The 43,707-nt window shown below is 58.2% G+C and carries 29 protein-coding genes; 12 read left to right on the top strand and 17 right to left on the bottom strand.

Annotated elements, in window-relative coordinates; translation table 11 throughout:
• The 3 genes from BGIM_RS66655 to BGIM_RS0132725 all read left to right on the top strand — a co-directional run.
• Positions 1 to 3,708, top strand: a 3,708-nt coding sequence (locus BGIM_RS66655; RefSeq protein WP_202947348.1) for a response regulator, incomplete at its 5' end; no start/stop codon positions are given.
• 112 nt (positions 3,709 to 3,820) lie between these two features.
• A complete protein-coding gene (locus BGIM_RS0132730; protein ID WP_020473879.1) occupies positions 3,821 to 5,917 on the top strand; it encodes a response regulator in 2,097 nt (698 codons plus the stop codon).
• A gap of 140 nt (positions 5,918 to 6,057) precedes the next feature.
• Positions 6,058 to 6,420 carry a hypothetical protein gene (locus BGIM_RS0132725; protein WP_029631051.1) on the top strand — a complete coding sequence of 121 codons (363 nt, stop codon included), beginning with the start codon at positions 6,058 to 6,060 and terminating at the stop codon, positions 6,418 to 6,420.
• Positions 6,421 to 6,740: 320 nt separating this feature from the next.
• Here the strand turns inward: BGIM_RS0132725 and BGIM_RS0132720 are convergent, their stop codons facing one another.
• From BGIM_RS0132720 to BGIM_RS0132710, 3 genes are all read right to left on the bottom strand, one after another.
• Positions 6,741 to 7,346 (bottom strand): class I SAM-dependent methyltransferase, encoded by a 606-nt coding sequence (locus BGIM_RS0132720; protein WP_020473877.1) that lies wholly within the window; start codon positions 7,344 to 7,346, stop codon positions 6,741 to 6,743.
• Positions 7,347 to 7,395: 49 nt separating this feature from the next.
• Positions 7,396 to 10,776, bottom strand: a complete 3,381-nt coding sequence (locus BGIM_RS0132715; RefSeq protein ID WP_020473876.1) for a hypothetical protein — start codon at positions 10,774 to 10,776, stop codon at positions 7,396 to 7,398.
• Positions 10,777 to 10,932: 156 nt separating this feature from the next.
• A complete protein-coding gene (locus BGIM_RS0132710) occupies positions 10,933 to 12,645 on the bottom strand; it encodes a glycine--tRNA ligase (protein WP_020473875.1) in 1,713 nt (570 codons plus the stop codon).
• Between the two features lie 240 nt (positions 12,646 to 12,885).
• On the opposite strand from BGIM_RS0132710, the gene queD reads away from it, so the two are divergent.
• Positions 12,886 to 13,302, top strand: coding sequence for a 6-carboxytetrahydropterin synthase QueD (gene queD, locus BGIM_RS0132705; protein ID WP_020473874.1), 417 nt, complete (start codon positions 12,886 to 12,888; stop codon positions 13,300 to 13,302).
• A gap of 4 nt (positions 13,303 to 13,306) precedes the next feature.
• Here the strand turns inward: queD and BGIM_RS53620 are convergent, their stop codons facing one another.
• A complete protein-coding gene (locus tag BGIM_RS53620; RefSeq protein WP_020473873.1) occupies positions 13,307 to 14,086 on the bottom strand; it encodes a polysaccharide biosynthesis/export family protein in 780 nt (259 codons plus the stop codon).
• A 193-nt stretch (positions 14,087 to 14,279) separates the two neighbouring features.
• Positions 14,280 to 15,317, bottom strand: a complete 1,038-nt coding sequence (gene fba, locus BGIM_RS0132695; protein ID WP_020473872.1) for a class II fructose-bisphosphate aldolase — start codon at positions 15,315 to 15,317, stop codon at positions 14,280 to 14,282.
• Between the two features lie 153 nt (positions 15,318 to 15,470).
• Here fba and BGIM_RS53615 point away from each other — a divergent pair, with 153 nt between their 5' ends.
• Positions 15,471 to 16,640, top strand: coding sequence for a tetratricopeptide repeat protein (locus BGIM_RS53615; RefSeq protein ID WP_020473871.1), 1,170 nt, complete (start codon positions 15,471 to 15,473; stop codon positions 16,638 to 16,640).
• Positions 16,641 to 16,697: 57 nt separating this feature from the next.
• On the opposite strand, the gene BGIM_RS0132685 is transcribed toward BGIM_RS53615, so the two are convergent.
• The 3 genes from BGIM_RS0132685 to pheA all read right to left on the bottom strand — a co-directional run bounded on the left by BGIM_RS0132685 (position 16,698) and on the right by pheA (position 19,008).
• Positions 16,698 to 16,925, bottom strand: coding sequence for a hypothetical protein (locus tag BGIM_RS0132685; protein WP_157369602.1), 228 nt, complete (start codon positions 16,923 to 16,925; stop codon positions 16,698 to 16,700).
• A 67-nt stretch (positions 16,926 to 16,992) separates the two neighbouring features.
• Positions 16,993 to 17,370, bottom strand: coding sequence for a hypothetical protein (locus BGIM_RS0132680; protein WP_020473869.1), 378 nt, complete (start codon positions 17,368 to 17,370; stop codon positions 16,993 to 16,995).
• 516 nt (positions 17,371 to 17,886) lie between these two features.
• A complete protein-coding gene (pheA, locus tag BGIM_RS0132675) occupies positions 17,887 to 19,008 on the bottom strand; it encodes a prephenate dehydratase (RefSeq protein ID WP_020473868.1) in 1,122 nt (373 codons plus the stop codon).
• A gap of 464 nt (positions 19,009 to 19,472) precedes the next feature.
• Between pheA and dnaK the strand changes: the two genes are divergently transcribed.
• Together dnaK and BGIM_RS0132660 are read left to right on the top strand one after the other, a co-directional pair.
• Positions 19,473 to 21,419 carry a molecular chaperone DnaK gene (gene dnaK / locus BGIM_RS0132665; protein ID WP_020473866.1) on the top strand — a complete coding sequence of 649 codons (1,947 nt, stop codon included), beginning with the start codon at positions 19,473 to 19,475 and terminating at the stop codon, positions 21,417 to 21,419.
• A 189-nt stretch (positions 21,420 to 21,608) separates the two neighbouring features.
• On the top strand, positions 21,609 to 23,930 hold the full coding sequence (locus tag BGIM_RS0132660; RefSeq protein WP_157369601.1) for a PAS domain-containing sensor histidine kinase: 2,322 nt from the start codon (positions 21,609 to 21,611) through the stop codon (positions 23,928 to 23,930).
• A 9-nt stretch (positions 23,931 to 23,939) separates the two neighbouring features.
• Here the strand turns inward: BGIM_RS0132660 and BGIM_RS0132655 are convergent, their stop codons facing one another.
• On the bottom strand, positions 23,940 to 26,225 hold the full coding sequence (locus BGIM_RS0132655) for a CAP domain-containing protein (RefSeq protein ID WP_020473864.1): 2,286 nt from the start codon (positions 26,223 to 26,225) through the stop codon (positions 23,940 to 23,942).
• A 181-nt stretch (positions 26,226 to 26,406) separates the two neighbouring features.
• Entirely contained in the window at positions 26,407 to 26,655 is a 249-nt protein-coding gene (locus BGIM_RS0132650; RefSeq protein WP_020473863.1) for a hypothetical protein, read from the bottom strand.
• A 124-nt stretch (positions 26,656 to 26,779) separates the two neighbouring features.
• Between BGIM_RS0132650 and BGIM_RS0132645 the strand changes: the two genes are divergently transcribed.
• The 3 genes from BGIM_RS0132645 (at position 26,780) to BGIM_RS0132635 (ending at position 32,438) form a co-directional block, all read left to right on the top strand.
• A complete protein-coding gene (locus BGIM_RS0132645) occupies positions 26,780 to 30,712 on the top strand; it encodes a fibronectin type III domain-containing protein (RefSeq protein ID WP_162136313.1) in 3,933 nt (1,310 codons plus the stop codon).
• A gap of 32 nt (positions 30,713 to 30,744) precedes the next feature.
• Positions 30,745 to 31,218 carry a GNAT family N-acetyltransferase gene (locus BGIM_RS0132640; protein WP_020473862.1) on the top strand — a complete coding sequence of 158 codons (474 nt, stop codon included), beginning with the start codon at positions 30,745 to 30,747 and terminating at the stop codon, positions 31,216 to 31,218.
• A 641-nt stretch (positions 31,219 to 31,859) separates the two neighbouring features.
• The gene (locus BGIM_RS0132635; protein ID WP_020473861.1) at positions 31,860 to 32,438 is read left to right on the top strand and encodes a response regulator; all 579 of its coding nucleotides are present in this window, start codon (positions 31,860 to 31,862) and stop codon (positions 32,436 to 32,438) included.
• A 100-nt stretch (positions 32,439 to 32,538) separates the two neighbouring features.
• Here the strand turns inward: BGIM_RS0132635 and BGIM_RS0132630 are convergent, their stop codons facing one another.
• From BGIM_RS0132630 to BGIM_RS0132610, 4 genes are all read right to left on the bottom strand, one after another.
• The gene (locus BGIM_RS0132630) at positions 32,539 to 33,420 is read right to left on the bottom strand and encodes a phosphoribosylaminoimidazolesuccinocarboxamide synthase (RefSeq protein WP_157369600.1); all 882 of its coding nucleotides are present in this window, start codon (positions 33,418 to 33,420) and stop codon (positions 32,539 to 32,541) included.
• Between the two features lie 8 nt (positions 33,421 to 33,428).
• Positions 33,429 to 34,163 carry a pyridoxine 5'-phosphate synthase gene (locus BGIM_RS0132625; protein ID WP_020473859.1) on the bottom strand — a complete coding sequence of 245 codons (735 nt, stop codon included), beginning with the start codon at positions 34,161 to 34,163 and terminating at the stop codon, positions 33,429 to 33,431.
• Between the two features lies 1 nt (position 34,164).
• Positions 34,165 to 34,809, bottom strand: a complete 645-nt coding sequence (locus BGIM_RS0132620; protein WP_020473858.1) for a hypothetical protein — start codon at positions 34,807 to 34,809, stop codon at positions 34,165 to 34,167.
• A gap of 187 nt (positions 34,810 to 34,996) precedes the next feature.
• Positions 34,997 to 35,320, bottom strand: coding sequence for an HU family DNA-binding protein (locus BGIM_RS0132610; RefSeq protein WP_020473857.1), 324 nt, complete (start codon positions 35,318 to 35,320; stop codon positions 34,997 to 34,999).
• Between the two features lie 236 nt (positions 35,321 to 35,556).
• On the opposite strand from BGIM_RS0132610, the gene BGIM_RS0132605 reads away from it, so the two are divergent.
• A complete protein-coding gene (locus tag BGIM_RS0132605; protein WP_020473856.1) occupies positions 35,557 to 37,029 on the top strand; it encodes a coiled-coil domain-containing protein in 1,473 nt (490 codons plus the stop codon).
• Between the two features lie 304 nt (positions 37,030 to 37,333).
• Positions 37,334 to 37,603 (top strand): hypothetical protein, encoded by a 270-nt coding sequence (locus BGIM_RS0132595; RefSeq protein WP_020473854.1) that lies wholly within the window; start codon positions 37,334 to 37,336, stop codon positions 37,601 to 37,603.
• Positions 37,604 to 37,692: 89 nt separating this feature from the next.
• Here BGIM_RS0132595 and BGIM_RS0132590 read toward each other — a convergent pair whose 3' ends face one another.
• The 3 genes from BGIM_RS0132590 to BGIM_RS58685 all read right to left on the bottom strand — a co-directional run bounded on the left by BGIM_RS0132590 (position 37,693) and on the right by BGIM_RS58685 (position 43,025).
• Positions 37,693 to 39,870 (bottom strand): glutamine synthetase III family protein, encoded by a 2,178-nt coding sequence (locus tag BGIM_RS0132590; RefSeq protein ID WP_020473853.1) that lies wholly within the window; start codon positions 39,868 to 39,870, stop codon positions 37,693 to 37,695.
• Positions 39,871 to 39,991: 121 nt separating this feature from the next.
• Positions 39,992 to 40,345 (bottom strand): P-II family nitrogen regulator, encoded by a 354-nt coding sequence (locus BGIM_RS0132585; protein ID WP_020473852.1) that lies wholly within the window; start codon positions 40,343 to 40,345, stop codon positions 39,992 to 39,994.
• 97 nt (positions 40,346 to 40,442) lie between these two features.
• Positions 40,443 to 43,025, bottom strand: coding sequence for an ammonium transporter (locus tag BGIM_RS58685; protein WP_157369599.1), 2,583 nt, complete (start codon positions 43,023 to 43,025; stop codon positions 40,443 to 40,445).
• Positions 43,026 to 43,707 lie beyond the last annotated feature (682 nt).

Below are 43,707 nucleotides of genomic sequence, written 5' to 3'. Positions count from 1 at the left end.
AACACGATGGTGGACCAACTCCGGTCCTTCGCCGCCGAAGTGACCCGCGTGGCCCGCGAGGTGGGCACCGAAGGAAAGCTCGGCGGACAGGCCGACGTGAAGGGCGTCGCCGGAACTTGGAAGGACTTGACCGACTCCGTGAACTCGATGGCCGGGAACCTCACCGGGCAGGTGCGGAACATCGCCGACGTGACCAAGGCCGTGGCCAACGGCGACTTGTCCAAAAAGATCACGGTCGACGTGAAGGGAGAAATCCTGGAGTTGAAGAACACCATCAACACGATGGTGGACCAACTCCGGTCCTTCGCCTCCGAAGTGACCCGCGTGGCCCGCGAAGTGGGAACCGAAGGGAAGCTCGGCGGGCAGGCCAAAGTCGAAGGGGTGTCCGGAACTTGGAAAGACTTGACCGACTCCGTGAACATGATGGCCGCCAATCTGACCGGTCAGGTGCGCGGGATCGCCAAAGTGGTGACATCCGTGGCCAACGGGGATCTCAAGCGAAAACTCACCGTGGAGGCCAAGGGGGAAATCGCCGAACTGGCCGACACAATCAACAGCATGATCGACACGCTGGCCACCTTCGCGGATCAGGTGACCACGGTGGCCCGCGAGGTGGGGGTCGAAGGGCAGCTTGGCGGACAGGCCAAAGTGCCGGGAGCGGCGGGAACTTGGAAAGCCCTCACGGAAAACGTGAATCAGTTGGCCGACAACCTGACCCGCCAAGTGCGGGCCATCGCCGAAGTGGCCACCGCCGTGACCAAGGGGGACTTGACCCGGTCAATCGCCCTCGACGCCCAAGGGGAAATGGCGGCGTTGAAGGATACCATCAACGAGATGATCCGCAACCTGAAGGACACGACGCTCAAAAACAGCGAACAAGACTGGCTGAAAACCAACCTCGCCAAGTTCAGCCGGATGCTTCAGGGGCAGCGTGACTTGACGAACGTCGGCCGCATGGTGCTGTCGGAACTCTGTCCGGTGGTGACCGCCCAGCAGGCCGAGTTTTACGTCTTCGACACCAAGGGGGACGGCGACAAGTTGACGCTGCTCGCCAGCTATGCCTCGGAGGGCAAAGAATCGCTCGGCAAGCAAATCCGGCTCGGCCAGGGGATTGTCGGCCAGTGTGCGTTGGAGAAGGAAAAAATCGTCCTTGAGAACCTGCCGCAAAACTACATCCGCATCTCGTCCGGCCTTGGCGAAGCCAGCGCCCGCAGCGTGCTGGTGTTGCCGCTGATCTTTGAAGGGCAGGTCAAGGGGGTGCTGGAGCTGGCATCATTCGAGGGATTCAATCCCACTCACCAAGCGTTGCTCGACCAGTTGACCGAATCCATCGGGATCGTGCTGAACACCATTGAGGCCAACATGCGGACGGAAGGGCTGTTGAAACAGTCCCAATCCCTCGCTCAGCAACTTCAAACCCGGCAACAGGAGCTGCAACAGACCAACGAAGAATTGCAGGAAAAAGCCCGGTTGTTGGCCCAGCAAAACCAAGAAGTGGAACGCAAAAACAGCGAAGTCGAACAGGCCCGGCAAGAACTGGAAGAGAAGGCCCGGCAGTTGTCGCTGACATCCAAGTACAAGTCCGAATTCTTGGCGAACATGTCGCACGAATTGCGGACACCGCTCAACAGTTTGTTGATCCTTTCCGACCAGTTGAGCAAAAACACGGACGGGAACCTCTCGGCCAAGCAAACGGAATTCGCCAAGACAATTCATTCGTCCGGAAACGATCTCCTGATGCTCATCAACGACATCCTCGATCTCTCGAAGATCGAATCGGGGACCGTGATGGTCGATGCCAACGAATTGCGGCTGGACGATCTCCAGGGGTATGTGTCCCGCACGTTCAATCACGTGGCCGAATCGAAGAACGTTGGCTTCCAGATCAGCTTCGATTCCCGGCTGCCGAAATCCATGTCCACCGATGCGAAGCGGTTGCAACAGATCATCAAGAACCTGCTGTCCAATGCGTTCAAGTTCACCCACCACGGCAAGGTGACGCTGAGCGTGGACTTGGTGGACGGAGGATGGAGTTCGATCAACGAGGAACTGAATCGGGCCGCCGAGGTGCTGGCGTTCTCCGTGTCGGACACGGGCATCGGGATCTCCTCTGACAAACAGCACATCATTTTCGAGGCGTTCCAGCAAGCCGATGGTTCCACGAGCCGAAAGTACGGGGGCACCGGGTTGGGTCTGGCGATCAGCCGCGAACTGGCCCGGTTGCTCGGCGGGGAAATCCGGCTGGCATCCGCCCTCGGCGTCGGCAGCACGTTCACGCTTTATCTGCCGTCGATCTACACCTTCCCCCGCACCGTCCGCAAAGTGGCTTCCGGCGAAACAGCCATGGGCGGGCTGGCCAACCGGTTTCCCCAAACCGGGGAAAGGGCGGCCGTCATCGAGGGCCGGACCGTCACCAATGGCAAAATATCGGAAGCCTCGCGAGAACAACTGATCTTGGACGCCGTGGTCTCGCCCTCGTTCAACGAGGCGGGGGATGACCGTGATGAAATCAGACCCGGCAGCCGGGTGCTGCTCATTGTGGAAAACGACCTGGGCTTCTCCCGCTATCTGCTGGATGCCGCCCGCGAGAAAGGTTTCAAGGGGCTCGTCACCTCGCTGGGGGCCACCGCCCTGACCATGACTCATGAACACATGCCGGATGCGATTACCCTGGATATTTATCTGCCGGACATTGAGGGCTGGCGGGTGCTGGAGCGGTTGAAAAACGATGTCCTCACCCGGCACATTCCCGTTTGCGTCATCTCGACGGACGAGGCGCGGGACCGGGCATTTTCATCGGGAGCCTGGGCGTTTGCCGCCAAGCCGATTCAAAGCGGGGACATCCTCGACAAACTGCTCGAACGGCTGATAGATTTTGTCAGCCGGGAGACCAAAACCCTGTTGGTGGTCGAGCCGGATGCCAACCGTTGCGGCGAGATGGTCACGGCCGTCGGCGCGGACGATCTTCGGGTGGTCACCGTCCCGAACGGGGCCGGCGCCTTGGAAATGATTCGGGATCGCTCCTTCGATTGCGTCGTCGTGGGTGATTCCGCCCCAACCCTTGAGGCCGACATCCGGGCCCTTGACGAGAATCATGACAATGGCTTCACCCGCCTGCCGGTGATCCATTTTGGCGAAGCTCATCAGGGGAGCGGAAGCCACCGAGGCGCCTTGCCGGATCATCGAACACTCTGCCGGGAAGCGGCCAACCTCGACCGTTTGCTCGATTTGTGCACATTCCACATGCACCGCAATGTCGCCAAACTTCCCGGAAGCAAGCGCCAGTCGCTCAGCAATCTTCACCAGTCGGATAAAATCCTGGAGCGGCGCACGGTGCTGATTGTCGATGACGATATGCGGAATATCTTCGCCCTGTCGACCGTGTTGGAGGAATTCAACATGAACATCCTGTCCGCGGACAACGGGCGTGATGCCATTCGGATTCTTCTGGAAAATCCGAATGTCGACATCGTGCTCATGGACATCATGATGCCGGAAATGGACGGGTTGCAAACCATGCGGGAAATCCGGTTGATTCCCCGTCTCAAAAACGTGCCGATCGTTGCCGTGACGGCCAAGGCCATGAAGGGCGATCGGGAAAAATGTATCGAGGCGGGGGCTTGGGATTATCTCTCCAAACCGGTGGACACACAATTGATGCTCGGCGTGCTCCAAGCCTGGCTTCATCGTTCCAGCACGCCCGTTTGATAAGATGACATCCGCGACGTCTCGGCAAGTCGTCGCGGATATCGTTTCACTCCCGCCGGTCCCGTCCAGCTTCTTTGTTTGGGGGCCGGCTCTCCGTTCAGGGTTGTAGCTCATGCCCCAGACGATTCCGGTGAAAATTCTGATCGTGGACGACCTCCCGGAGAAGCGGCTCGTCTACCAGTCGGTGCTGGAGGAATTGGGGCCGGAGATTGTCACCGCTCCGTCCGGCCATGAGGCGTTGAAACAAATTCTCAAAAGCGATTTCGCGGTCATCCTGCTTGATGTCAACATGCCGGAAATGGACGGATTCGAGACGGCGAGAATGATCCGCGCCCGGAGGAGATCGGCCCACACGCCGATCATTTTTCTCACCGCCTTCGCCGATGAGGTCAAGACGGCCGAGGGATACGCCACGGGGGCCGTCGATTATCTCTCAACGCCGGTCATTCCCGATATTCTTCGCGCCAAGGTCCGGGTGTTCATTGATTTGTTTCGCATGCGACAACATCTGGCATCGCAAGCCGAGGAAGAGGTGAGGCGAATCGCGGCCGAGGATTCCGCCCGCCGGTCGGCTTTCCTCTCGGATTCAAGTCGCGCCCTCTCCAACTCCCTTGATTACGAAGCCACGTTGAAGGCGTTGGTCCGTTTACCACTGAAAAGACTCGCGGATGTCTGCCTCGTAACCATGACGGAAGACACGTTGCTCATCGGCCGCACGGACTTCGCCTGGGGTGACGCTTCCACAGGTTCCCTCCGTGATGTTTCCCCGTTCGAGGACTGGCTGGCAAATGTCCTGAGACGTGTGTTGGAAACAGGCCAGCATCAAGTGTTGTCCCCCCTGCCCACTCCGGCGATGCTGTTTCGCAAGCCAGGCGCGGGAACTCCCGAACAACTTGAGGAACATCCTTCCGCTGTTCCGGCGGTGACAGCCGTCATTGTCCTGCCGCTGGTCGCCCGCGGGAAAACGCTTGGAATGTACACCCTGGCCCGCGACGAAACCGGCCGGGGATGGAGCCGGGACGATATCTCACTGGCCCGGGAACTGGCGGACCGGGCCGGGATCGCGATGGACAACGCCTTGCTCATGCGGAACATCCAGGAAAACGACCGGCGCAAAAGCGAATTCCTGGCCACCCTCGCCCATGAATTGCGCAATCCGCTGGCCCCGATTCGGAACGCTCTCCAAGTGATCGGCATGGCCGGGGACGACCGGCAGGTTGTCGAGCAATCGCGATTCATGATGGAGCGTCAACTCAATCAGATGGTGCGTTTGGTGGATGACCTGCTGGACGTGAGCCGGATCAATCGCAACAAACTTGAATTGCGCAAGGAACTCGTCGGCATGGCCGCCGTGATTGACAGCGCCATCGAAACGAGCCTTCCCCTCATCAAGGCGGGCGCGCATCAACTTCAGGTGTCGATGCCGCCGGAAACCCTGTGGGTGGAGGCCGATTCAACCCGTCTGGCCCAGGTGGTCGCCAATCTTCTCAACAACGCCGCCAAATACACGGAGCGGGGCGGCAATATCTGGCTGACGGCCGAGCGAACCGGGGGTGAGGTGGCCGTGAGGGTTCGCGACGACGGCATCGGCATCCCGGCCGGCGACATGCCCCGGATCTTCGACCTTTTCTCGCAGGTGGACCGCCATCACAAACGCGCCCAAGGGGGATTGGGAATTGGTTTGAGCTTGGTGCACCGGCTTGTGGAGATGCACGGCGGTTCGGTCGAGGCGAGAAGCCAGGGCCCCGGACTTGGCAGCGAGTTCATCATCCGAATCCCGCTTGCGGCCAACGAGAAGAGTCAACCCGAACAAACGGTCGCCCAAGCCGATGAGGTGACAGCCACGGAACGGCGCCGCATCTTGGTGGTGGATGACAATGTGGATTCGGCCCAAAGTTTGGGGATGATGCTGGAACTGTTGGGAAGCGAAGTCCGCACCGCCCATGACGGTCTTGAAGCCATCGAAACAGCATCCAAGTTCCGGCCAGATGTCGTGCTGCTCGATATTGGCATGCCAAAGTTGAACGGCTACGAGGCGGCGAGGCGCATCCGCGAACAACCGTGGGGCCGGACGATCATTCTGATCGCCCAAACCGGGTGGGGTCAGGAAGAGGACCGAAGAAAATCCCGCGAGGCAGGTTTCGACCATCACTTGGTGAAGCCGGTTGATCCCGTCTCTCTTAGGTCCTTGCTGGGCGAGTCGAAATAATCCGCTGACAACGCGCAATCGATCAAGAATTCTCAATCTTATTCATGCGAATTTATCTCATCTTGTAAAGATCACAAGCCCCGTCGCTTGCTAAAATAACAGAGTTGGTTTGTTCGCACTCCGTTCTCCGACCCCGGATCATGATGGAAGACCTTGGTTACCTGCTTGTGCCCTTTGCCCAAATTGGCTTCGGCGCCGCCACCATCGGGGCAATCATCCAAGGGATGGACGACAAGAAAACGAAGTTGAAAGCGTATCTCGTTCCCATCGTCATCTGGGGATGGATTCTCGCGGCCATTGGCACGGCCGTGCTGCCCGTTGTGGTGAAATCCAATTACCGCGATGCGGAGACGGCCCCGAATTGGATGCCCATGAGCGTGCCCTCATTGCTGATCTACGGGGCGTTGCTGGGAATGATCGCCGGAAGCTTGATTGGAGCTTGGCGCGGGGCGATTCGCTGGAAACGATGGCAAAAAGAGTCGTCCGTCGTTCAGCCGAATTGAGAACCTGCCTATGGCCGATTTCAAATTGGCGTAGCGACCAAAGTGCTTTGTCTTGCCGGTCCAACGGACCGATTAACATAGCCCAGCCCGAAAGGGCTGGGTTAATCACCCGGCAACGACCCCGGTCTGAAGGACCGGTTATCTTTGGGCTTTCGGCCTTCGCGGCCCTGACGGACCTTAAGCAAATAATCGGTCCTTCAGACCGCCGGTTTTGATGGTTCCTTGACCCAGCCCTTTCGGGCTGGGCTATGTTAATCGGTCCGTTGGACCGACAAAACCACCCGCCTCGACCGCTGTGCCAATTTGAAATCCGCTCTGGCTCACTTTTGGACGGTCAGGGCGTATTTGATGCTGGACACCGGAAAGTGACGACACAAAGCCCGTTCGTAGTAATCCTGAAGCCGGAACGAGCAATTCAGAATTTTCGTGGAGAGTCGGCGAATCGGCTTGTTCATGATGAGGGTCGGCATCAGCGAGAACTTGATCGAGCGAACTTGAAACCGCTCGGCCATGTAAAAGTTCGGCACCGGACGTCGGGGCTGGCTGACGGGGTCCGAGAAGTAGTGGAACGTGTACAGGCCAAAGAAGCGGACGTGCGTGGGGTCAGAATAGTAGTACGGATTGGAGAAGTGCGGCACTTCCACATCCACCGTGCCGCCGGGGATGACGACCCGGTGAATTTCCTTCAACAAGGGCAGGAAGTTCACAATGTGTTCCATCGTATGCCGGGTGACGATGGCTTCCACGCTGTTGGCCGGCAACTCGGTCAGCGGTTCTTCAAGATTGGCGGCGATATCCACCGTTGGCATGTCCGCGTGATCGACCCCGTAGTATCCCTCCTTGGGACGGGGCCCGCAGCCGAGGTCAAGCTTCAGCAATCGCCCGGCGGCGATGTCCGCGACGACTTTGGGATTCACAAATTTCATCGCACCATGCCGCGTGGAAAGAAAGCCTCGGGGGTGACGGTCACCCCGCTTATTCTCCGAGCAATTTTAGCATTTCGCGGGCGAGCATTCGCGATGGAGACGCCGACGGCAGTTCCGGTCCCTTCAGAACCTCTTGAAACTGCGCCCTGGCGCTCCTGATATCCCCCGCTTCCAGATAGGTCAATCCGAGTTGCGCATGTTGTTGACCTTGGGCGTTCACGAGATTCTGATAGGTGTAAAGCATGCTTGCATGAATATGGCGTGATTGGCTGCCGATCACGGCTCCAAAGGAATCAACCGGATTGGTCATCACTCGAATGATAATGTCGAAGTCGATGCTCATTAGCGTCGGCATTTCGACACTGGCCGGCGGCCCCTTGGGAAACACGGCGTTCATGAAAGAGGCCAGATTATCCCGTGCTTTGCGGGTGTCTTCCTGCTGGGCGGTGATGGTTCGCTCGTAATCCCCGGTGATCAGGCCGCAGATGACTCGGAGGAAACGGAACCGGCCCGCCGGGTCTTGGTCATACGGTGCGGATTGGCCCAACAAGCGGGCGGCGGACATGCGGGCCTTCACATAGGCATCCTTCATGGGCGGGGTGAGGTTGGCCAGAAATGATTGGTCCTTTACCACCGTGTCCAGAATGACGACAGCTTGCTCGACCTGTCCGTTGAACAGCATCAACTCAATCAAATCGCCGACCATCGCCAGATGGACTCCGAACTCGACTTCGGTCGGTTTTTTATCGGGATTGCTCTCGAAATCAGTCAGCTTCTTTTGAAAGCGGTCGTTCGCCTTGGTTAGTTCGGCCATTGCCTCCATTGCCAGTCCTTCGCGACGAGCGACGGTGGCCCGGTCGAGCGGTTCGGTGAGCCGGACTGACTCATTGGTGAACTTGTCCGAACGAATTTGGGCTTGCTTCTCAAGCAATCCCAGTTCTTTTTCCAAGTTGGTCAATTGTTGCTTATGTTTGTTTAACTCCTGCTGGCCTTCGGCTCCCCGACTGGCGAGAACATTCTCCATTTCATCCAATTGGTTGCTCATGGCGGCCACCGCCAGACGGTTGGCGAAAACAGCCATGTCAATTCGCTGCGGACTCGCGGCCAAATGAGCCTGCCGCAGATTGAAGGCCAGTTTGTCCAACTGAATGGCGGAACGGCGTTGTGTGAGATCCGCAGGGACTCGATTTAGCGCCCGAGCCATGTTCACGGTGGCAATATATTTGGCAAGATCCTGAGAGAGACTCAAGTGGGAGTCCGGGTAAACGCTGGCGAGAAAGGCATATCCGTCCGGATGGTTCGGACTGGCGATCACCGCCCGGCGGGCCGACCGAACAGCCAGGATGCCTGTGGCCGTCACTTCCGGCGGGAGCGTCGAAGGGTATTGCGCCACGACTCTAACCAGATAATCCAAGAACGGCAACTGAATGCCAAACCTGGCTTTCAGTTGCCGGATGCCCAAGTCAAACAAGAAAAAGCCAGCTTGGTGACGGGCGACAAACTGATTAAGCAAATCGCTCCGGTAGAGTTCAAGCACATAACATTCCTCGGCCTCCGCCGGGGAAATCGGAGGGGGAGTCATGAAACGATCAAGCGGTTCGCGGTCCACCAACGGCGGATCAAGGTTGGGCGCCTCCGGCATGGGTGTTTGGGCGAACGCTGCTTTTTTCGGATCGAACCGCAGGGCGTCGAATTGAGCCGCTGTCAACACCTTTTGCTTGGTTCTCCCAAGGGTCACCGCCCGGCCGTGAACATTCCAGATGACGAATTCAGGTTCGCGGAACGGATCGGAGGCCTGCCAGAGTCTGCCCAGAATTATCTGGTTCAAAACCCGGTTCCCGTGGGCGGTCACCACATGAGTGATTTTCCATCGGTCAAGGAATTCCGGCAGGTCGAAATTCGGTTTCTCCTTGGAGTCGTACGGGGAGAGTTGTTTCCGAAGGGCCGCGTATTCGGCGGCTTCGGGGGCATGATAGGCCAGCCGATAGTCAAAGAACGATTTCTCCGCCGGAGCATACCACGCCAGATAACAGGCGAACTCCGATTGAAGATTCAGAAGACGAGCCTCAGCCGGAAGCGAACCGTCCGCCCGGAGGCGCTGCAAATTCTCGGCGGCCTTCACGATGGACTCGTTCGGTTCCAAGTCCCACTTCCAACGGCGCTGCAAGTTGAACGGATGCAGCCAGCCGGGATAACTCGCGGTCAGGAGAACAAGGCCCCCGAGCGCGAGCATCACGCGGGTCATCAAGCGACCCGTGCTTAGCAACCGGACGGTTCCCTCCGGCATCGGCCGATCAACGAGCCGTTGGATGCAGTCCGTCAGATGGGTCGCCGCAATCGGAGCTGCCACAAAGGCAAGAAACGGGATTGCCCGGAGGTGCAACACGGCAAGGCCTACGAAACCAGCCCAAACCAGCATCAGCGGAATCGACAGCCGGGATAACGAGCCGATGAATCCCGCCACCGTGAGAAACAACAGCACGACGAGTGAATAGGTGTTCACCGGGTTGTCTCGTTCACCGGCGAAATCGAGCGCTCCCTTGGTGAACGCACTGCGGAAGGTCGGGCCGAATTCGCCATCAGTGGCGAACAGTTCCGCGAGTTCGCCGCTGACCAATTCCGGCGGGAACGTCCAAACGCGGACATGGTGCGGATTCAGGTTGATGGCGACCATGCCGAGACCAAGGGCGATCAGCAGTTCTTTGCGAAGGGATTTGTCTCCTTCTTCCGTCGGCCGAATGAACAGCCCGAGGGTGTAAAGCCCCACGAGCAGCGGCCCGAGGAAGAACCATTGGTCCATGTTGGCCCAAAGCCCGAAGACCCCGGCGACAAGGACATACAACCGGACGCCCCGGAAGAATTTGGGGGCACGGATCAGCACGCAGAGCAGGACCGACAAAAAGAAATAGGAGGCGAGCGTGGGTTGAATCATCAACCGGGGGGCGGCGGCCAGCAGGGCCAGCCCGACGCAAACAACATTTCCCCAGACGGCCTGGGCCGGTCGCCGGGCGGCAAGCAGCAACCCGGCGGTGGCGACGATGGCAATCCCCTTGGCCACCACCAAGCCCGGCCCGCCGACAGTTTTGAATATCCAAAAGATCAGCAGATCGAACAGCCACGCATGATTCACCCACGTCCGGTCGGGGTCCGCATAGCTAAACGGATCGCGGCCAAAGGAATAGCCCCCCTCGGCAATCAACCGGCCAGTCGCCAGATGCTGCCAAAAATCGGCGTTCCGCACCGAGAAGGACACGGCCAAAAAGGCCAGCGCCAGCACCCCGACGGACAACACCCAATCGAACCCGACAATGAAGTTCGACGTGCCAAGCGTGGCCGGTTTGTCCTCACGCCGGGGCTTGGGAGCGACCGGCTTCGGATCGTCCTCGGGACTTGGGGGCGGCGGGTCCGACGGACGGGGGGAAGCCATCATCGCGGGAAATCCTTCACAGAACGAAAAACGGAAAAGTATGCAATGATTGGTTATACGCCCGGCGCCGGGCAAGGGATCATCCCGTCTTCGGAGAAGAGTTTCACACAAAGAAGCCCGGACGCCACATTCGTGTCTCCGGGCAAAACCCCTCCGGTCTCAGCTCATTAACGCCTTGCGAATCTCTTCCAGCACGCTGTTGATCGGAACGCGGCGTTGTTGCAATGTGTCGCGATCGCGGATGGTGACGGTATCGTCCTTCATCGTGTCGCCGTCAATGGTGATGCAAAACGGCGTGCCGATCTCGTCCTGACGGCGATATCGTCGGCCGACCGCCCCGCCGTCGTCGTATTCGACCTTGAAGTGCTTCTTCAACTCGCGGTAAAGCCCTTGGGCCTTTTCCGGCATCCCATCCTTCTTCACCAGCGGCAAGATGGCCGCTTTCACCGGGGCCAGCCGGGGGTGAAACTTCATCACCAGCCGTTCTTCCATTTTTCCGTCAGCGTCAGGAACTTGATCTGCTGAATATGCCTCACACAAAACAGCCAACGTGAACCGATCAGCCCCGGCGGACGGTTCGATCACATGCGGGGTGAAGATAAACTTGGGCCGCTCCTCCCGGTTGAGTTTCTTTTTCTCCTCCTCGCGGCGAGCCGGGTCATTTTTAAGAGGTTCTAGCCGTTCATGAAGGAGAGCGTTCCAACCATCCTCGTCAAAATATTTCAGATCCTTGCCGCTCTTTGACATGTGAGCGGTCAAGTCAAACGCTCCCCGATGCGCAACTCCTTCGAGTTCCTGCGGATCTTCGGAGAAGGGAAACATGTACTCGATATCGGTCGTTCCGATGGAATAATGAGCAAGTTCTTCCTTGCCCTGCTCGCGAGGTTTCAGGTTGTCCGACTTGATGCCCAACGTGCTGTACCACTTCTTGCGAAGATCCCGCCAATATTCGTACCACTTCATTGACTGTTCAGGATGACAGAAGAATTCAATCTCCATCTGTTCAAACTCACGACTGCGGAAAATATAATTTCGCGGGGTGATTTCGTTGCGGAAAGCCTTTCCAATCTGCGCGATTCCAAAAGGCAATTTAACACGGCTGGAAGATACAACGTTCGCGAAGTTGGCAAAGATTCCCTGGGCGGTCTCAGGCCGCAAATATACTTTGGATTCTTCCGTCTGTTCTGTCCCAGCGTGAGACTCAAACATCAAGCTGAACGGCTTCGGCTCGCCCAATGGTCCGCCACAAAGGGGGCATGGGTCTTGGAGACCCGTCGCATGTAATTGCTCCGTGGCAAGATATCTTGTCATCTCCATGAGATCCGGAGGGGCATCGGGTTGTCCATTCACACGGGTTGCCAAGAAAGACAGCACAACCTGTGGATTGCGGACAAGAGCAAGATTCGGAGCAAGTTTCTTGCCTTTGCCCTGTGCCCATTTGAGAAGTTTCGGCGTATCGATGGCTCCAGTAATTGGCGTGAACTCTTGGATGAGGGAATTCATCCATTCGCTTGATTCAGCGAGAATAGCCCATAATTGATCCGCCCGGACAAACCGCCCGCACCCGGAACATTTCCGCGTGGGGTCGGCAAATGTCGCAACGTGGCCGCTGGCTTCCCACACCTTGGGATTCATGATGATCGAGCAATCCAGCCCGACCATCGTGATTTCCTGGCCGTCCGGGCCGGGCGGGGGGTTGCGGACCATGTCCTGCCACCAGGCGTCCTTGATGTTCTTCTTGAGTTCGACGCCCAAAGGGCCATAATCCCAGAAACCGTTGATCCCGCCGTAGATTTCGCTCGACTGGAAGATGAAGCCGCGACGGCGGCACAGGGAGACGAGTTTTTCCATATCCAGTTTCGCGGTCGCCATCGAACAATTCCTTGCACGTATCATCGGGGAAAGACGTTGGGGCATCTTATGGGAGCCATGAGCCTTGAGCCATGAGCCTGAAAGATGCCGACAGATTTGGAAGACATGGCGGGGACAGGCGGGGTTCGTCGCGGGGGCTTTCGCCTTCGTTCCGTTGGCGGACTATGGATTGGCGGCCGGTGTTTGTAAAATCATTGATGTGAGAACACTCGCCAAAACCCGGCCCGGAGAACCCAGACGATGTTCCAAGTGACCCGTGAGTTCGAGTTTTGTTTCGGTCATCGGCTGATGGATTACGACGGCAAATGCCGCAATTTGCACGGGCATAATGGCAAAGTTTGTGTCACCCTGACCGGCGATCAACTCAACAAACTCGGCATGATCGTTGACTTCGTGGACATGAAGCGAATCATCGCCGGGTGGATCGACGCCACGCTCGATCACACGTTGTTGCTGCACCAAGCCGATCCGCTGGTGAAAACGCTTCAGGCCGTCGGGGAGAAAGTGCTTCCTTTGGAAGTGAACCCGACGACGGAGAACATGGCCAAACTGATCTACGATTTCTGCGTGTCGAAAAGCCTGCCGGTGAGCGAGGTCACCATGTGGGAAACCGGCTATTCATATGCGACCTATCGCGGCGAAGCGGTTTCCGGATGATCGCTCAGCGGAAGCGGTCGCAATTCAACAGCATGTCAAGCGTGCTTCGGGAGGCGACATAAATCCGGTCGCCCGGCTGGATCTGGTAATTGGTCATCCCGGCCCCGACCCGGACGATGTCCCCGTAGTTGACCTTCAACACCATTCCCGGCCCGTCGCCGGTTGGGCGAACAAGCAAAATGTTCTGCCAGGATGAGCGGTCAGTTAACCCCCCCGCCAGCAGGATCGCATCCAGCACACATTCGTTGCCGGTGAGTTGAAACCGGCCGGGGGTGGTCACTTCGCCGAAGACGTAAAAGACCTTTGATTGTCGGTTGACCAAGCGCACATCAATCGAACCGATGGGATCATCCTTGTCGGCCGGATCTTTGATCTTGCCGTCCTTGTCCTTCCCCTCGCGTTCTTTTTTGGTCACCAAGGTCAGCACGTCGAGTTCGATTTCCGGGACGGTTTTGCCGGCCGCCACCAGCCGCCCATATTTTCCGAGGTCAATCGTTCCGTCCGGCAACACGGTCTGGTCGGCCGGGATGCGAACTTTGGAATCCAATTCCACCGGCATCACCAGCAGACCGTCTCCCGGCTCGACGATGTATCGCTCCAGCCATGCCTTCGCCGGTTCTCTGGGCAAGTCGGCGGGGCCGCATTGGACGTTGGCTTCCGCGACTTCGCCAAGCGGGAACCGTTCCGGCGACAGCGACACGGAGCCTCCGGTGCCGCCGCACCCCGCCAGGTTGGCAATCGCTCCGGCAAGGAGCAGGCATCGGGTAGACGACAGGCAGGCCATTTCCGTTTCCATTGTGTGGCGGGATAATCGCTTCAAACGGTAATATCGGCCCGGATGATTGGTGAAATCTACGGAAAACTTTGAACTGATGTGTCAGGAAAAACCGACGAGGCAGGCTTGGCGAAAGGAGCTTTGTCAGGAGATCAGGCGACTCCCGGATGATGGGCGATCCGGGAGATCGTGAAAAGGGAGATCAACCGTAGAACTTGGCGAACTCTTTGGGGCTCAACGATTTGATCTTGCTTGCTTGCCCGGCTTGGCCGAAGGCCGTCATGCGTTCCTTGCACACCTTCTTCATGGCATCGCGGGCGGGCTTCATCCAGTCACGCGGGTCAAACTTGTCGGGAGCTTCGACAAGCAATTTTCGCACGGCCGCCGTCATGGCCATCCGGTTGTCGGTGTCCACGTTGATCTTGCGAACGCCGTGCTTGATGCCGAGTTGGATTTCTTCGACCGGCACGCCGAAGGTTTGCTTCATCTGACCGCCGTATTTGTTCAGCAAGTCCTGAAGATCTTGCGGCACGCTGGAAGAGCCGTGCATCACCATGTGGCAGTTCGGCAGTTTGGCATGGATCTTCTTGATGACGTCCATGTTCAACACGCCGCCATCCGGCTTGCGGGTGAATTTGTAGGCCCCGTGGCTGGTGCCGATGGCGACGGCGAGGGCATCCACTTTGGTCCTGCGGACGAAATCCTCGGCCTGATCCGGGTCGGTGAGGAGTTGGCTGTGATCCAAGGCCCCTTCGGCCCCGTGGCCGTCTTCGGCCTCGCCCATGCCGCTTTCGAGCGACCCGAGGCAGCCGAGTTCGCCTTCGACGGAGATGCCGAGCGGATGGGCCATGTCCACCACGCTCTTGGTAACGCCCACGTTGTATTCGTAATCAGCCGGGGTTTTGCCGTCTTCCTTCAGGGAGCCATCCATCATCACGCTGGTGAAGTTCTGTTCAATGGCGCTCTTGCAAGTATTCGGGCCGTTGCCGTGGTCTTGGTGCATGACAATGGGAATTTGCGGATAAAGTTCGGCCGCGGCTAGCATCAGATGGCGAAGGTACGCATCTTGGGAATAGCTGCGCGCCCCGCGGCTGGCTTGCACGATCACCGGAGCGTCAATTTCCTTGGCGGCCTCCATGATCGCTTGGATCTGCTCCATGTTGTTCACATTGAAAGCGGCGATCCCGTAGTTGTTCTCGGCGGCATGGTCCAAGAGAAGCCGCAACGGCACGAGTGGCATGAGAAACTCCGAAAGATGGTCGGTGTCAAATCGCTCGAATCACACAAGGGACAGTTATAGGAACCGTCCCGCCCCTCTTGAAGACCGGCGAATCAGGTTGCGTTGATCTCTGAATTGTTTGACATTCCACCGGCAAGGTGGGACACTCAAGAGATGAAACACATCTCCTCTCCCCGAGTGTTGTTGATCGGCCTGACACTTCTAGGCCTTCCGGCCGTGGCCACCGCCTGTCTCTGGGATTACGACACGCTGAAACAGGAACGGGCGAGATTTCCAAGCACTTTGGAAATCATCACCGGAAAGTTTCTGCGACACTCCCCCGAGTTTTACCAGTGGCGCATCACGGACCGGCTCGAAAAACTGAAGGCCGATCCGAACAATCTGGCCCTCCATGACGACTTGGCCGTGGCCTATCAAAAGACCGGCCAACCGGACAAAGCCATCGAACAGATGCTCGCCAAAGAAAAAATCAAACCGGGCGTCTACGAAACCTACTCCAACCTCGGCACCTTTTACATCTTGAAGGGAGAGTTTGAGAAGGGGCTTCCATACATCGACAAGGCATTGGCCATCAACCCGGATGCCCATTTCGGCCGGGAAAAATACCAAAAGTGGCTCGTGGAATATGCGATGAGACGAAAGGGATCGTCGTTAAGTTTTCCGCTACAAGACGTGTGGGGCAAAGAAGAGATCCCGCCGGCATCCGGAAACTTCCGGCACTTTCTGGCCAAAAAACTTGATGTCACAAAAGACAACGAACCAAGCCTCGATCAACTTCAAGCGGCTGTGAAGGGAGTCTTGGGGATGATGCGATTTGCCGACCACGACAACCCGCTGCTGCTGGAAGCCCTCGGCGACTTGTTGGGCAGCGATCATGGATATGCCGTAAACACAGATGCAAAACGCTTGTCAGCCCGATGTTATTTGCTGGCCAGTCATCAAATGAAGGATGACGCATCCAAAGATCGTTACCGCACATTGGCGAAACATATTCTGGATATGCAACTGATCGATGACACTGAAAATCAGCAGAAATCGGCAGTCATTGAAGCGGAACTTCAAACAGAGGTGGCCGACGCCAACACATGGTATGCGGAATTAAAAAACAAAGAAGTTGGCTGGATAGCATCCGGTGCCAATGTTGAGACTGAATTCGACAAGCTTTACACCAAGGAACCAACGAGCGATTTGCCGTCGAGCGGTTCCCCACTGTCCCCCGAGCAAAGAATGCTCATTTATGGTCCGATTTTCGTGATCGGGTCGCTTTTGAGTTTGATTCTGATCGGATGGGGTATTGGACGACTGGCCCGCTTCATCGCCTAGCCAGCCCCGGTTGCCCCATGCTGAAAGAGAGCAACCAAACGGCTGGGGACAAAGCGGTTATCCAACCGTCGGCGACATGTTATTCAGGGAATTGCCAATGAGTTTGCGGAGCATTTGGGCGGCCGTCAGTCCGCGTTGATGGGCGGCATTCTCAAGGGCGAGGGCCTGCCAGCGGGGGAGCAACAGGGCCAATTCAACCACTTCGTTGTCGATGGCGGTGATTTCGCTGGCGCCGGGTCGCGGAGGAAGAAAGCCGGTGGCCACGATTGAGCTGGCGGTATCCACTTCGAGCATCCGGGAGGCCGATGTTGGCCCCCCCGACCTGGCCTCAAAAAGGCCGAAGAGGCATGATTCATCCGGGTGTTTGTTGTTTCATCGTCGACCCGCCACCCGTGGCGGCCGACAATTCATCTTCCAAACGAGCCGTCACCCGGTCCGCTTGTTCCGGCCGATCCCTCAAGGTCAGCCGCACCCAGCCGATGAGTGATCGACAGGTGTTCTCAGTTTCCACAGAACGACTCGGCACCCCGGTGGTCCGCTCCAAGCATTGACCACCGGCCACATGGGCCTTCTGGAAGCGGCCCGCCGCCTCCTTCAGTGAAACTCGCCCGTCAATCAGATCAGTGACGATCCGATTCTTTTCAACCAACCCTCTCAAGACATCACCCGTTGTGTCGGGGTTCATGATGTCCGAGGATCGTTTTGCCGGTTTTTTCAGGAGTGTTGGCATGGATAAAGTCCCTGATCGACATTGACGGTTGCGAATTTTTGGGGGGTTCGGCAAACTCTAACTCACAGAACCACCAAACGCTAACCGTTTACATCGACCCGCCAACTGAAAACAACCACAATTTATGAAGAGCAAAGGTTGTGCCGAATCTCAATTCATTTCAGAACCTTAACGTAAACCCTTGGTTTTAAGTGGTTTACGTTAAAATTAGCGTCGTTTTCTGACGCCAAGACGATGAAACATCTTCTGATTGAAATGCACCTTTTGCTTGCAGATTAGGCAAAAATCTAATGAGTTGGTTGAAGGATGACCAGTCTGGCACTTTTGAAATCAGCAGATTAGGCAAAAAACAGGAGTAAATTTGGCAAAACGACATCAAATGAGGCAACAGACTCCATTTTATCAGCACAACAATATCACATACAAACAAATTACAAATCAATCAAAATCAAAACTGTCGTCTCATTATGTCATCGCGAGGCAGGAACCTGTTTTCCCGCCCCCTCGCAAATGATTTCACTCGGTCAACGGGGCGACCGGATAGGATCCCAAAATGAAGAGCTTTTCGCATTCGTTTTGCAAGGAGGCGAGGGTCTTCTTCACCTTTGGATCGTCTTGATGTCCCTCGAAATCGAGGAAGAACACATATTCGCCGGGAGCCGATGAATACGGGAACGATTCAATCCACGTCAGGTTAACTTTGTTCAATTTGAACAGGCCGAGAATATCCGCCAAAGCCCCCGGACTATGCGGGATCATGAACATGACGGCCGTCTTGTCCTTGCCCGTGCGGCCGGAGTCATGCGGCCCGATCACCGCGAAACGGGTTTCGTTATGCGGCGAATCCTCAATGTTGGCGTACAGAATCCGCACGCCGTATTGCACGGCCGCTTCCCGGCTGGCGATGGCGGCCGCCCCCGGCTGGGTTTTGGCCAGTTGGGCGGCGGTCGTCGTGCTGGATACCTCATGCAACGTGGCTTGCGGCACGTTCTTGGCGATCCAGTTCCGGCATTGCGAAAGAGCCTGCGGCTTGCTGTAAACCCGCGTGATTTCCGTCTGCTCCCCGTTGGCGAGCAAGTTGTGATGCACCCGCAGTCGAACCTCGCTGCAAATCTTCAGTTGCGGCATCCGCGTGAACATGTCCAGCGTGTCAGCCACCCGGCCATCCGTGCTGTTTTCGAGGGGGACCACGCCGTAATCGACATGCCGACGGTTCACTTCCTCAAACACGGCGGCGATATTGGCCACACCCATATACTCGGCGGCGCGCCCAAAACGGCTAATGGCGGCCAGGTGGCTGAAGGAATACTCCGGCCCGAGAAAGGCCACCTTTTCCAACCGTTGCAAGGCACGAGAGCCGCTAATGATCTCCCGGTAGATGGCCCGGATGGTCACTTCCGGCAACGGCCCCTTGCTCGCGCCCAACACATTGGAGAAGACTTCTTCCTCGCGGGCCGGGGAAAAAACCGTGTCGTTGTTCTCGGACTTCACTTTCCCGATTTTGGCGGCGAGTTCGGCCCGCTTGTTAATCAACTCCAAGATTTCGAGGTCGAGTTTGTCAATCTGGACGCGGAACGCTTTGAGATCTTTGGCGGATGTCGCACGTTCGGGAGGGGGCGAATCGCCTTTGCGCGTCATGGTGCGGATTCTCGCCGAATGTTGAATGAACGATGCAAGTTCCGCTTAATGTAGTTCGGTTGAAAAGAGGCGTCAATCGCCATCGCCGATGATTCCGGGACTTTCCCGTTTGACGCAACCAATTGATTAGATTACATTTCGGTCAATTCCGAGTGGAAGTCTGGCTAATTTGTCCATATCATTCGCAACTGCCGCTTTGGCAGTTTGCCGGAATTGGCTCGTCCGATCATCCAAGCCGTTTCATCAATAAATGCCGATAAATCAACGGTTTACGTCTTCAAAACAACCGATATATCTCATTGGCATCGCATTTGCTTTTATCTTAGCCAAGCGATTGAAGCACGATTGAGTGTCCCGTCTGGATGAAGCGAAAAACAAGCATCGGCGGCTCACCGATCATTTCCCAAATTTGAATCCGTTTGTCAGTTGATTGAACAGACAAACCTTGAAAGGCACCCACTAACATGGCGAAAGAAAAAATCATCGGTATTGACCTCGGCACGACCAACTCCGTCGTCGCCGTGATGGAAGAAAGCGGCGAAGTCAAAGTCATCACCAACCAAGAAGGCAACCGGATCACCCCGTCGGTGGTCGCCTTCACGGACAAGGGAGACCGTCTGGTCGGCGACCCGGCCAAGCGACAGGCCGCGCTGAACCCGAAGCGGACCATTTACTCGATCAAGCGATTCATGGGCCGACGCCACAAGGAAGTCGAGTCCGAAGAAAAGCTGGTTCCGTACAAGATCGTCGGCGGCCCGAACGACCTCGTGAAGGTGGACATCGACGGCAAGCCGTTCAGCCCGCCGGAAATCTCGGCGATGGTCCTTCGCAAACTGAAGGAATCGGCCGAGGCTTACCTCGGGCACACCGTCCGCAAAGCGGTCATCACCGTGCCGGCCTACTTTAACGACGCCCAACGACAGGCGACCATCGACGCGGCCGCTGTCGCAGGCTTTGACACGGAATGGGAACTGGAAGACCCCAAGACCGGCAAGAAGAGCAAGCAGCGAATGCGGATCATCAACGAACCGACCGCCGCTTCGCTGGCCTATGCTTTCGACAAGAAGAAGAACCAAAAGATCGCCGTGTTCGACTTGGGCGGCGGGACGTTTGACGTCTCGATCCTCTCGATCGACGACGAAGGAACCTTCATCGTCAAGTCCACCAACGGGGACACCCACCTCGGCGGCGACAACTTCGACGACGTTCTGATCGAATGGATCTGCTCCGAGTTCCAGAAAGAAAACAAGATCGATCTGCGAAAAGACGCGACCGCGCTTCAGCGGATCAAGGAAACCGCCGAACGGGTGAAGAAGGATCTTTCCAGCCAGGCGACGGCCGACATCAACCTGCCGTTCATCACGATGGATCAGTCCGGGCCGAAGCACATCATGCTTTCCCTGACGCGGGCCAAGTTCGAGCAAATGGTCGAACACCTGATCGAACGCTGCAAGAAGCCGGTGCTGGATGCCTTGAACGACGCGGGCATGAAGCCGACCCAAATCGACGAAGTCGTGATGGTGGGCGGGATGACCCGGATGCCGCGTGTCCAGCAGATGGTGAAGGATCTCTTCGGCAAGGCCGGTCACTACGGGGTGAACCCGGACGAAGTGGTCGCGGTCGGGGCGGCGATCCAAGGCGCTCAACTTCTGATGGGTAGCCAGTCTAGCATCCTTCTTCTTGACGTGACCCCGCTGAGCCTCGGCATTGAAACCGAAGGGGGCGTGATGAGCGTGCTGATCGCCCGCAACACGACGATCCCGAAGAAAGCCAGCCAGACCTACACGACCGCCTCGGACAACCAACCCGGCGTGCAGATCCAAGTGTTCCAAGGCGAACGCCCGCTGACTTCTCACAACAAGAAGATCGGCGACTTCCACTTGGAAGGCATCCCCCCGGCTCCTCGTGGTGTGCCGCAGGTGGAAGTGACCTTTGACATCGACGCCAACGGCGTGCTGCATGTCTCCGCGAAGGACAAGAGCAGCGGCAAGGAAAGCAACATCCGCATCGAAAACTCCTCGGGCATGAACGCCGATGAGATCGAAAAGATGAAGCGGGATGCCGAACTGCACGCCGACGAAGACAAGAACGCGCGGGAACTGATCGACGAGAAGAACAAGGCCGACAGCCTGATCTACACCGTCGAAAAGACTCTCCGCGACGCTGGCGACAAGGTGAGCGAAGCGGACAAGGCTCCGATCACCGCCGGTGTCGAGAAGCTTCGGAAAGCGAAGGACGGCACGGATGTGAAAGCCATCCAATCGGCTTTCGGCGAACTCGAACAGGCCATGCACGCGATGAGCACGGCGATGTACTCCAAGGCCGGCGGCGAAGGCGGGGCCGGAGCCGCCCCCCCGGCTGGCGGAGCCAAGGGGGACGACGTGGTTGATGCCGAGTTTGAAGTGAAGTAAGCGATTGGTGAATGTGAGCTCACAGGCCGCGCCGTTCATACGGCGCGGCCTGTTTCGTTTGCACTTCTTGATGGCGAGCGGCGGCGAATGATTGCAGTTCGGCAGGCCGGGTTGTAAAGTTCCGTTACGTCACGGGTGAATGGCCGCTCTCCGTTGCCGTCGCCCGCCGTCTCTTTTCTCTTGGTGCTCATGATTGACACCATCACCGGACTCATCGATCCCCTGCCCCTCTTTCAAGGCCCGTCTCTTCCGGGCTTGATCGTCGGATTTCTGTCCGGGGCGCTGGCATCGGTGATCGCCGTTTACTTTCTGACCGGCCGATCGCATTCAAAATCATTGGAAGCGCGTCTGTTGGAATCCCAGCGAATTGCGGAGGTTGGCGGCTGGGAATGGAATCCTGTCACCGGCGAAGTCTGGTGGTCGGAGGAGCATTACCGGTTGTTCGGCGTCGACCCCGGCACATTCACTCCGACCTATGAGGCATATCTGGCGATGGTTCACCCCGAAGATTTGGAAGCCGTCCGCGAGGAGACCGCCAGGGTGATGGCGGGGGCATCCGCTTATGGCCGTGACTATCGCATCATCCGTCCGGACGGGGAAATCCTCTGGCTTCAAAGCCGGGGAGTCGCCACGCGGGATGCCGACGGCCGGTTGATTCAACTCTCGGGCACCGATCAGAAAATCACCGCACGAAAGCGGGCCGAGCTGGACCTGAAAAGCATCCGAGAGCGATTTGAAGTCGCCGTTTCCGGCGCGAGGGATGGCATCTGGGACTGGGATGTGGCCGCCGGGGCGATTTATTTGTCCCCCCGTTGGAAAGAGATGCTGGGTTATTCGGATGCCGAACTCTCGAATGATTTTGGCGTTTGGGAAAGCCTGCTGCATCCTGACGACCGGGCAAACGCAATGGCATCCCTTGATGCGTATTGCCGGGGGTCGCTCCCTGTTTACGAGATTGAATTCCGGATGCGGACAAAATCCGGAGACTGGCGTTGGATTCTCTCACGGGCGACGGCCACGCGGGACGAAGCCGGGCGGCCGCTGCGAATGGCTGGTTCCCACACGGACATCACCGAACGTCGTCGCTCGGCCGACGAACTGGCGACGAACAAAGCCCTGCTGAATTTGTTCGTCAAACACGCCCCGGCGGCCATCGCCATGCTGGACACGGAGATGCGTTATGTGCTCGCCAGCGATCGTTGGCTGACAGATTACCACTTGCATGGCCGAGAGATCATCGGCCGCTCGCATTACGATGTGTTCCCGGATATTCCGGATCGCTGGCGGGAAATCCATCGCCGGGTGTTGACGGGAGCCGTCGAAGCCTGCGCGGAAGAGGTGTTCCCCGGAGAAGAAGGGGGGCTTGAATGGCTTCAATGGGAGGCCCGGCCGTGGTTGAAGCCGGGCGGCGAGATCGGCGGGCTGATCTTCTTCACTCAATTGATCACGGAGCGAAAGCGTGTCGAGGCGGCCATGCGGGAAAGCGAGGAACGATACCGTTCGGTCGTTGAATCATTGGCGGAAGGGATCGTCGTGCAGGATGCAAACGGGCAGATCATCGCCAGCAACAACCGCGCCGGGGAAATTCTTGGTTTGACACAGGAAGAAATCGCGAGACGCACTTCACTGGATGAACGGTGGCGGTCCTTCCACGAAGACGGAACACCATTCCCCGGCGAAGAACACCCCGGCATGATCGTCCTGAAAACCCAACAGCCGGTTTTCAACACACTGATGGGTTTTCACAAACCAGATGGCGAACAGAGGTGGATCACGGTGAATGCCGTGCCAATCCGAAACCTCTTCCCGGCGACGGACGGAAAGGCGGCGGTTGTCACTTCATTCCACGACGTGACGGATTCCCGGCGACTGAACGAACGCCTTCTCGCCTCTGTCCGCGAGAAGGAAGTGATGCTCAAAGAGATCCATCATCGTGTGAAGAACAATCTGGCCATCACAATCAGCCTGTTCAATTTTCAGATGCGGGACCTGCCGGACGGTCCTGGCCGTGAAGCCATTCGCCAGGCACAGGACCGCGTGCGGACGATGGCGATTGTCCACGAAATGCTGTACCAAACTTCGTCCCTCTCCGAACTCGATCTGCCGGGTTATGTCGGCCAGTTGGTCCGCCATCTGGCCAGCGGTTATTCCGTCAGTGATCGGATTTCCATCGAACTCGATGTTTGCCCGGCGGCCCTGCCATTGGCGGCGGCCATTCCCTTCGGGCTCATTTTGAACGAAGTTGTGTCCAATGCCTTCAAGCATGCGTTTCACGATCAACGACGAGGCACGCTCAAGGTGTCCGTCCGCTCGATGGAGGGCAAGATCATTTTGAAGGTTCAGGACGACGGAGTTGGCCTGCCGCCGGGGATCAATCCGTTTAAATCACGGTCGATGGGATTGCGGCTGGTGCGTGAACTGGCCAACCAATTGGACGGCGTGGCCGAGTTTGCGCCAAGTGATCAAACCATGTTCCGGCTTGTTTTTCCGATCAGTGCTCTGCCCGCCTGAAGGGAAAGGTTATCCCACGGTCGTGGTGGCGGCGTCGGCCGCGAGGCTGAACGCGGTTGTGCCGCCGAATCTCGCGCTGGTGGAAATGTTATACATCCCCCCGGCGGTTCCTTGCGTTTGATCCCACGCCCGGAAAATGATTCTCGCCGCAAGCGGGTTGGCCACCGCCGTGAGTGTTCTCACCCGGATCAGGTCCGTGTCTCGAAGCAACCGGGCCGACGTCACAGAGGCCAAACTCAAATTCAACCAGGTTGTCCCTCCGTCCGTCGAATATTCCCACACATAAGCCGTGCTGCGGGTCACGCCAATGATGGCCATCCCCCTGACCGCTCCGGCGTCCACATCCGTCACCGAGGAACCCAGAAGAGCCGCGACGGTGGTTTGAGTGATGGAACCGATCGGACCGCTGACGGGGGCAAGCGTCGGAGACGGGGTGATGTTCAAAACCGGGGCATCATTGACCGGATTGATGGTTTGTGACATCGTCACCAATTGCGTGCTGAACGCGGTCCCCCCGCCGATATTCGCGGCATTGGATACATCCCAACGCCCGGCCAGCGTCCCCTGGCTGCGATCCCACGCCCGGAAACTGATGCTCACGGTTCCGTTAAAGTTCCGGCCGGGGAGGAAGCGAATGTAGTCGGCTCCGCGCAACAGAAACGCATTCGCCTGACTGACGGCCCCGATGTTGGTCCAAGTCGTCGATCCGGAATAACGATACTGCCATGTCCCGTCGGCGGTGTTTGACAGGGCGGTGATGGCCACCCCGTTCGTCGTGACGGAATTCGGATCAACGAAACTCTTGCCGAGCAATGTGTTGATGGTCGTCCCCGGAGGAACGGCATCTTCGGCGATGGCCGGGAACACGCCCAACTTGGTCGCGTCAAGGACGGGAGCGGTTTGCACGCGGACGGTGGTGGTTTCGGTGGCTGTGCTGAAAGCCGTCGAACCGCCCGCCGGTGTCACGCTGCCCGTTGAACCTGGTGTTCCCGCGGTGCCGTCCCACGCTTTGTAACTCAGGGTGGCGGCACCGGCGAAACTGGCGACCGGCACGAATCGGACCAAGGCCGTGGGCGGCAGCAACCGGGCCGAGGTGGTTGACACCGTGCCGAAGTTGGCCCATGTGCCGCCGTTGTCCGTCGAGAACTGCCAGTTGCCGCCGGGCGGCCCGGTCATCGCCGTGACCGCGATTCCGATGGTGTTGCTCGGATTGGCATCCGTGACAACTCCCGCAATCAAAGCGCTGACGGCGGTTCCGGTCGGGTTGCTATTCCCCGTCGCAATGGGCGGCAGCGTCTGCACCGGCGTGATGTTCAACACCGGGGCCGAGTTCTGGCTGGCGGTCACCCCGGAGACCACATCGACTTTCACGTTGGCCGAGCCAATGGTGACGGTGCGCGTCACCGGGGAGGCCAGCCCGCCGCCGCTGTAGGTCACCGTATAGGTGCCTGAGTTCAGGAAGGTTTGGTAGCCACCGGCCGTCATGCTCGTCAACGTGCGGTTGAACCCGCCGGCCTCGGCCACTTGGATGTTGACGTTCCCAAGCCCCTCGCCGGCGTTGTAAAACGTGTTCGCATTCAAATCCTTGAACACGACGCCGAGCAAATACCCGCCGCCGGACAACCCGGAACGGTTGCCAAAGTCTTCCGTGATGACTTGCGGCCCGACGTCCGTGTTTGGATTCGATTCGTCGGTGATGGTGATGCCAACTTCGCGGTAACTCCCGCTCATCATGTTGTTGCGGTGGCCGGGGGGGCTTTGGATGCCGCCGGTGGCCGACGACCCGCCCCAATCAATGGCGAACCCGGCATGTCCGTAGAAAGTGCTTTCCGAATAAGCGTAAATGTTCTCGGCGATGTTGGTCCACCCGGCATAGCCCGCCGAGGTGGCCCGGCTGCCAAGGTCTTGCTCGCCGGGCAATTGATGCGACTGCGTGTCGGCCGCGATCATCGCATTGTTATGATTGGCCGACGACGTCATCAGATTGTCGTTCCACGCCAGCGGTTGAACGGGCGTGAGGGCGTTCCACTGGCTCCGCAACGTCGTGAGATTAACCCCGAAGAAGGAAAGAGCGCTGTTGACATCCGCATCGTTTGATGAAACCAACCGCGCATACTGGTCTTGGGGGGCGGTGCGCAACTGATTGATGAGTTCGAGCATTTCCTGCTCGGCCCCCGTCGGGTTCAATGCGGGAACTTCGCGGCTTTCGAGCGTTTGCAGGCCGAGGATTTTTCGGTGGTTGGTCCGGCCTTTGCGTCCGGACGTGATCCCGCCTCGCCAGAATGGAATTTTCATGATCCGATTCCTGATGAAGGACTTCGAGGGGGAGATTGGAAAATCTAACACACCGTCTGGCAGTATACGGCCGGACTAAATGGAAAAACCGGAAAAATCCACACGACTATGCGGCGGATAATCGCAATTCAGACAAGATTTAATCAACCGGAGAAGATGGGCTGACAGCGAAGTGTTCTTGTCAGATCAGACCAATTCTTGAAAGCTCATCTGATGAATGGCATCCTCGCAGCAAACTTTTGGGACTTTTCAACAACCGCGCGAAGCATGTTCGGATCAGATGAAAATCATTGCCGAAATCATCTGAAAAATCGGAAGATTCCTTAAAGGCGTTATAGCGGTAATTTTCATCATCGGTTAAAACCACACCATCTCGCAAGTTCTGCGGACAGGCGTAACCGCCTGGTGTTGATGTCATTTGATTCAGCATTCCTTCGGATCAACGTCTCGCGAGCCACACGAATTACTTCGATTTTCTTTCCGGTGAACGTATGTTTGACTGGCAGTTTCCGCGCGCTCGTCGCCGTCAGGCGGGTCAGGTCGGATGTTCCGCGTTGGTTGGTCAATTCGGACTGATGGCTTTGGAAGACCGCGTTGTCCCCGCCAGCGTGCTTACCTCCCATAACGACATTTCCGGGACCGGAGCCAACCTCGCGGAAACGACCATCAGCCCGGCCAACGTCCGTGCGGGATCGTTTGGCAAACTGTTTGTCAATGCCGTGGACGGCCAGGTTTATGCGGAACCGATTGTTTGGAATGGCATCCCGGCCGCCAACCGGACCCGGCCGGATGCGGCCAATGTCGTCTTCGTGGCCACGGAACACGACACGGTTTACGCCATCGCCACCGACACGGCTCTTGCCGGGACGGTGCTTTGGTCACGCAGTTTTTTGGATATCCGCAACATCAACGGCCGCGTCAACAATCCCGAGGGAGCCACGTCCATCTCAACGCTCTCGTCGACCGACGTGGCGACGATGGACATCACTCCCGAGGTCGGCATCACCAGCACCCCGGTCTTGGACACTCAAACGGCCACGTTGTACGTTGTTGTCAAAACCAAAACCGTCGTTGGCGGGGTGACCCATTACATCCAGCGATTGCACGCCCTGAACACGGCCGATGGCAGTGACCGGGCCACCCCGTATGTGATCGGAGACACCACCCTTGGCGTTTACGGGAACGCCACGGATCGCACGGCGATCTTCGTGTACGGAACCGGAGATGGCAGCTACCCGGACACGTATTACCACACCAACCGCACGGTCGTCACGTTCAACGCGCTGAGAAGCAACCAACGCTCGGCCTTGCGATTGGTCAACGGAGAAGTCTATGTGGCCTGGGCCTCCCACGGGGACAACGGACCGTACCACGGTTGGGTGGCCAAATTTGACGTGAGCAATTTGTCGCAGGGAATTCGGCTGTCGGGTGTTCTCAACACCTCGCCGAACAACGGCCAATCGGGGATCTGGCAAAGCGGGGGCGGCCTCTCTTTTGAGCCGGATGGCAGCGCGTTTTACTTGGAAACCGGCAACGGACAGGGAGGCGCGCCACCTTTGGGAGCGGACGGTTTCCCCAGCAACGGCAACTACAGCGAAGCCGTGATGAAAGTGATCGCCGATCCGAATAGCACGGCCACGAACCAAAACATCAACGGATGGGGATTTCGAGTCTCCGACTACTTTGTGCCTCACAACATCGAAGCCCTTGATGCCGTGGATGCCGATTTTGGCTCGGGCGCCCCGTTGGTGCTGCCCGACTCCGCCGGGATTCCCGGCCATCCCCACTTGTTGATCGCCGCCGGCAAAGAGGGAAAGATTTATGTCCTCGACCGGGACCACCTCGGCAAATTCAACACATCAACCGACGATGTGGTCAGTGTCACCCCGCTGAAATTCCTGAACGGGGTGTTCAGTTCCCCGGTTTGGTTCAACGGGGCGTTGTATTATGTCGGCGCTTTTGGCGGGAAGGCGAAACGGCTCACTCTCAATCAAAACGGCGAACTGGTCACCGCCTCCGAAACACCCACCAACACCTTCGGCAACCTGCCCGGTTCGCCAAGCATCTCATCCAACGGCACGACCGGAGGGATTGTCTGGCTGCCAAACCGGGACATGAATACCCTTCATGCCTATGACGCCAACAGCCTGACCACGGAACTATGGAACAGCGGGCAAGACCCGGCCGACAATCTCGGAGCGGTGGTGAAATTCGCCATCCCGGCGGTCGCGGACGGGCAGGTTTATGTCGGAACCGGGAACAGTCTGGTCGTGTACGGCTTAAAACCGGCGGTGAACGCCCTGCCCCTCACTCCAACCGGGCTCACCGCCGTCACGCTCTCCAGCACATCGATACAACTGTCATGGGTTGACCCGACGACCGCCCCCAACACGGCCACGGGCTACGCCATCGAACAATCCACCGATGGCGTTACTTTCGTCCCCGCCACGACGGTCCCCTCGGGCACCGGTCAGGCGATTGTCGGCGGGCTGACACCACTGACGCCTTATGTCTTCCGGGTTCGCGGTTTCAATGGCTTGGGCAATTCCCCGTTTTCGGCAACAGCCGCCCAAACGACCTCCGGCCAGCTCGCCATGCTCGATTTCACCGGTGGATTCGCCGGTTCGCCCGCCCTGCTGACCTACAACGGAAACGCGGCCGTCAACGGAATGGCGGCAAGAATCACGGACGGAACCACCAGCAAGGCGGGAAGCGTCTTTTCCACGCAAACCGTGGACATCAGCCGGTTCACCACGCAGTTCACCACGCGACAAACCGGGCCCGGTGACGGGATGACCTTCACCATCCAGGCTTATTCGCCAAACGCCCTCGGCCAGTTGGGCGGCAGCCTCGGATATGGAAACAAGCAAAACGGCGGGGGAGGCATCCCGAACAGCGCGGCGATCAAACTGGATATTTTCGGTTCCTCCGGCGAACTGCCCACATCCACCGGTCTCTACATGAACGGAGCCTATCCGGGAAACACCGGGGCTTCCGATTTGCGGGCGGCCGGGGTGATCCTGAATTCCGGGAACGTGATGCGGGTGGCGATGAGCTACGACGGCTCCAATCTCACCGTGACCATCACGGACACCGTGACCGCCAAATTCTTTACGCGGATTTATCCGCTGGATCTCCCGGCCGTCATTGGAACCCGGAACGCTTATGTCGGGTTCACCGGTGCCACAGCGGGGCTGACGGCCGTTCAGGATGTGTTGAGTTGGACGTTTTCCCCGAATGCCGTCCAGACACCGGCGACGCCGGCCGCCCTCGGATCGGCCACCGCATCGGCGACCTCTGTTTCTCTGAATTGGACAAACACCGCCACCAATCAAACCGGCTATCAACTTGACCGGGCCTCCAATGCGGCGTTTACGCAGAATCTCACCACGCAGAATCTCCCCGCCAGCCCGGCAAACTTCACGGATAACGCCCCCGGTCTTTCTCCCGGAAACACCTATTTTTACCGAATTCGGGCGACCAACACGGCCGGACCGTCAGCCAACTCCAACACCACTTCGGTGACGATTCCCCTGGCTCCGGCCAGAGCTTCCGATGTGATGGTCACGGGCGTTTTCTCATCGCATATCGACTTGCAATGGACGGACAACGCGGGCCTCTCCGCCTCCGGGTATCGGATTCTCCGGGCGATCGATCGCGGACTTTTCTCCGAGCTGACGACGCTGCCGCCCTTCAACACCGCCGGGCCAAACACCTATGTTTGGAGCGACACGAGCGTCGCGCCGGGCCACTTTTACGAGTACCACATCATCGCGTTCAACGTGTCCGGGTACAACGACTTCGTCGGCGGGAACGCCACCACGCCGTTGCCATCAGCGGTTGATCTCGGCGGTGGTTTCACGGGAGCCACCACGCTGAAATTCAACGGCAGTGCCGCCATCAACGGTTCGGCGGCGAGAATCACGGATGGCGGGGTGGGCAAGACCGGAAGCGTCTTTACGAATCAGACCGTCGATGTGAGTCAATTCCGCACCGAGTTCACCTTCCGACAAACCGGCAAAGGCGACGGCATGACCTTCGCCATTCAGGCGAATTCGCCAACGGCCCTCGGTCGCGGCGGCGGCAGTCTGGGCTATGGCACCGACCCCGGCGGCAAACCGGGCATCGGCCTGAGCGCCGCCATCAAGTTTGATCTTTTCAACAACGACGGCGAAGGGTCCAGTTCGACCGGCTTGTACTTGAACGGCGCGTATCCAACCTCCGCCGGATCGGTCAATCTGCAAACGGCCGGGATCACCTTGAATTCCGGGAACCTCATGCGGGTGGTAATGACATACGATGGAACGACATTGAAAGTGACCATCACGGACACCGTGACGAACCGCTTGGTCACCCAGAGTTACGCCGTCAGCCTGGCTTCTGTGCTCGGGACCACGAATGCCTATGTCGGATTCACCGGGGCTTCCGGCGGCCTCACGGCAGTGCAGGATGTGTTGAGTTGGACCTACGGGCCGAACACAGTATGATCCACCTGCCAAAACCACTGACATGAGAACACATGATCCGACCCGCCATCCCCGAGGACACCGAAGCCCTGCTGGCCATGACGGCCGCCACCGGCGTGTTCAAGCCCTTTGAAGTGGACACGCTCCGCGAGGTGTTGGACAGCTACCACGAATACAACCGCGAAACCGGGGATCGTTGTTTCGTGATCGAGTCCGACGGGGAAGCTCTCGGCTTTGAATATCACTCGCTCGAACCAATGACTGACCGATCATGGATGCTTTGGTGGATCGTCGTCCGGCCCGACAAACATGGCCGGGGCCTTGGCCGACAGTTGATGGCCTTCATGGAAGAGGACGCCATCAAGGCCGGGGCACGGGTGATGTTTCTCGAAACATCTTCGCTGCCAAGCTACGAGCCAACGCGGCAGTTTTATCTCTCGGTCGGCTATGAGATCACCGGACAAATCCGGGATTACTACGCTGCCGGGGACGACATGGTGATGTTCCGCAAGCCGCTCCAAGGTTGAGAGATTCTTTCCCAATTTCCCACGGCGGGTCTTTCTTTCCAATCGCCGAAATTCCGCCACTTTGCTTGCCAATTCCCCATCTTGTCTTCTTCAAAAATTGGTTTGCCATCACGACTAGAATGCGGCGGGATGGCGTCGTCCTCCCGGCCGGAATAATCGTTGTCACCCAACGGCCGGTCCTGCGAATGGCATCGCTTTCTCCATTCTTCCGTCAAGGACCGACGGTTCCGCGAACGACTTAATCAGTGGTTGACGCGATTGGATGTTCAGAGGTCAGGGAAGACCTTGGACACACAACCCGCGAGAACCCTGTGACCGGCGTCATGGCCCGCATCCGACAGAGTCTTCCAAGTTGGTCTCTTTGACTTATCTTGCGAGACACTCCCGTCCGATGAAGAGTGTCGTCGAAGCAGAAAAGGAATTCGTGGGACGGGTCGTACCCCCCCGACAATCAGGTCCCCCGGCCAGATTGTCGAAACCGTCCCCCACCGACAACAGCCTTGCCCTCCGGGCAGCGCGAACCCCGACGGCGGAAGTGGCTCCGCAACAGGGTTTTCGCCAGTTCCCGGCGGTGCGGCGAACCTTCCGGCGGAGGTTCGGCGGCACGGCAAGGCGACGTGAGAAATCTGGAGTGCCTGCCAATGAAAAAAGTGTTCACCACGGGACAGGTTGCGAAAATTTGCAAGGTCGCTCCCCGTACGGTGTCGAAGTGGTTCGACAGTGGTCGTCTCCGCGGATATCGCATCCCCGGCAGCCAGGACCGTCGTATCCCCCGCGAGCAGCTCATCCGTTTCCTGAAGGAACACGGCATGCCGCTCGGGGAACTTGAGGAAGAAGAATGGCACAAACTGCTCGTCATCGGAGCGGAAAAGCTGTTCATCGACCGTATGCGGGAAATCCTTCCCGAGTCCGACGATTACAAATACGAAATTGCCCAAAGCGGGTTTGAAGCGGGCATCATGGCCGAAAGCTTCCACCCCGACACCATTATCATCGATCTGGCCCTGGGCCGCAGCGAGGCCATCCAGATCACGTCCAACCTCCGCAAAAACCCGGCCTACGAGACGACCATGATCGTCGGCCTGGCGAGCGAGGACGAACCGGCTCCCGAGAAATTGACGGAGTACGGCTTCAGTGAAGTGTTCAAGAAACCGTTCGACGTGGCCCTGCTTGCGGAACGCATCCGCACGCTGGCCGACGCCAAACGCGATGACATGTGAACTGACTAACGCAGGCACTCATCGCCGGACCTAACCACACGGTCTGATTCTTTCCCGGAGGGATTCGGGCGGGATCAGGCCGTGAGGCCGTTTGTCAGGCTCAAGAATCCAGTGATTTGCCGGCAATTCTGATCAATGCTTCCAGATACTTTTCACGAGATTTCGCCACCACCTCGGCCGGCAATTCCGGCGGCGTGGAGTTCTTGTCCCATCCCGAAGTTTCCAGCCAGTCGCGCACATACTGCTTGTCGTAGGAAGACTGCCCCCGGCCCGGTGCGTAATCATCCCCCGGCCAGAAGCGTGAACTATCCGGCGTCAGCACTTCATCGATCAAAATGAGTTCGCCGTCTGGCAACCGACCCCATTCAAACTTGGTATCGGCGATAATGACGCCTTTGGCTTTCGCCATCACGGCCGCCCGATGATAGACGTCGAGGCTTCGCGTCTTCAATTCCGTGGCCAGCGGTTCGCTGACGACTTTTGCCATCTCCGCGAAGGAGACGTTTTCATCATGCCCCGATTCGGCCTTGGTCGCCGGGGTGAAGATCGCCTCCGGCAGTTGCTCGCTTTCACGAAGCCCGGCCGGGAGATGAACACCGCAAACGGCCCCGGTCTTCTGATAGTCCTTCCAGCCGGAACCCGCGAGATAGCCACGGACGACGCACTCGAACGGCACGACTTCGCACTTGTGAACGAGCATCGAACGGCCGGCGAGTTGCTCCGTTTGGAAGGCCGGAGGATAATCCTTGAGTTCCGTGGAGATGACGTGGTTTTTGATTCCAAGCGTTCGGAACCAGAACAGACTCAGTGCCGTGAGAATGCGTCCTTTGCCGGGAATTGGCGTGGAAAGAATATAATCAAAAGCACTGATGCGATCCGTGGCGACAATCAGGAGACGGTCACCCAAATCGTAAACATCCCGCACCTTGCCACGCCGACACGAATAACCGGGGATGTCACTTTGGAACAAGGCGTTCGACACGGGGAACCTCAAACCTGTTTCGGAAAATGTTCGCTCATGGCCGTCTTCATGTCCCGCACGGCCTGCGCCATGCCGACAAGGACGGCTCGGGCGACGATGCTGTGCCCGATGTTCAACTCTTCGACATGCGGAAGCCGGACAACGGGTTTCACATTGATATAGTTCAACCCGTGCCCCAAATGGACATGCAAGCCGCTTCGATGGGCGAGGACGCACGACTCCCGAAGCGTGGCCATTTGGCCGGCGACGGCCACCGGGTTCCGGGCCTCGGCATAAGCGCCGGTGTGAAACTCAACGGCCGTCACGCCGCATTCGGCGGAGGCTCTCACCTGATCGACATTCGGATCGATGAACAGGGCGACGACGATCCCGGCATCTTGCAGCATCCGCACGGCGTTTTTCACGACGGCGAATTGCCCGACGACATCAAGCCCCCCCTCGGTCGTCAGTTCCTGCCGTTTTTCCGGCACCAGTGTGATCTGATCGGGTTTGGCCCCGATGGCAATGGCCATCATCTCCGGGGCGGTGGCCATTTCCAAGTTCAACCCGGTCGGGACGGTCTCCCGCAGGATTCGCAAGTCGCGGTCGTTGATGTGCCGACGGTCTTCCCGCAGGTGAATCGTGATGCCATCGGCCCCCCCTTGAAAGGCCAGCGCGGCGGCCGTCACCGGGTCCGGTTCATGCGAGCGGCGGGCTTGCCGAACGGTTGCCACATGGTCGATGTTTACCCCAAGCCGCATCATCTCACTCAACTCCCTGACGTTCCATGCCCGCGTTCTCGGCATCCAGATGCACATACTGCGTGGGCAATGTCAACGCCGCATGACCGGCCGCGACGTATTCCGCGATGGATTGCCGGTATCGGCCGATCTCGCGGCCAATCACTTTGTAAAGCAGCACGGCCAGGACGATCTCGACCAAACGTTCCAAGATCGGACTGATGACCGGAAACACAAAGAAGTAATTGAAAAACAGGTAGGTCGCCGCGAACATCCCGAACAACACCGGGACCATCAACTGCGTGCCCCGCCGGATGCGGTATCGGGAATCCAGATACATCCGAAGGGTGGTGACACACTCGCCCAGCAGATCAACCAACAGCCAAGGGCGGTCCAGTTGTCGGGCCACTTTCAAGGCGGTTCCCAAAACGGGCAACGCCGTTCCTTCCGGGAACCGGCTTTCACCGCCGTGGCCCGTCGATGACCGGCGGTCCTTGATCTCGCCGACGACAATTCCGGCCAGTTCGCCGACCGTTCGCCTCACTTCGCCGATTTCCTCTTCCAGACGATGCACCCGGTCCCGGAGGGGGTCCTCGACGGGGTCGATGGTGTTTGGTCCGACCCGATGGGACGGAACATAAGGCTCATCAGCCATCAGCGGGGCGGTCATGGTTCGCCCTTTCCTGAACATGGGCTATGGGGTAAGGAGAGATCCCCGACATCCTGTTATTCGTCACGATACCACAGGGCTTGCCCCCCGACCATGCGAACGGGGGGAAAACAATCGCCGGAAAAACGAACATGGCCCGTCTCCATGACGAGACAGGCCAAGAATCACCGTGGTTCGGCGAATAATCTTACAGCAACGATTCAACGAAGGCCTTGCCGGCGCGGGCGCGAACCTTCACACTGGCCGGTTTCGGCTTGGTGATGATGAATTCGCCCGGCTTGAAGGGGTTGGCCTTCTTCTCGCCCCCCTTGCTGGCCTTCTTTTGCGTGGCGGTCAGCTTGACCAGGCCGGGGATGGTGATCGCGCCGGGTCCCTTCTTGTGAAGCTGCTTGATGACGATTTCGGACAACGCTTCAAAGAACTTCTTGACGTCGGCCTTGCTGAATTCCGTGGCCGCGGCAACGGCTTCGTACACGGCGGCCTTGGTCATCGGCTTCGTCGCCTTCGACATAGTTTTTCCCCTCAAAAATACGGAGTTTTCGATCAATCGCTACAGCGAAAGTAAGGGGACAAGCCGAACCTGTCAACGGAAACCACTCGATTTTCCCGGATTTTTCCGGGGATTTCGCATTTATTCTAACAATACCTCCTGAAATCCCGGTGATTTGTCGTCTCCGGCTTCCCATGACCGGGGATAACCCCGGACAATGACATTCTTGACGCCCGCACCGACCGGACATCGAAAACATGCAAACACTTCATCGATTGATCGGCCTTTTGGAGATTGGCGTCGCCATCACGCTGGTCGTCCTTGGCGCCCAAATTCCGGGAGAGGACGAAGTGACCGCCGGATTCGCCCGGACGGGCCGGCTGACGGGCGGCGCGGAAAAGGAAATCGGCATGCTCCGCGAACAGGTCGATCAACTTCGGCGACAGGATTTCGCCAGCCGGGCCGAAAAACTTCGGACGCATACCCGCACCGTCAGCGAGACCGCCACCAAACAACAGCTTGATTTTCGCACCATCGAGGCGATGGCCCAGGCGATGGGGGACGTTTCCAAGGCCATCAAGAGTTGGTCCGAAACGATTGACACGGATCGCATGAAGACCATCGCCACGGGGTTCGCCGCCACCGCGACGATGCTCGACAACAACGCGGCCGCCTCCGAGAAGGCGGCCGATGAAGTCGATCAAGCCATGAATTCCATCGCCAAAGACGGCGCGCGGCTGGCCGAACTGTTGAAGCAATCTCCCCCGGACCTGAAGGCCGCGAAGATCGTTTATGACGGTTTGGGAACATTTGACGCGGGCTTGGAAAAGCTCGACGATCTCATCAAGGCGGAACGGGTCGACTCCATCAAAGAGGGGTTGGCCGGTCTTGACGAATCCATCACCGGGACGGCCGGTCAGGTCGAGAAGCTTGGGAATGTGACCTATCCGGTGATGACGATCAACGGGTTGAAACCCACCATCGAAACCAAGTCTTTCTGGCCGGAAGCCCCCAAGGTGGCCGAGGGGTTGAAGAAAGCCTCGACGGGCGTGCAGGCCACCAGCAAGGAACTGGATCGCGTGGCCAAGTCCCTGCCGGAAGTTCGCAAAGCGCTGGCCGAAAGCCGGAAATCCATCGCCCGCAGCCGGGAATCGGTCGGATCGGCCCTCAAACAACAAGCCGAGGCCGAAAAACTATTGGTGGCGATTCCAAAGGAAATCGCGGAACTGGCCGAGGGTTTGCCAAAGATCGGCAAATCGTTCTCCATGATCTTGCGAGAGACGAAGAAGCTCAAGGAACTGGCGGCCGCCATGCGGGCCACCCAAGCGATCTTGGAGGAAAATTTGAAGCGCTGGCCAGAAGTGGCCAACGGCTTGAAAAAATCGGCCATCGTGCTGGATCAAGCCCAAGCCCAATTGCTGGCAGCCACCAAGAACCGCGATCAATACGAACAAGCGATGGCCAGCACCTCGCAGGTGGCAAAATCCTTCGCCGATCTCCTCCCGGAGTTCACCGAACAACTGGACAGCCGGTTGGAACAGCAACACGCCTCCCTCAGCCAGATGGAACATGGCTTGGGAGAAATCAACACGTCGTTGCCGCAAGCCGAAAATCAGACACTTCGCCTTTTGCGAACGGTGAAATGGCTGCTCTGGCTGGTCAGCGGATTGATCCTGTTGCACGCCCTCACCGTCTTTCGATCAACAAAGCCCAAAGCGGAAATCGCTTAAAAACAGGCCATATTGGCTGTCATACACGAACCCAGTGTGGGTGTCGCATCTGAACAGCACAGCCTGGGAATATCAGAGGCGGCAGCGTGAGCGACGCCCAACCTTCCCGGGGGATGTTGCTGACCGCATGTTTCGACCGCTTTCCCGGCCCGGGGGTGGGCGTCGCTCACGCTGCCGCCTCTGACAAGCAATCTTCCCTCGCCGGACTGTTCAGATGCGACACCCACGCCGGGTTCATGTATCAGATTGTGTTTCACCGGGCAAATGATCCACCCTCCATTTCCAGCAACATGAGGCAAGCGAAATGATCGGAGCGATTGCCGGGGATGTGATTGGTTCTGTTCACGAGGCAACGGCGACGAAAACCAAACGCTTCCCGTTGTTCACGCCCGAGTCGTGCTTTACCGACGGTGATGCGGACACACTCGCCTGCATCGCCGGTGCAGTGGCGGGAGTGTATTACGGCATACCAGCCGAGATCGAATCGGAAACACTTTTGCGACTCGATGATCCGTTGCGGGAAGTCGTCATTCGGTTTCGAGAGCGATTTCAATCGACGCCGATCAAGAAGTAAATTGTCATCAAACTGGCAGTCATCTTAAACGAAAAACGGCCCCGGTTTCCCGGGGCCGTTCACGTCTCAAACGATGTTCGCAAAAGCGATTAACGAATGAACAGCATCTCACGGTAGGTCGGGATCGGCCACAGGTCGTCGGCCACCACGGTCTCCAGTTTGTCGGCGGCCTTGCGGACGTCGAGCATCTTCGGGAGCAGGGTGTCGCGGGCGTACTTGGCGTGGTCGATCAGTTCGCCTTCCGTGTGATGATGCAGGGCTTCGCACAACGCGCTGGTCGCCTTCGAGAGATCGGCCAGGCCGGTCGAGACGGTCTTCAACAGATCGGTCGGCCCTTCCACGCCGGCGGCCTTGCTGGCGTTCACGGCGGTGGCCAGTTCCGTTTGGAACCGGATCACGGCCGGGATGATCATGGTCGAGGACATGAACTTCGTCAGCTTGGCCTCGATGGCCACCGTCTTGACATAGTGTTCGCACAAGATGTTGTAACGGCTGGTCAATTCCCCTTCGGTGTAGACCTTATACTTCCCGAACAGGGCGATCGATTCCTTGCTGACAATCACTGGCAACGCATCGACGGTGTTCTTCAGGTTCGGCAAGCCGCGTTTTTCGGCTTCTTTGTGCCATTTTTCGGAGTAGCCGTCGCCGTTGAACAAAACCTTCTTGCTGTCTTTGAGAATCCCCGGCAGCAGGTCTTGAATGGCGGCATGCAGGGTCTTGCCGGACTTCACGGCCGCCTCAAGGGCGGTGGCGACGAAGTCAAGCGACTCGGCCACGATTGTGTTCAACACGGCGTTCGGTCCGCCGATGGACTGCGAACCGCCGACCGCGCGGAATTCAAACTTGTTCCCGGTGAAGGCGAACGGGCTGGTCCGGTTGCGGTCCCCGGCGTCCTTCGGCAGCTTCGGCAGCACCGTGACGCCGACTTCCATGTGGCCCCCCTGCTTGGTGGAGGTGGGCGATCCCTTTTCCAACTGGTCGATCACATCTTGAAGCTGATCGCCGAGGAAGATCGACATGATCGCCGGAGGGGCTTCATTCGCCCCCAACCGGTGGTCATTGGCGGCCGAGGCCACGGTCACCCGCAGCAGTTCGGGGTACTTGGCGACGGCGCGAATGACGGCCGTGGTGAACACCAAGAACTGGGCGTTGTCGTGCGGCGTGTCGCCGGGGTTGAGGAGGTTTTCCCCTTCGTCCGTGGACATTGACCAGTTGTTGTGCTTGCCGGACCCGTTGATCCCGGCGAAGGGTTTTTCATGGAAGAGGGCGGCCAGGCCGTACTTCGGGGCCGTCCGGCGGATGACTTCCATCACGAGATGGTTGTGATCCGTGGCAATGTTCGAGTCTTCGTAGATCGGCGCGATTTCGTACTGGCCGGGGGCCACTTCGTTGTGCCGGGTCTTCGAGGGAACGCCGAGCTTGTAGAGCTGAATGTCCACATCAGCCATGCACGCAATCACCCGTTCGGGGATCGCGCCGAAATATTGGTCTTCCAGTTCCTGGCCCTTGGGCGGCGGGGCGCCAAACAGGGTGCGGCCGGCGTTCAGAAGGTCGGGGCGGAGGAAGTAGAATTGGCTGTCGATCAGGAAGTATTCCTGTTCCGGGCCGACCGACGTGTTGACCTTGCTGACATTCTTGCCGAAGAGTTTCAAAACCCGCTTGGCTTGAATCGACAGCGCGTCAATGGACCGCAACAGCGGAACCTTCTTGTCGAGGGCTTCGCCGGTCCAAGACACGAACGCCGTCGGGATGACGAGCGTGGCCCCGTTCGGGTTGTCCATGATGTAGGGCGGGCTGGTCGGGTCCCACGCGGTGTAGCCGCGGGCTTCAAACGTGGCCCGGAGACCGCCGGAGGGGAAGGAGCTGGCGTCCGGCTCCCCCTTGACGAGTTCCTTGCCGCTGAACTCGGCGATGGCCGAGCCGTCGGAGTTCGGGGAGATGAACGCATCATGCTTTTCGGCGGTGATGCCGGTCATCGGCTGGAAAAGGTGGGTGTAGTGCGTGGCCCCTTTTTCCAAAGCCCAATCCTTGAGCGCGCTGGCGAAGGCGTCCGCGATTTCGTGGGACAGCGGTTCGCCCTTCTTGATTGTCTTCTGAAGGGCTTTGAAGATCGGCTTCGGCAGGCGTTCCCGCTGGCTGATCTCGTTGAACACATTGGAACCGAAAATGTCCTTGAAATGCAATTCCTTGAAGTCGATGAGATCCAGCTTGGGTTGCGAGGAGGCAATCTTCTGGATGATTCCACTACGTCCGGACGGCTTGGCCATGGGGTGCAAATCCTTGTTTGATGAAGAGGTTTTAGTGGGTGGCTGTCAACGAAAGCCGCCGAGAGGGCGCTCGGCGATGTGTTACGGTTTGCAAATCAAATGTCCAGAATGCGGGACGGGTTCAGGGGCCGATGGCCGTGCTGCCCCGTTCGCCGGTGCGAATGCGGACGGCGTCTTCGAGCGGCAGCACAAAGATCTTCCCGTCACCGATTTGTCCGGTGTCCCCGGTGCGGGCGGCGTGGATGATGGCTTCGACGGTGGCTTCGACGAACGCCTCGTTGACGGCGATTTCGAGCTTCACCTTCGGCAGCAACCGGATTTGGATTTCCTGGCCGCGGTACACCTCGGTGTAACCCCGTTGACGGCCGCAACCACGGACGTCCGAGACGGTCATCAGGTAAACGTCCACCGCGTTCAACGCCTTCTGAACGTCTTCCAGTTTCTCCGGTCGGATAATTGAGACAACAAGTTTCACGTGCGGTTCCAGTTTAAGGGAGGGATCGGTGAGCGACTGAATCGGAGTACGAAGAAGCCACGGAGAGGTCCGACCCCTCCGCGGCGCGACACGTCGGTTACTCTTCCACGCGGACCTTCAACGGCTTGCCCAGTTTCTTCTGGAACAGACGCTGAATGCTCGCGGAAACGGTCTTCGGATCCCCGCCCCGCAGCCGGAAGCGGTTCCCCTGCACGGTCGTCACATACGGGTAGACGGCCTTGAAGTCCGGGTCAATCGGCCCGTCCTTCGGTTGGCAGAGGTCGGACCAGGCGTGCATCAGGCCGCCGTTTTCGATTCCCTCGACAACCACCTCAAACCGCTTGCCCCCCGGAGGAACCTTGGCCGATTTCGGCGTGCTGGACGTCCCGACCGGGATCGCGTCGATCCCGCCGAAGTCAAAGCCGACTTCGCCGTGCTCGGTGCGGTCCAGACCGTCGTTTTCGTCTTCCTTGCTCGTTGTGAAGTTGCCGAGCGTGATGACCTGAACCAAGATGGCCAGGATCAGGCTGATGACGAAGGAGAACACGGCCGAGAACACCGAAGCCTTGATCTGGATCATCACCTGCTTCATCGGGGTCCGTTCGACGGTGTCATCGCCGATGGTTTCCTTCTTGTAAGCGGCGATCTTGTCCTCAAGGGACTTCTTGTCGGCCTTCGCGGCTACCCAAGCCTTGTGGGCAACGTCGTGGGTGTAAAACACCGGGGCCAATTCTTTCTTGAGCTTGTCAAGAGCTTCCGTCTTTTCTTCAAGAGTTTTCTTGACTGGCTCGTAAGCCTTCTCTGCTTCCTCGGCGGCCTTCTTGGCTTCGGCGAGTTTCTTGAGAAGATCCGCGTCCTTTGGAGCGTCAGCCAACGAATCTTCAATCTTGTCCACAGCCGCCGCGGCGTCGTCGGAAGCCTTCTTCTTTTCCGTCAGCGTGTCTACTTCCTTTTGCAACGGCTCGATCTTCGTGTTCAGTTCAGCCACTGGCTTGAATAGCGTCGGCAGGGCATCCGCCTGCTTCTTGATATCGGCATCAGCCGACTTGATTGCCTCCGGGGTGCTCTTGGCCTTGTAGCCGGAGACCGCGAGATAACCGTCGGCGCTGGCCGTTTGAACGGCCGCGTAGCTCAAGAAGCCCGTCAGCACGGCGCCCAAGAACCCGCCGACCCCGTGAACACCGAAGGCGTCCAGCGAGTCGTCGTATCCGAGCATGGCCTTGACCTGCACAGACATGTAGCAGACCACACCGGCAATCACGCCGATGGCCACGCCACCCCACACATAAACGAATCCGGAAGCCGGGGTGACAGCCACCAAGCCGGCCACGATCCCCGAGGCCAGACCCAATGCGGTGGGCTTGCCTTTGAAAATCCACTCAACGACCACCCAGCTAATACCGGCGGCGGCGGCGGCGGCTTGAGTCGTCGCAAAGCCGGTTCCGGCGAGATGCGAGGCGTTCAGAGCCGATCCGCCGTTGAAACCGAACCAGCCGAACCACAGCAAACCAGCGCCAATCAGCGTGATCACCATGGAGTTCGGGTGCATGGCGTGTTCGGGATACCCGTAACGCTTCCGCAAGGCGACGATACAAGCCAGACCACCGAAACCGGCCGCAATATGCACGACCGTTCCGCCGGCGAAGTCCAAAGCCCCCAGTTTGCCCAGCAAGCCGATGGCCGAACCGCCAAGGCCCTTCACATAGTCTTCGGGGACGGCGGCGAACCAGTCAAACGCCCAAACCATATGGGCGAGCGGACAATACACCAGCGTGATCCACAACAGCATGAAGATCGTCCACGGCCAGAAGCGAATCCGCTCGGCGATGGCCCCGGAAATCAATGCCGGGGTGATGATGGCGAACATGCCTTGGAACATCACGTGCATCAGGACGGTGATGTTGTACCCCGGCAGGTAATCGGTCGGGGAGATGCCTTTGAGGAAGAACAATTTCCAATCCCAGCCAATCAACCCGCCATCCTTGACACCGAACAAATCGATCTTCAAGGCGGATGGGCCAAACGCGAGGCCATAGCCAAACGCGAGCCAGTAGACACCGATGATGCACATGGAGGCATAGCTCTGCATCATGGTCGCCAGAATGTTCTTTTTGCGAACCATCCCGCCGTAGAACAAGGCGAGGCCCGGCGTCATCAGCAACACAAAAGCACAGGCCACCAAGATCCAGGCCGAGTCGCCCGTTTTCATTCCTTCGGTTTTGGCCGTGTCCCCGTTGGCTTTCGCGGCGGCCGCATCATCCACGCCCTTTTGAGCCAGAGCCTTGACTTCCGCAAGGGGATCAGTCTTCGGTGGTTCTTCCTTCTTTTCCTCGGGCTTGGGTTCCGGCTTCGGCTCGGGCTTGGGTTCCGGCTTCGGCTCGGGTTTCGGATCAGCCTTCTTGGGCTCTTCCTTCTTGGGCTCCTCTTTCTTGGGAGACTCCTTTTTTGGTTCTTCCTTTGTGGAAGGAACCGGATCAAACGTCAGGTCTTTCTTGGGGGTATCGGTCTTTTTGGGCTCATCGCCCTTTTTGACCGGTTCCTTGGGATCAACCACCCGCGGTTCGGGACCGGGAATCGGCGTCGAATCCTTTTTGGATTCCTGGGCGCCGGCCAGACCGGCCAACATGATGATTCCCACCGTTGCCGTAAGCAGACGGGGAGAGGAGAAAAACCTCGACACTCGAAGCACCTCCACGTGGAAGAAAGCAAGTCAAAGAATGCCGCATGTACGAGCGGTTGTGTCCTTTTGGAAAAGCAACCGAGATGCCATCTGGGGCAAACAGAGCGTGTTCGGTTGCGAAAAACCGTGGCACTGCGGAAAACTCAGTCAAAAAATGCTCGAAAAAAATGCGAAGAAGCGGATATGGCTATAACCAAAGCATCATTCATTGCGCAACAATGAGGCAAAAACTGCACAACCAATAATCACACTGTACCAAAAGCAAGTTTTCACGCCGTGCTTTTGTCGCGAGCCTTTCAATCGCAAAACCGCCCCATCCATCACAGCCGACACAGATTCACAACTTTCCGTTATTTTTCCGGCTATCCCAGAAAACCTAACCGCCGGATTATCCGATGTAAACGCTCGACACGAAATCTGCGGCCATACTCATCGACGCGTCATGTTCAGGGGATTCGGAAGGAACCGACTCCACGCCTGATGAGAAAGCCCGCTTTGCAGAAGAGGATCTTATGTTCGACGCATTTTGTCTGGGCGTCGTGCTGGCTGTGGGGCAGGGAACGCCGACCGACCCGACCCTGTCGCTGCCGCCCGAACTTCCCCGACAGGCGACGGTGCCGAACGTGGCCAAGGAAAGCCCGTTGACGATGCCGCCGCTGATGCCCGCGCTGCCGACGACCCG

The organism is Zavarzinella formosa DSM 19928 (genome assembly GCF_000255705.1).
GTDB lineage: Bacteria > Planctomycetota > Planctomycetia > Gemmatales > Gemmataceae > Zavarzinella > Zavarzinella formosa.
Note: the sequence above shows the minus strand (reverse complement) of the source record. Positions and strands in the feature narration are given on the sequence as shown.

Excerpts from the sequence above, each read along its gene's own strand:
- BGIM_RS0132730 (WP_020473879.1), top strand. The coding sequence starts at position 3,821 with ATGCCCCAGACGATTCCGGTGAAAATTCTGATCGTGGACGACCTCCCG.
- BGIM_RS0132725 (WP_029631051.1), top strand. The coding sequence starts at position 6,058 with ATGATGGAAGACCTTGGTTACCTGCTTGTGCCCTTTGCCCAAATTGGC.
- BGIM_RS0132720 (WP_020473877.1), bottom strand. The coding sequence starts at position 7,346 with ATGAAATTTGTGAATCCCAAAGTCGTCGCGGACATCGCCGCCGGGCGA.
- BGIM_RS0132715 (WP_020473876.1), bottom strand. The coding sequence starts at position 10,776 with ATGATGGCTTCCCCCCGTCCGTCGGACCCGCCGCCCCCAAGTCCCGAG.
- BGIM_RS0132710 (WP_020473875.1), bottom strand. The coding sequence starts at position 12,645 with ATGGCGACCGCGAAACTGGATATGGAAAAACTCGTCTCCCTGTGCCGC.
- queD (WP_020473874.1), top strand. The coding sequence starts at position 12,886 with ATGTTCCAAGTGACCCGTGAGTTCGAGTTTTGTTTCGGTCATCGGCTG.
- BGIM_RS53620 (WP_020473873.1), bottom strand. The coding sequence starts at position 14,086 with ATGGCCTGCCTGTCGTCTACCCGATGCCTGCTCCTTGCCGGAGCGATT.
- fba (WP_020473872.1), bottom strand. The coding sequence starts at position 15,317 with ATGCCACTCGTGCCGTTGCGGCTTCTCTTGGACCATGCCGCCGAGAAC.
- BGIM_RS53615 (WP_020473871.1), top strand. The coding sequence starts at position 15,471 with ATGAAACACATCTCCTCTCCCCGAGTGTTGTTGATCGGCCTGACACTT.
- BGIM_RS0132680 (WP_020473869.1), bottom strand. The coding sequence starts at position 17,370 with ATGCCAACACTCCTGAAAAAACCGGCAAAACGATCCTCGGACATCATG.
- pheA (WP_020473868.1), bottom strand. The coding sequence starts at position 19,008 with ATGACGCGCAAAGGCGATTCGCCCCCTCCCGAACGTGCGACATCCGCC.
- dnaK (WP_020473866.1), top strand. The coding sequence starts at position 19,473 with ATGGCGAAAGAAAAAATCATCGGTATTGACCTCGGCACGACCAACTCC.
- BGIM_RS0132660 (WP_157369601.1), top strand. The coding sequence starts at position 21,609 with ATGATTGACACCATCACCGGACTCATCGATCCCCTGCCCCTCTTTCAA.
- BGIM_RS0132655 (WP_020473864.1), bottom strand. The coding sequence starts at position 26,225 with ATGAAAATTCCATTCTGGCGAGGCGGGATCACGTCCGGACGCAAAGGC.
- BGIM_RS0132650 (WP_020473863.1), bottom strand. The coding sequence starts at position 26,655 with ATGCTGAATCAAATGACATCAACACCAGGCGGTTACGCCTGTCCGCAG.
- BGIM_RS0132640 (WP_020473862.1), top strand. The coding sequence starts at position 30,745 with ATGATCCGACCCGCCATCCCCGAGGACACCGAAGCCCTGCTGGCCATG.
- BGIM_RS0132635 (WP_020473861.1), top strand. The coding sequence starts at position 31,860 with ATGAAAAAAGTGTTCACCACGGGACAGGTTGCGAAAATTTGCAAGGTC.
- BGIM_RS0132625 (WP_020473859.1), bottom strand. The coding sequence starts at position 34,163 with ATGATGCGGCTTGGGGTAAACATCGACCATGTGGCAACCGTTCGGCAA.
- BGIM_RS0132620 (WP_020473858.1), bottom strand. The coding sequence starts at position 34,809 with ATGACCGCCCCGCTGATGGCTGATGAGCCTTATGTTCCGTCCCATCGG.
- BGIM_RS0132610 (WP_020473857.1), bottom strand. The coding sequence starts at position 35,320 with ATGTCGAAGGCGACGAAGCCGATGACCAAGGCCGCCGTGTACGAAGCC.
- BGIM_RS0132605 (WP_020473856.1), top strand. The coding sequence starts at position 35,557 with ATGCAAACACTTCATCGATTGATCGGCCTTTTGGAGATTGGCGTCGCC.
- BGIM_RS0132595 (WP_020473854.1), top strand. The coding sequence starts at position 37,334 with ATGATCGGAGCGATTGCCGGGGATGTGATTGGTTCTGTTCACGAGGCA.
- BGIM_RS0132590 (WP_020473853.1), bottom strand. The coding sequence starts at position 39,870 with ATGGCCAAGCCGTCCGGACGTAGTGGAATCATCCAGAAGATTGCCTCC.